General features: G+C 38.6%; 42 protein-coding genes, 3 tRNA genes, 1 rRNA gene and 1 riboswitch (1 of these 47 cut by a window edge). Of the genes, 3 read left to right on the top strand and 43 right to left on the bottom strand.

The features are described from left to right. A 16S ribosomal RNA gene (locus tag VPHSUH08_RS07095) occupies positions 1-20 on the bottom strand (it extends 1544 nt beyond the left edge of the window). A gap of 542 nt (positions 21-562) precedes the next feature. Between VPHSUH08_RS07095 and VPHSUH08_RS07100 the strand changes: the two genes are divergently transcribed. After that, the gene (locus tag VPHSUH08_RS07100; protein WP_105087077.1) at positions 563-1294 is read left to right on the top strand and encodes an SIMPL domain-containing protein; all 732 of its coding nucleotides are present in this window, start codon (positions 563-565) and stop codon (positions 1292-1294) included. On the opposite strand, the gene VPHSUH08_RS07105 is transcribed toward VPHSUH08_RS07100, so the two are convergent. Then, the gene (locus VPHSUH08_RS07105; protein WP_105087078.1) at positions 1275-2021 is read right to left on the bottom strand and encodes a ubiquinone/menaquinone biosynthesis methyltransferase; all 747 of its coding nucleotides are present in this window, start codon (positions 2019-2021) and stop codon (positions 1275-1277) included. The two genes, VPHSUH08_RS07100 and VPHSUH08_RS07105, sit on opposite strands and share 20 nt — an antisense overlap. Positions 2022-2367: 346 nt before the next feature. On the opposite strand from VPHSUH08_RS07105, the gene sstT reads away from it, so the two are divergent. Together sstT and VPHSUH08_RS07115 are read left to right on the top strand one after the other, a co-directional pair. Beyond that, on the top strand, positions 2368-3588 hold the full coding sequence (sstT, locus tag VPHSUH08_RS07110) for a serine/threonine transporter SstT (protein WP_004692960.1): 1221 nt from the start codon (positions 2368-2370) through the stop codon (positions 3586-3588). A 245-nt stretch (positions 3589-3833) separates the two neighbouring features. Beyond that, positions 3834-5351 (top strand): NAD(P)/FAD-dependent oxidoreductase, encoded by a 1518-nt coding sequence (locus tag VPHSUH08_RS07115; RefSeq protein ID WP_105087079.1) that lies wholly within the window; start codon positions 3834-3836, stop codon positions 5349-5351. Positions 5352-5540: 189 nt separating this feature from the next. Here VPHSUH08_RS07115 and VPHSUH08_RS07120 read toward each other — a convergent pair whose 3' ends face one another. From VPHSUH08_RS07120 to VPHSUH08_RS07320, 41 genes are all read right to left on the bottom strand, one after another. Next, on the bottom strand, positions 5541-6197 hold the full coding sequence (locus VPHSUH08_RS07120; protein WP_004692962.1) for a PepSY domain-containing protein: 657 nt from the start codon (positions 6195-6197) through the stop codon (positions 5541-5543). 127 nt (positions 6198-6324) lie between these two features. After that, positions 6325-7446, bottom strand: a complete 1122-nt coding sequence (locus VPHSUH08_RS07125) for an AI-2E family transporter (RefSeq protein WP_004698387.1) — start codon at positions 7444-7446, stop codon at positions 6325-6327. Between the two features lie 226 nt (positions 7447-7672). Next, complete coding sequence (locus tag VPHSUH08_RS07130) at positions 7673-8710, bottom strand: OmpA family protein (protein WP_105087080.1); 1038 nt, start codon at positions 8708-8710, stop codon at positions 7673-7675. A 552-nt stretch (positions 8711-9262) separates the two neighbouring features. Further along, entirely contained in the window at positions 9263-10672 is a 1410-nt protein-coding gene (locus VPHSUH08_RS07135) for an MATE family efflux transporter (RefSeq protein WP_101928980.1), read from the bottom strand. 255 nt (positions 10673-10927) lie between these two features. Next, positions 10928-18412: an ESPR-type extended signal peptide-containing protein gene (locus VPHSUH08_RS07140; protein WP_105087081.1), complete on the bottom strand. Its 7485-nt coding sequence runs from the start codon at positions 18410-18412 to the stop codon at positions 10928-10930. A 416-nt stretch (positions 18413-18828) separates the two neighbouring features. Beyond that, positions 18829-19800, bottom strand: a complete 972-nt coding sequence (locus VPHSUH08_RS07145) for a biotin-dependent carboxyltransferase family protein (protein WP_369907547.1) — start codon at positions 19798-19800, stop codon at positions 18829-18831. Between the two features lie 37 nt (positions 19801-19837). Further along, a complete protein-coding gene (gene pxpB, locus VPHSUH08_RS07150; protein ID WP_105087083.1) occupies positions 19838-20581 on the bottom strand; it encodes a 5-oxoprolinase subunit PxpB in 744 nt (247 codons plus the stop codon). Positions 20582-20655: 74 nt separating this feature from the next. Continuing rightward, complete coding sequence (locus tag VPHSUH08_RS07155; RefSeq protein ID WP_105087084.1) at positions 20656-21852, bottom strand: NRAMP family divalent metal transporter; 1197 nt, start codon at positions 21850-21852, stop codon at positions 20656-20658. A gap of 128 nt (positions 21853-21980) precedes the next feature. Next, positions 21981-22748: a LamB/YcsF family protein gene (locus VPHSUH08_RS07160; protein ID WP_105087085.1), complete on the bottom strand. Its 768-nt coding sequence runs from the start codon at positions 22746-22748 to the stop codon at positions 21981-21983. 181 nt (positions 22749-22929) lie between these two features. Beyond that, positions 22930-23577, bottom strand: a complete 648-nt coding sequence (thiE, locus tag VPHSUH08_RS07165) for a thiamine phosphate synthase (protein WP_105087086.1) — start codon at positions 23575-23577, stop codon at positions 22930-22932. After that, entirely contained in the window at positions 23578-24216 is a 639-nt protein-coding gene (thiF, locus tag VPHSUH08_RS07170) for a sulfur carrier protein ThiS adenylyltransferase ThiF (protein WP_105087087.1), read from the bottom strand. A gap of 12 nt (positions 24217-24228) precedes the next feature. Then, positions 24229-25329, bottom strand: a complete 1101-nt coding sequence (thiH, locus tag VPHSUH08_RS07175) for a 2-iminoacetate synthase ThiH (protein ID WP_105087088.1) — start codon at positions 25327-25329, stop codon at positions 24229-24231. 9 nt (positions 25330-25338) lie between these two features. Then, on the bottom strand, positions 25339-26109 hold the full coding sequence (locus VPHSUH08_RS07180; RefSeq protein ID WP_105087089.1) for a thiazole synthase: 771 nt from the start codon (positions 26107-26109) through the stop codon (positions 25339-25341). Position 26110: 1 nt separating this feature from the next. Next, positions 26111-26308 (bottom strand): sulfur carrier protein ThiS, encoded by a 198-nt coding sequence (gene thiS, locus VPHSUH08_RS07185; RefSeq protein WP_105087090.1) that lies wholly within the window; start codon positions 26306-26308, stop codon positions 26111-26113. Between the two features lie 23 nt (positions 26309-26331). Beyond that, positions 26332-27636 carry a phosphomethylpyrimidine synthase ThiC gene (gene thiC / locus VPHSUH08_RS07190; RefSeq protein ID WP_105087091.1) on the bottom strand — a complete coding sequence of 435 codons (1305 nt, stop codon included), beginning with the start codon at positions 27634-27636 and terminating at the stop codon, positions 26332-26334. Positions 27637-27714: 78 nt separating this feature from the next. Further along, positions 27715-27822, bottom strand: a riboswitch (TPP riboswitch). Between the two features lie 77 nt (positions 27823-27899). Next, a complete protein-coding gene (locus VPHSUH08_RS07195) occupies positions 27900-30053 on the bottom strand; it encodes an ATP-dependent Clp protease ATP-binding subunit (RefSeq protein WP_105087092.1) in 2154 nt (717 codons plus the stop codon). Positions 30054-30327: 274 nt separating this feature from the next. Then, complete coding sequence (locus VPHSUH08_RS07200; protein ID WP_105087093.1) at positions 30328-31527, bottom strand: type I restriction enzyme HsdR N-terminal domain-containing protein; 1200 nt, start codon at positions 31525-31527, stop codon at positions 30328-30330. Positions 31528-31584: 57 nt separating this feature from the next. Further along, the gene (locus VPHSUH08_RS07205) at positions 31585-32742 is read right to left on the bottom strand and encodes a type I restriction enzyme HsdR N-terminal domain-containing protein (RefSeq protein WP_105087094.1); all 1158 of its coding nucleotides are present in this window, start codon (positions 32740-32742) and stop codon (positions 31585-31587) included. A 241-nt stretch (positions 32743-32983) separates the two neighbouring features. Beyond that, a complete protein-coding gene (locus tag VPHSUH08_RS07210; RefSeq protein WP_105087095.1) occupies positions 32984-40429 on the bottom strand; it encodes a YadA-like family protein in 7446 nt (2481 codons plus the stop codon). Positions 40430-40795: 366 nt separating this feature from the next. Then, positions 40796-40872 (bottom strand) — tRNA-Arg (locus VPHSUH08_RS07215). 101 nt (positions 40873-40973) lie between these two features. After that, positions 40974-41047, bottom strand: a tRNA-Gly gene (locus tag VPHSUH08_RS07220). 10 nt (positions 41048-41057) lie between these two features. Then, positions 41058-41134, bottom strand: a tRNA-Pro gene (locus VPHSUH08_RS07225). Positions 41135-41514: 380 nt separating this feature from the next. Further along, positions 41515-42720: an NADP-dependent malic enzyme gene (locus tag VPHSUH08_RS07230; RefSeq protein WP_004693580.1), complete on the bottom strand. Its 1206-nt coding sequence runs from the start codon at positions 42718-42720 to the stop codon at positions 41515-41517. Positions 42721-42985: 265 nt separating this feature from the next. After that, positions 42986-43768: an adenosylmethionine decarboxylase gene (gene speD / locus VPHSUH08_RS07235; RefSeq protein ID WP_008715652.1), complete on the bottom strand. Its 783-nt coding sequence runs from the start codon at positions 43766-43768 to the stop codon at positions 42986-42988. A gap of 77 nt (positions 43769-43845) precedes the next feature. Then, the gene (locus VPHSUH08_RS07240; protein WP_004693585.1) at positions 43846-44343 is read right to left on the bottom strand and encodes a metallophosphoesterase; all 498 of its coding nucleotides are present in this window, start codon (positions 44341-44343) and stop codon (positions 43846-43848) included. 66 nt (positions 44344-44409) lie between these two features. Next, on the bottom strand, positions 44410-44985 hold the full coding sequence (locus VPHSUH08_RS07245) for an XTP/dITP diphosphatase (protein WP_105087096.1): 576 nt from the start codon (positions 44983-44985) through the stop codon (positions 44410-44412). Between the two features lies 1 nt (position 44986). Further along, on the bottom strand, positions 44987-45742 hold the full coding sequence (rph, locus tag VPHSUH08_RS07250) for a ribonuclease PH (protein WP_105087097.1): 756 nt from the start codon (positions 45740-45742) through the stop codon (positions 44987-44989). A 163-nt stretch (positions 45743-45905) separates the two neighbouring features. Further along, entirely contained in the window at positions 45906-47330 is a 1425-nt protein-coding gene (locus VPHSUH08_RS07255; RefSeq protein WP_105087098.1) for a histone deacetylase, read from the bottom strand. Then, positions 47320-49032 (bottom strand): hydantoinase/oxoprolinase family protein, encoded by a 1713-nt coding sequence (locus tag VPHSUH08_RS07260; protein WP_105087099.1) that lies wholly within the window; start codon positions 49030-49032, stop codon positions 47320-47322. The genes VPHSUH08_RS07255 and VPHSUH08_RS07260 overlap by 11 nt, the downstream gene beginning before the upstream one ends. Positions 49033-49227: 195 nt before the next feature. Continuing rightward, the gene (locus tag VPHSUH08_RS07265) at positions 49228-49878 is read right to left on the bottom strand and encodes a coenzyme F420-0:L-glutamate ligase (protein ID WP_004698361.1); all 651 of its coding nucleotides are present in this window, start codon (positions 49876-49878) and stop codon (positions 49228-49230) included. 12 nt (positions 49879-49890) lie between these two features. Continuing rightward, the gene (locus VPHSUH08_RS07270) at positions 49891-50430 is read right to left on the bottom strand and encodes a hypothetical protein (RefSeq protein WP_004693598.1); all 540 of its coding nucleotides are present in this window, start codon (positions 50428-50430) and stop codon (positions 49891-49893) included. Between the two features lie 12 nt (positions 50431-50442). Then, positions 50443-51246, bottom strand: coding sequence for a glutamate racemase (gene murI / locus VPHSUH08_RS07275; RefSeq protein ID WP_105087100.1), 804 nt, complete (start codon positions 51244-51246; stop codon positions 50443-50445). Next, positions 51239-51658 (bottom strand): thioesterase family protein, encoded by a 420-nt coding sequence (locus tag VPHSUH08_RS07280; protein WP_004693602.1) that lies wholly within the window; start codon positions 51656-51658, stop codon positions 51239-51241. Before VPHSUH08_RS07280 ends, murI begins: the two co-directional genes overlap by 8 nt. 116 nt (positions 51659-51774) lie before the next feature. Beyond that, the gene (locus VPHSUH08_RS07285; protein ID WP_004693603.1) at positions 51775-52119 is read right to left on the bottom strand and encodes a YkvA family protein; all 345 of its coding nucleotides are present in this window, start codon (positions 52117-52119) and stop codon (positions 51775-51777) included. Between the two features lie 22 nt (positions 52120-52141). Continuing rightward, positions 52142-52993 carry a hypothetical protein gene (locus VPHSUH08_RS07290; protein ID WP_004698348.1) on the bottom strand — a complete coding sequence of 284 codons (852 nt, stop codon included), beginning with the start codon at positions 52991-52993 and terminating at the stop codon, positions 52142-52144. Between the two features lie 126 nt (positions 52994-53119). Beyond that, a complete protein-coding gene (locus VPHSUH08_RS07295; protein WP_004693607.1) occupies positions 53120-53887 on the bottom strand; it encodes an SDR family NAD(P)-dependent oxidoreductase in 768 nt (255 codons plus the stop codon). An 11-nt stretch (positions 53888-53898) separates the two neighbouring features. Then, complete coding sequence (locus tag VPHSUH08_RS07300) at positions 53899-54693, bottom strand: TSUP family transporter (RefSeq protein ID WP_105087101.1); 795 nt, start codon at positions 54691-54693, stop codon at positions 53899-53901. 65 nt (positions 54694-54758) lie between these two features. Next, on the bottom strand, positions 54759-55055 hold the full coding sequence (locus VPHSUH08_RS07305) for a YerC/YecD family TrpR-related protein (RefSeq protein ID WP_004693609.1): 297 nt from the start codon (positions 55053-55055) through the stop codon (positions 54759-54761). Positions 55056-55064: 9 nt separating this feature from the next. Further along, on the bottom strand, positions 55065-55718 hold the full coding sequence (locus tag VPHSUH08_RS07310; RefSeq protein ID WP_008715638.1) for a methionine ABC transporter permease: 654 nt from the start codon (positions 55716-55718) through the stop codon (positions 55065-55067). Next, positions 55699-56745 carry a methionine ABC transporter ATP-binding protein gene (locus tag VPHSUH08_RS07315; RefSeq protein ID WP_105087102.1) on the bottom strand — a complete coding sequence of 349 codons (1047 nt, stop codon included), beginning with the start codon at positions 56743-56745 and terminating at the stop codon, positions 55699-55701. Before VPHSUH08_RS07315 ends, VPHSUH08_RS07310 begins: the two co-directional genes overlap by 20 nt. Before the next feature lie 55 nt (positions 56746-56800). Beyond that, positions 56801-57658: an aminotransferase class IV gene (locus VPHSUH08_RS07320; protein WP_004698337.1), complete on the bottom strand. Its 858-nt coding sequence runs from the start codon at positions 57656-57658 to the stop codon at positions 56801-56803. Positions 57659-57671 lie beyond the last annotated feature (13 nt).

The raw sequence follows: 57671 nt of genomic DNA on the forward strand, positions 1-57671 counted from the left end.
AGGATCAAACTCTCCAAGATATCTTGAAGCTATTTGAATAGCTCATTATTTGTTGTCGTTACATTGAAGTAACTTTGAATTATGGTTGGTTTTGACTTTGTCAAAACCCGCACTCTGGCATATGTTCAATCGTTTTGATTGATTACCTATCATTGTTCAGTTTTCAAAGATCTGTTATCAATTTGCACTACTTCATTGTTAAGTACTGTCGTAATTGACGACTTGATTATAATAACATTATGACCACTTTCATGTCAACACATTTTATAATCTTTTTTGAAGTTCATTTTAAACCTCTAAGTGTATTGCTACACTCATTAAGAAACAGCCGCTCAAACGACTGTATGCATATTATAGTACAATGAAAATATAATCGCAACCCCCAATTCTCAATTTTACAAAATTTTCATTTTATTTTCATTTTTAACTATAAACCTAATAATTGATTTTACACAATTAACCATGTACAATGTAGCTGTAATAAAGAACGTTCAGCGCAAATTGGTTTTCTTTTATTAGCGTTTACCAATATGAATATTACATTATTGTAAGGAGATTGAGTATGAAACTATCAAAACAATTATTATCAAAAGCTGTAGCTATAGCTGCTATATGTGCTACTATGGGAACTACCACATTAGCTGCACCACAGGGCACATTTGATACGTCAGAAATTAATATTACTGGTCAAGCGTCTCGATCCGTAGCACCTAACTATGCCATTTTAACACTTGGTATTACAAGCCAAAATACCAATATCAATGCTGCAAAATCTAATAATGATCGTATTATGAGTAATTTAATTAGTCAATTAGCTAACTTAGGTGTTGCCAAAAAAGACATCTATACATCTAGCATTTCCATCAATCCAACGAGCGACTATCAAGACGGCAAACGCATCAATACAGGTTACAATGTATCAAATCATGTAACAGTTAAGATCAATAACCTTGATAACGTAGGAAAGGTTGTCGATGCTGCTGTTAGCGCTGGTGCTAACGACATCAACAACCTTTCATTCCAAAATGATGTATCTCAACAATTATCTGATTCTTTAACTACAGAAGCGATTCAAAACGGTCGCCATAAAGCAGAAGTTATCGCAGCTGCCCTCGGTCGTACATTGGGACCAGTAAAAACTGTTTCCATTAGCACAACTGAAACTAGCACAATGGACTCTGGTTACTATCGTAACCCAGTAATGCTAAAAGCAGCTCTCGAAACTGCTACGCCTGTAGAAAAAGGCTCTTTAATAGTTTCACAAGACGCTAACATCACTTATTATCTACAATAGAATTTTCCGGTACCACACCTTCGTGTACAGCTACAATGCCGCCTGTCAATTCATGATAGGTGGCATTTTCATATCCAAGAGATTTCCAGATTTCTAAAATCTCACTTTGATGTGGGTATCTACGTAAAGATTCTGGAAGCCATGCATAGGAAGAGTTATCTTTGCTCAATTTTCCTATAATAGGCAATATATATGAAAAATAGAAGTTATATAACTGTTTAAACCCAAACATACTTGGTTTTGCAAGTTCTAACACCACAACCTTCCCCCCTGGTTTTACCACGCGTTGCATTTCAGACAATACCTGCTTAATATCTGGAACATTTCGCATTGCAAAGCCACTCATTGCAGCATCAAATGTATTATCCTCATATGGTAAGGCCATGGCATCACCTTGTACTAAATTTACTTGATCAAGTAAACCGGCAGTTTCAATACGAACACGCCCTTGGTTTAGCATTTCACTATTAAAATCTAATGCCTCTACTTTCAAAGTGGGCTCTTGACGTAATGCTTCCTTCGTAAATACACAAGTACCACATGCCACATCAAGTACATATTGGTGAGGACCGATATTCATCGCTTTTACAGAGAATTTACGCCAAAAATAATCTTGTCCAAAGCTTAACACCGTATTCATTAAATCATAGTTTTTTGCAATATTAGAAAAAACGCCTTGCACAAATTTTTCTTTATCTGCATACGTTTTAAATTCTTTAGTATTCATTATGGTCCTTTCACAAATCAAGAACTATGTTCAAGAATTATATATGGCATAGTATACCACACTATAGGAACGCTAAAAAGAATCCTAATATATATACTCTATATAGTGACTATGTAATATATACATATCTACTAAAAACACTGGTATTTAGTATTTTCCGCTACATAATATAGAACTAAACACACATATCTATTTTTTACCTATATTTATAATAAATATATACGACTATCGATTATAATATCTATTGCCACCATTTCATGTTCGTTGTATAATGACATATGTCCATGTTGAAAGGATACTTTATCATGGAATTTTATTTGTTTTTATATAAGTATTGGAGTGTACTATGAATCGATTTGTAAAATCAATCAATAGAGTCAGTCTAATCCAACAAATTATCATAGGTTTGATTATTGGTATTTTAACTGCTCTTTATGTGCCCGATGTGGCCAATGAACTTGCTTTATTAGGAGTCCTCTTCGTTGGAGCGCTAAAAGGTATCGCCCCTATCCTCGTATTTTTCTTAGTAATTGCTGCGATTAGTAAACATCGCTCTGGACAAAAAACAGGTATGGGCTCTGTTATAACCTTATATTTACTAGGTACATTCCTATCTGCGGCTTTAGCAGTAATCGTAAGCTTCTTTTTTCCTACTACATTACACCTAGCAGCAGGTGCAGCCGATGCCGCACCACCTCAAGGTATCGTAGAGGTTATGACAACATTACTAAAAAATGTAGTTGATAATCCAGTAAAAGCATTAATGACTGCTAACTACATCGGTATTTTAGGTTGGGCACTTATCATTGGTGGTGCTTTACGCCATGCACCGATGAATACGAAGGAAGTTATGGAGTCCATTGCACAAGCTATTACTACTGTAGTAGGTTGGATCATTCGATTCGCCCCTCTTGGTATTATGGGCCTTGTAGCAGAATCCATTGCTACTAACGGCATCGAAGCCTTGATTGGGTACTTTCAATTACTCGTATTATTACTTGGTTCTATGATCTTTGTAGCACTAGTAATCAATCCAATTTTATCATTTATTTACCTTCGTCGTAATCCATACCCATTGGTATTCAAATGCTTACGAGAATCTGCAATCTATGCATTCTTTACACGTAGTTCTGCTGCAAACATTCCCGTAAACCTTGATTTAGCCAAACGATTAAAACTTAATCCAGATATGTATTCCGTATCCATTCCATTAGGAGCTACAATCAATATGGGTGGTGCAGCAATTACAATCACAATCATGACATTAGCTGCGGCGCATACATTAGGTATCGTTGTAGATATTCCTACCGCAATCCTATTATCTGTTATTGCCACTATAGGTGCATGTGGGGCTTCCGGTGTTGCAGGCGGTTCCTTGTTACTCATTCCATTGGCTTGTTCCCTATTCGGTATATCCAATGATGTAGCAATGCAAGTTGTAGGCGTAGGCTTTATTATCGGCGTATTACAAGATTCCACGGAAACTGCACTTAACTCTAGCACAGATATCCTCTTCACTGCTACTGCTGATTATGCAAAACGCGGTTATCATCAAGATTGGAACTAAAATTTTTTTAGACGGTCCTTTGGGACCGTCTTTTTTTGTAAACTAATTACATATTATTTTATAAGGCTTTGTGGAAGTTACATATATCCGCGCCTCTTAATTTTCTGGAAATAATATTATGTATTTGGATAAACTAAATATAAACTTTCACCAATCACTAACAAACTATATTGATTTTTTTCAATGTAGTGGTATAATATAGTTAATGATAATAACTATTAGTAGATATATAGAAAGGAATCAACATGAAACAATACGATATTATTGTAGTTGGTACAGGAGGCGCAACCATCGTAGCTGACGCTGCGCTCAAAAAAGGCCTTAAAGTGGCAATCATAGAAAAAGGTAAATTTGGTGGCACATGCCTAACTCGCGGTTGTATCCCTACAAAAGTTATGGTTACAGTGGCTAACGCAATCCAAGAAACAGAAGAATTTAAAAAAATCGGTGTTAATGTTGGTTCTGCTACTATGGACTGGGACACTGTGTCCAAGCGTACTTGGCATAAAATTGACGAATCTGCAGGCATCTATGATTATTACAATGCCTATGACAACGTAGATGTGTATCGTGGTGCAGCAAGCTTTGTATCTGATAAAGTGATGAACATCCATCTTAACGATGGTTCTGGCATTGTAGAAATTACAGCGCCTACAATTATCCTTGGTACTGGTGGCTATAGTAATGTACCGAATGTACCTGGTCTTCAAGAGGCAGGTTTCCTTACTAGTGAAAGTCTCTTTGGTGATAAATTCCCTAAACAGCCATATAAATCCCTTGCTGTACTTGGTGCGGGTCCGATTGGTGTTGAGTTCGCTCATGTATTTGATTCCGCTGGTACAAAAGTAACAATTCTACAACATAATGTACGTTTAGTTCCTAAAGAAGATGCAGATATATCGGAACACTTGCTTAACAACTACAGAGAACGTGGTATTAACGTACTTCTAAACCAAGACACTGTTGAAATCCGCCAAAAAGATGGCCTTAAAGTGGTAGTTACTAAAGATCGTACTACTGGAGAAATTACAGAAACTAAAGTTGAAGAAATCCTTGTAGCTGCAGGTATCCGTCCAGCTGTGGAAGAGCTTCACCTTGAAAATACTGGTATCGAAACATGGCCTAAAGGCTGGATTAAAACTAATGAATTCTTAGAAACATCCGTTGATGGTATCTACGCTTTAGGTGATGTAAATGGTGAACCTGCATTCCGTCACCGTGCAAACTACGAAGCAGATATCATTGCTCACAATCTCTTCTATGCAACAAGTGAAGATGATTACCGTTGGGCAAGGTATGATACATTACCTAAGGTTACATTCTCCTATCCTGAAATTGGTAATGTAGGTCTCACAGAGGCGGAAGCTATCAAAGCAGGTTACAATGTAGGGGTTGGGAAGAACTTCTACTCCTCCACTGCAAAAGGCTATGCAATGGGTATCAACCCTGGTGATGTAAACGATGGATTTGTAAAAATTGTAGTAGATAAAGACACCAACCATATCCTTGGTATGCATGTCGTAGGTCCTCAAGCCTCTATCCTCTTCCAGCCTTATGTGAATCTTATGAATAGTGGTGTAACTCCGTTGACAGCCATCAATGAAGAAATCGCTTCTGAACGCACTAAACGTTTACGTGAAAAAGGTATTACTCGTGAAATGGACCCTAGATCCGTTATCACTGTAGGCGAAACTATGAGCCCACATCCATCCCTCGTCGAGGTTATCATGTGGACACAAGTGTACTACGAAAATCGTTGGTAATACAACTATAGTTATAAATAATAAAAGGACTAAACCTAGGCGCAGTCCTTTTGTTGCAAACATATCTATTGTAAAAAAAATATTCTAACATAAGAGCACTATTAACCGATATTTTATAGTATCGGAATCGCAAAAAAGAGCCAAAGGCATTGCCTTCGGCTCTTTTCTTATTAATCATCAATAGATAGGTTAGCGGCCCATATCTATATCAGAACCCCAAACGAGATTTGTTTTACGACCATCAAAGCCTTGATCTGGCTCAGGTGGTAATTTATAGGATTTAGATTGTTCTACATAAGCACCTGTCTCAGCATCTACTGTAACAACTACTTTTTTACCATCTTGATGCATAGTCACATAGTATAAAACTTTACCATTATGAGCTTCAATTTTCCAGCCCTTCATAACAGCATCATTTCCAAGTTGTTGTTTTGCAACACGTTCTGCTTGCGTTGATTCAATAACTTTATCTTTATTAAAAATCTCACCAATAACTTTCTTAGGTTTGCCCCCCTCTTCCATATCAGAAGCATTACCAGTGATTACGTCAATTTTCATCTTGTACTGATGATACTTACTATAACCAACTACTTTATAACCATAGTTCAAGTCATTAGAGTTGAGCTCTACAGAATGAAGCGCCGCATTTGGATAGCGATTTTGAAAAATAGTTCCAATTTGGCTCATAGTCATAACTATGGACTCGCCAGGTGCACGTTTTACAGAAATATCCGTACTTGTTTCAGGCTTTGTTTTGCGTGCATCTGCCACACTTGGTGTAGCAACGGATAACATGCCCACTGCTAATACCCCCGTTAATGCCATAGAAATCAACTTTTTATTCATTATAATCCTCCTACTAGATACTATGCTTCTATTAATCAAACTATTAGTACACTAGAATTTCTATAAGTTCATGCTATATTCAGCAACACGAAAAATATGTAAATAGTCATATCATTTAGACAATATACTATAAACCTTCATTAGATGCAAGTCGTCCATCTACATCAGTCATAATCAATTTATAGCATGTAGCCACTAAAGGTACACCGATCAACATACCAGTAACCCCCATCAAACTACCGCCTACGATAACAGCAGCAAATACCCACAAACCTGGTAATCCAACAGAGTTACCTACAATTTTAGGATAAATAAAGTTACTTTCAATTTGATGAAGTACCTCTAAAATAATTACATAGATGAGAGCATCCATAGGGCCAACAGTAAGTAGCATAACGGCTCCAATGATACCACCAACATAAATACCTAGTAGTGGAATCAAACCAGTTAAACCAATTACACAAGCAATCGTTGTAGCATATTCAATATTAAATAGCCATAAAGTAATACCTACCATCACGCCTAGAACCAAGGCATCTATAAACTGACCTACAAAAAAATTACTGAATGTTTGAACTGCTACACGAGTTACATAACTAACTCGATTTACCCACTCATCTGATGCATATGCCTTTAATATACGTTTACCTTGTAACATAAGGCGTTCCTTATCAAGCAACATATAAACAGCAAAAATTAAGCCAAGACCTATGTTCAAAGTCCAAGACAATACGGTGCCCATTGCATTTACAATATATGTGCCACCTTTTGTCCCCCATTCACGAGTATATTTAGCAATATTCTCTCCACTTAGGGCATCTATAATCGTTTGATTCGACGCCATTGGAATGGTTTCTGTAATATGTTGCATCCATGTTTGGAAATCCGTATACAATTGCGGTGATGCAGCTACAATAATCGACATAGAATGAATCAATTGAGGTAAAGCCATCCGAGCAATAAAATACACAATAACACTAATTGTTACAAAGGATAGCAAAAGACTCAAAGGGCGACGTATTTTATACTTCCATCCAGAGTCACACTTAGGCCATAGCCATCGTTCATAACGAACGACTAGAATATCCAATACGAAAGCAATACAAGCACCCACAATGAGCGGAACAAAAGCCGTAAAGATAGCGTCAAGACCACTAGCAATATCACTTATACGTAGTGCCATCATAATCATAATGCCCGCTAGTATAATAGCTCCTATGAGCTGTTTGTAATATTTGAATTCTTTCATAATAACCTACTTCACATAACACTATTAATAAGCTACACCTATATAACTATACGATTCTCACATCGCATACATTACCAAAACATAATGAACATTGTATGACCTAGGATTGTATGCAATTTTAGTATAACACAAAAGTCCACCTTATCGCATGCTCGAATTCTCGATAAACAAAAGAGCATGATTGAAGGTGGACTTATTGTAGGCCTAATCTAGATTAGTCTAGAGATTAGCGATGAATATAAACGTCTACACGACGGTTTTCAGCTTTACCTGCTGCTGTAGAGTTAGTTGCAACTGGTTTAACATCACCATTAGCAATACCGATAAGACGATCGGCAGATACACCATGGTTAACTAAATATTGAGCCACATATTGTACGCGGCGTTCAGACAAAGCAATGTTGTATTGAGGATTTGCATCAGTATCAGCGTTACCCATCAATTTAACTTGGTCTTGAGAATATTGGTTAGCAGCATTTACAGCAGCTGTTAAGTTTGGATATTGGTCTGCACGAGCAACATCTTGGTCGGAGTCAAAGTAGATAGATTGTACATAGTAATCCAATTTAGGAGTTTTATATGCAGGCGCTTCTACAGTAGGAGCTGGAGCCGGAGTGTATACAGGAGCTGGCGCTGGAGTGTATACAGGAGCTACGGATTTGTGACCACCGAAACGGTAAGATAATCCTACTACAGGACCTTGGAAGGAAATATTAGACTTATCATCACGTTTAGTATTGATATAACGATACCCTGCATTAATATCCCAGTCTTGGTTAACTTTATAACCTAAACCTGCTTCCCAAGTGGTAGTTCTCTTAGTCCCTACACCCGCTTTACCATAAACGTCTACTTTGGAGCCAAGGTTAGCTTTACCAATTACACCTAATTGAGCAATATTATTTGCTTTAGGGAATGTATCACCAGAAATGTGAGCATAACCGCCATATACTGCGAAATTTTTGTTCAAGGATTGAATCAAATTAACTTCTTGCATTCTATCACTATAGCTAGTGCCGAACATTTTATCATTCAAACCATGGTATTGGTATTGCAACGCTGTTTTATCTGTGAAAGCGTATGTTACACCACCATCAAAGTTCCATTTTGCATCAGAAGTCCAAGCTTTAGTTTTTGCTTTAGAATCAGACGCACCAAGATCAACTTGAAACTCACCTTTATTGAATTGAGTTTGAGGAGTTGCACCTGCTACGGACACACCTACAGCAGCAACTGCCAATAAAGCTAATAATTTTTTATTCATTATAATTCCCTCCAAAAACAGCCCTTATAATACTTAGGCGTTGGTAATAATATGCTTATATTTTACACAATTTTTCAATATAATTCAACATTCTTCATGAATATTTGATGAATTTTTAGTTATATCTATCTATAAATATTATAAATATAAATATTTAAACCCTCTCTATTGCCGAATCACTGCGATTCTCTGCACATATTACATTCCTGAAATTATAATACTATTTATCTTTTTTAAGATTCTCTAACAATAATAAAATTACCGGTCTTATAAGTTCATCAAAATCATTATTATATATACTAATAGATCTAACTATAATTGAACGAATAAAAGCTCCCTTATGCACTAAGGAAGCTTTTATCATTTCATATGTATATCCCTTACATATATACGTGAAATCAGAAGTTTCTGGTCAGATAACACATTCCCCAATGTGTCATTTTTTTCACATTACGTATTGTACATCAAAAATTTTTAATAGACAAGAGTTTATTCACTTCTTTTTCATGAATCCTTCTAAAACTTTCAATGTGAAAAAGAATTTACATCTCATTAAACAACCTTATGTTGCCATGTTCCTCGAATAAATCTCAAATAAGAACAACATAATCTTAGAGACTGATCGAAGCACAAAGATAACCATGCCCCAAAAAGCCCTAAACCTAGTGTAATGCACAATAAATAAGTAATAATAGGACGAATGATTGCTACGCTTACAAGAGAATATTTCATGATGTAATATGTATCTCCTGCCCCTTTCAACACACCGGAATACACTTGCTGTAATGCTTGAGGGAATGCAGCGATAGCCATAATGCCCATCAAAGTGGCTGAAAGTGTAACAACATCACTTTCACGAGTATATAACTGTACTAAAAAATCACCAGGACCAATAAAGATTAATGCACTTACAAGGCCCACGACTAAACCAATACGAGCACCAATTTTACCATAAGTACGTGCAATATCTGGTCGTTTGTGTCCCAGACTTTGCCCCGTATGTGATGCACCTGCAAATCCAAGACCCATCGCAAAATAGTAAAATATATCCATTAAATTCATACATACGTAATGTGCTGCTAAAGGTACCGCACCTAAGGAAGCAACAATCATAGTGTATGTATACATACCGAACCGCTCAAAGAACTGTTCTCCTAAAGAACTGCCACCGACATGAAACATTGTATGTAATACGGGCCTTTCAAACATCCATTTCGACGGATGGCGCAATGTTAATCCAGTAGAAGTATGTTGTGAAATCGTACGCAACAACAATAATGCAATAATAGCACTACTGATCATAGTGGATACACCTGCCCCCATAACGCCAAGTTCAGGGAAGAAACCAATACCATAAATCAAGAAGAAATTCATTATCGTATTCAAAATATTCCCTACTACATTAGATTTAAAAATAACTTTAGTGTTACCATATCCAATGAGTGCAGCCCCTACGATTTGGCTAAAGGACTGAAATATTAAGCTAATAACTATGAAACGACCATACCAAACGGCTGTTTCAATATAGCCATCTTCAGCACCCGTAAAACGTAGAATATGCTCTAAATTCAAGAAACATATCAATAATAACGGTACATAAATTAAAAAATTCAATAAAATAGATTGCTTGAGTACGGCATTCATACCATCTACATCACCTTCACCATGACGACGAGCTATAATTGCCGTCACAGCAATGGATAAGGCTCGACAAAAGATGAGCATTACCATCTCAGGTTGACCCATAATGCCTACCGAAGCAAGAGCTGACGCACCTAAGGCACCAACCATCGCCAAATCAATGGCAGTCATAAATTGTAACATCAAACCTTGTAATGTAGCTGGCCAAGCTATTTTTAAATAATTACCATATAGCTGCTTTGTAGTTCCTACAGCTCCTAATCGTTCTGCAACAGGCAACATGGTGTCTATTGAAAGCCATCGTTGTATACGGTCTAACATCCTATCTCCTATTCATGCAAGATCATACATAATAGAGGTATCACTTTACCTCTTATTTCCACTGTATTATATCACACAACATATGAGAAGTCATTCATATGTTATGCATTTTAAATAAGAATACATATCAAAATAGCAAAAGAACCTCTTATACGAAATGTATATACCCTATCAAGTACAACAATGTATAAGAGGTTCTTTAGTTTTACAGAGAAATAACTATCTTAGACTATTATCAAAATTAGTTCTCAACTCTTAACCTTTAGAAGCTAATAATTGATTTACTACGGCACGCAAGTCATCTAAGCCTTGTTTAGTTTCAGCCAATTCTTGACGTTGACGTTCATTTTCAGCTTCTAATGTATTTAGACGCGCTGCTTGATTAGCAATAACCGTTTTTTGATTACTATTTTCTTTTTTGAGACTAGATACTTCATCTTGCATTACATAAACAGAGCTAATAGGCCCCGCCTTATAGCGTTCTGGAATAGCGTCTTTTCTTTCACGACTACCACCAAATTTATGCGTTACACCTGCATTTACCATGTTATGGCTAGTACCAAGTGAAACACCTACGTTGAACATAGTATCTTCAGTTCGGTAGTGAGCAATACCGATGGCACCCGCAGTTTCACCACGGTAGTTACCAATACCAGCCATAATTTGTGTTGGTTCCAATGGATCATATTGAATTGGTTTCAACGCTGCCATAGCTGCTGCATGAGCACCAACACGTTGTGTTTCAGTACCAACACGGTTAACAGCTTCTTGTAAACCAGCATTAGATGCTTTCAATTGGCTAACATTTACTGCATCAGTATCAGCTGTACCAGGCGCTACTCCATGAATTTTGTTGCCACCATTATTTAAGCCGTCTACAGTAAGTGATACAGGGCTAGCTGCTGTATCTGCAGGAGTAATAGTCATACCACCCCCATTAATTGTAGTAGAGTTGCCAGCTGCATCTTTCACAGTTGTACCTGCAGGAGTGATTTTAGTAGATACACCGTTTTCATCACCTACAGTAACACTGTTTAGGCCTTTTAAGTCTTTAGCCAAGCCATATGTGAAAGTAGTTCTATCTTGGTTAACTACAAGATTATCACCAGCTTGGAATTTTACGGTATCCCCACCTTGTACTTTTTCAACAGTACCTCCTGCAGCTGTTACCTTCCATGCAGATATATCTTTAACTTGTTGTTTACCAGCATCTGTTAAGTTGCTCAAGTCTTGATTTGCAGCATTATCGATTTTTGCTTTAGTTTGATCATCAATCTTAACAGTTACATCTTCACCATTAGCTATAGTTGTTAAACCGTTTTCGCCTTTAATATTGAATTTTACATCGCCTGTACTCAACGATTTTTCATCAGTCAAACCAGAGTTACCACCTAAAGAAATCTTACGAGCAATAGCTGTCGTGTTTTTGTCGATATTAGCTTTATTGGTTGCGATGTTATCCTTATTAGTTGCAATATCACTAGTATTTTTAGTGATAGCCGCTTTGTTATCAGCAATATTTTGTTTATTCGCAGCAATATTGTCCTTATTAGTTGCAATATCAGCAGCATTTCTATCAATTGCAGCTTTATTATTAGCTATTTTTTGCTTGTTATCCGCAATGGCATCAGCATTTTTACCAATCTTATCTGTATTATCAGCAATGTTGGCTTTGTTTTCTGCTACTTGATCATCAACATGTTTCAATTGATCTTCTGTGGCGGCACGTCCAGAGACAGGCTGTGTTTGACCCGGAGTCCATGCAGTGTTAGTCAAACCCGTTACTTGAGGTGTTTCTACACCTTCTGTAGCTTTCACTTCTGGTGCTGTAATGGTTTGATTTGCTTTTACAGTATTGAAAGTTACGTCTTGTTTAGTAGCAATTGTGAAATCTTTACCATTTTGAGTAATGGAAATGTTATCACCATCGATAAACTTAACTGTATTGCCACCTTCAACTTTTTCAGCAGTATTACCATTAGCTACTACATTCCATGCGGATAAATCTTTAACTTGTTGTTTACCAGCATCTGTTAAGTTGCTCAAATCCATATTTGCTGCATTGTTGATTTTATTAGCCGTAGCATCATCCAATTTGACAGTTACATCTTCGCCATTAGCTTCAGTAACAATACCATTTTGCCCTTTAATATTGAATTTCACATCGCCTGTACTTAAGGATTTCTCATCTGTTGAACCAGTATTACCACCTAAGGAAATCTTACGACCAATAGCTTCTGTATTTTTATCAATATTAGCTTTATTGGCTGCGATATCGCCAGCATTTTTAGTGATGGCCGCTTTGTTATCTGCAATATTTTGTTTATTCGTCGCAATATTATCTTTATTAGTTGCTATATCGGCTTTATTAGTTGCGATATTATCTTTGTTAGTAGCAATATCTACTGCATTTTTATCAATTGCAGCTTTATTATCAGCTATTTTTTGTTTGTTATCCGCAATAGCCTCTGCATTTTTACCAATCTTATCTGTATTGTCAGCAATCTTGGCTTTATTTTCTGATACTTGATCATCAACGTATTTCAATTGGTCTTCTGTAGCTGCACGACCAGATACAGGTTGTGTTTGGCCTAGAGTCCATGCAGTGTTAGTCAAACCTGTTACTTGAGGAGTTTCAACCCCAGTTGTCGCTTTAACCTTTGGCGCTGTAATCGTTTGAGTAGCTGTTACCGTATCAAAAGTTACATCTTTCTTAGTAGAAATGGTGAAGTCCTTACCATTTTGAGTAATGGAAATGTTATCACCATCGATAAACTTAACGGTGTTACCACCTTCAACCTTTTCAGCCATCTCATTATTAGCGACTACATTCCAAGCTGCTAAGTCCTTAACTTGTTGCTTACCGTCAGGGGTCAAATTACTCAAATCTCGATCAGCTGCATTGTCAACTTTACCTTTAGTTGCATCATCGAGTTTAACTGTCACATCGTCGCCATTAGCAACAGTCGTAAGACCATTTTCACCTTTCACATTGAATTTCACATCACCTGTGCTCAAAGATTTTTCATCAGTCGAACCAGAGTTACCACCTAAAGAAATCTTACGACCGATAGCTGTCGTGTTTTTGTCGATGTTAGCTTTATTGGTTGCGATGTTATCCTTATTAGTTACAATATCACTAGCATTTTTAGTGATAGCCGCTTTGTTATCAGCAATATTTTGTCTATTGGTAGCAATATTGTCAGTATTTTTAGTGATTGCAGTTTTATTATCAGCTATTTTTTGCTTGTTATCTGCAATGGCATCAGAATTTTTGCCAATCTTATCTGTATTATCAGCGATATTGGCTTTATTTTCTGCTACTTGATCATCAACGTGTTTCAATTGGTCTTCTGTAGCTGCACGACCAGATACAGGTTGTGTTTGTCCCGGAGTCCATGCAGTGTTGGTCAAACCTGTTACTTGAGGAGTTTCAACCCCAGTTGTCGCTTTAACCTTTGGCGCTGTAATCGTTTGAGTAGCTGTTACCGTACCAAAGGTTACATCTTTCTTAGTAGAAATGGTGAAGTCCTTACCATTTTGAGTAATGGAAATGTTATCACCATCAATAAACTTAACAGTGTTACCACCTTCAACCTTTTCAGCCGTTTCATTATTAGCGACTACATTCCAAGCTGCTAAGTTCTTAATCTGTTGCTTACCGTCAGGAGTCAAATTGCTCAAGTCTTGGTCCGCTGCATTCTCGATTTTACCTTTAGTCGTATCATCGAGTTTAACTGTCACATCGTCGCCATTAGCAACAGTCGTAAGACCATTTTCACCTTTCACATTGAATTTCACATCACCTGTGCTCAACGATTTTTCATCAGTCGAACCAGAGTTACCACCTAAAGAAATCTTACGGCCAATAGCTGTCGTGTTTTTGTCAATGTTAGCTTTATTGATTGCGATGTTATCTTTGTTAGTTGAAATGTCAGCTTTGTTTGTAGCAATGTCACCAGTATTCTTATCAATTGCAGTTTTATTATCAGCTATTTTTTGCTTGTTATCTGCAATGTTATCCTTATTAGTAGCAATATCTGTTTTGTTCGCAGCAATATTGTCTTTGTTAGTGGCAATATCTACTGCATTTTTATCAATTGCAGCTTTATTGTCAGCTATTTTTTGCTTGTTATCTGCAATGGCATCAGAATTTTTGCCAATCTTATCTGTATTATCAGCGATATTGGCTTTGTTTTCTGCTACTTGATCATCAACGTATTTCAATTGGTCTTCTGTAGCTGCACGACCAGATACAGGTTGTGTTTGGCCTAGAGTCCATGCAGTGTTAGTCAAACCTGTTACTTGAGGTGTTTCAACCCCAGTTGTCGCTTTAACCTTTGGCGCTGTAATCGTTTGAGTAGCTGTTACCGTATCAAAAGTTACATCTTTCTTAGTGGAAATGGTGAAGTCCTTACCATTTTGAGTAATAGAAATGTTATCACCATCGATAAACTTAACTGTATTGCCACCTTCAACTCTTTCGGCAGTATTACCATTAGCTACTACGTTCCACGCGGATAAATCCTTAACTTGTTGCTTACCATCAGGGGTCAAATTGCTCAAGTCTTGGTCAGCTGCATTGTCAACTTTACCTTTAGTCGCGTCATCGAGTTTAACAGTCACATCGTCACCATTAGCAACCGTAGTAAGACCGTTTTCACCTTTCACATTGAATTTCACATCACCTGTGCTCAAGGATTTTTCATCGGTAGAACCAGAGTTACCACCTAAAGAAATCTTACGAGCGATAGCAGTAGTATTTTGAGCGATATTAGCTTTATTAGAAGCAATATCCCCTTTGTTTATTGCAATCTCACTAGCATTTTTAGTGATAGCATCTTTATTATCAGCTATTTTTTGCTTATTATCTGCAATATTATCTTTATTAGTAGCAATATCGCCAGTATTTTTATCAATTGCAGATTTATTGGCAGCTATCTTTTGCTTGTTATCTGCAATATTATCCTTATTAGTAGCAATATCTGTTTTATTCGCAGCAATATTGTCTTTGTTAGTAGCAATATCTACTGCATTTTTATCAATTGCCGTTTTATTGTCAGCTATTTTTTGCTTATTATCTACGATAGCATCAGTATTTTTGCCAATCTTATCTGTATTATCAGCAATCTTGGCTTTGTTTCCTGCTACTTGATCATCAACATGTTTCAATTGGTCTTCTGTGGCTGCACGACCAGATACAGGTTGTGTTTGGCCCGGAGTCCATACAGTGTTAGTCAAGCCTGTTACTTGAGGAGTTTCAACCCCAGTTGTCGCTTTAACCTTTGGTGCTGTAATCGTTTGAGTAGCTGTTACCGTATCAAAGGTTACATCTTTCTTAGCAGAAATGGTGAAGTCCTTACCATTTTGAGTAATAGAAATGTTATCACCATCAATAAACTTAACAGTGTTATTACCTTCAACCTTTTCAGCCGTCTCATTATTAGCGACTACATTCCAAGCTGCTAAGTCCTTAACTTGTTGTTTACCATCAGGAGTCAAATTGCTCAAATCTCGATCAGCTGCATTCTCAATTTTACCTTTAGTCGTATCATCGAGTTTAACTGTCACATCGTCGCCATTAGCAACAGTCGTAAGACCATTTTCACCTTTCACATTGAATTTCACATCACCTGTGCTCAACGATTTTTCATCAGTCGAACCAGAGTTACCACCTAAAGAAATCTTACGAGCGATAGCAACAGTATTTTGAGCAATATTAGCTTTATTAGAAGCAATATCCCCTTTATTTGTAGCAATTTCACCAATATTTTTATCTATTGCAGTTTTGTTAGCTTCAGCTTTATCATCAACTTTTTTCAATTGGGATACATTGACAGCATCTTTATCAGCAACACCATCTGCTACATTGGCAACTTTCAAATTTCCAGCATTGATACCTTTATCACCATCAATTTTTACAGTTTCATTACCGCCAGCATTATTGAAAGAAGCACTGTTTAATTTAGAAAGATCTTTTTTCAAAGCTATAGAGATTTTCTTATCATTTCTAGCAACCGCAACATTATCGCCACCAGAAAAATCTACTGTATTACCTTTTTCAACCGCTACTGGTGTAGCTTCACCATTAGCAGAAAGATTCCAACCATATTTGTTTTGATCAATCGCTTGATTAATCGCATTAGCTACATTAGCAGAATCCGCCATACCAGCCGAGGCTGTAGCGCTACCATTTGCTACAGTAATGTCTTGCTTTTTACCAGAAACTGTAATTTTCTTACCATTAGCTGTAGTGCTAATGTATGTATTATCACCATTTACAACCAATTTACTATTAGCAAGGTTCACATCGCCTGTACCAGTATCACCTGTAAAAGCTAGATTAACACTCTTTAATTGCGCCACGTTTACTGCGTCTGTATCAGCAGTACCTGCAGCAACATAGTTAATTTGACGTGTTTGGTTTATCGTACCAACAGCAACACCACCTAATTTAGACGTTAGGGCGGCACCACTTAAACCAGCATATATATCTGTACGACTAGCATTAACATTATATCCCGCTACGCCTGAAGCAATATCAGCTATAGATTTTGAGCCAACAGCTACACCATCTACTACTTTACCTCTGGCGCCATCACCAACAGCTACAGAACGACTCGCAGATGCGTCTGTTGCGGCATTTGGGCCAATAGCAATAGAATTAGCTGCCGTAGCACCAGTATTATCTTTATTAGCAGCATCAGAAGATTTTATAGATATATATTTATAAGCGATTTGGTCTACAATAGCGCTAAGTTGAGAGCCATTAATTGCATCTGTGGAAGTAGCACTTACTTCACCAGGAGCCACATGTTTCAACTGACGTTCATACCCTTTAGAACCAAAAGATACAACGTCACCTGGCAATGTTTTATCACCACCAGCCCAGGAAGCAACAACGTTATTTGGCAAAGTATAACTAGATTGTTTTGTACCGCCTACATCAGTGTTAGAACCACCACCGATGGCAATAGCATTATCACGATTTGCCCTAGCCCCTGTGCCAATAGCAATAGCATTTGTTACATCATTATTGGCTTGACCAGAAGCCCCACTAGAAGTTCCTGATAAACGATCCTTCGCATTTGCACCTGTACCAATGGCAATGCCCACATTGCCTGACTGACCTTTCATGCCTAATGTGATACCGGATTCACCAGCCGTTGCCGATGTATATAGTGGGTTTCTCATATCAAATCCTGTTAAGCTTTGAACTGCACTACGCAAATCCCCAGTTTTATTCTCACCATTATTCGTAGTGTAAATAACATTTACACCATCGGCTTTAACTACATCATCGCCACCAATAACAATAGAAGAGTTACCTTGAGCTATTGTATTTCCCCCAATGGCAATTGCTTGCTCCCCAATTACTCTTGCACCTTCATTAGCAGTATTACCACCACCAATAGCGATTCCTTGTGGGCTGTTAACACTGGTACTAGAATTAGAACCTATTGCAATAGAATATCCACCAGCAGCTGCTGCATTTTGACCGAAACCTACAGCTTTATCACCAGTAACAGAAGCACCAGCCCCCAAGCCTACTGCTGTTGCATGCATATTTGTAGGCAAAGTATTTGCCGCCATAGAGATGCTAGCATTAGTCATTGCTAATGCAGCCAAGATTGCTGCTACAACAATTTTCTTTTTGCCACTATTATTCTTAGCGAACTCAGATACTACTACGTAGCAGTTTTTTGATTTGCTCCAAACCACTTTAAAAATCTTATTCATACTTTCTCCTATAAACTATAGTAATATTAATGCTCCCTCGATGTTTTATCATATGGTAAGTCATACGAGAATTCCAAAATTTTCAATATTATAAGTATATCAAAACCTTTAATACACTATCAAGCTTTTTCATTTTTTATTCATAATTCTATATAGCGCACAAATGCAGCATTAATGCGTTTTATAGTGATTCATATCACAAATTTATATAAAATACGGGCTTATTTTATACCATAAAGAAGAGATAAAATGAATATAAATTCATAATCATTATTTTAAACTTGTTTTATAAGATTATATTTTCCCTCCACCTCATCAATTCATCTTACATTACATAACAAAAAGCTATCTCATAGAAATAACAATCTACAAGATAGCTTTATTGCTAGTTTATATAATTAAATAGGGAAAACCAATTAAGTTACATTAAAGGCATATACACTTTGTTCGTGTGCTAATTGTATGCGCTTATGTAAGCGTTTCATATATGTACGATATATCGCTTGTGCTTCTTCGACAGATATGATATCAAAATGAATTCCATCCCCCACTGGTAATTGGCTTAACCTAGGTAAATCTGCCGTAATCACAGTACCAATCTTTGTATAGCCACCTGTTGTTTGCCGATCTGCCATGAGTACTATAGGGTTTCCATCAGAAGGAACTTGGATAGAACCAAATACAGCGCCATCGGAGATAATATCCGCACCATCTATATGCTCTATAACAGGGCCATCCAAGCGAAAGCCCATACGATCACATTGTACAGTCAATGTATATATTTTACTACCAAAGGTCTTGATTCCTTTCTCTGTAAAATACTTTGCTTGCTCCCCTAGTACTACACGCAAAGGTTCGTGACACTCACGGCCGCCGCGGTTATATAGGGCGATATTGAATAAGTTATGACCATCATAGAAGTCGCACACATTCACTTCGTCTCTAGTAAATGCTTTAATGCCAAACTGATCACCTGCTTGTAACGATCTCCCCTCAAGACCACCTATCTTAGCTTTTGTATGAGTCGATACGCTACCATTAATAGCAGGAACATCAATACCGCCTGAGAAAGCAATATACATACGCACGCCACATTGGCTAAAGCTACCAGAAATAATATCTCCTTCATGACATATAAAAGGTATGTATCGAGGCACGACTATATTATTAATAGTGGGATGCATATCAGCCCCTGTAAAAGCAACAATACATGTACCTTGAACCGTTAGTGTAGGCGGTAGCACGGTGCATTCTAAAGCACCTAAAGGCTCCTTGTTTCCTACTAAAGCCTGCCCCAATAGATAGCTTTCACTATCCATAGGCCCCGCTACAGGCATACCATATTGTTGATAGCCGACTCGTCCTGCATCTTGAATCGTTGTATACATCCCTGGTCCATCTACGTGGATTGAAGCTTTCTTAAAACTATTTAAAGCCACGCAAATCACCTACCTCTACTTCATGTACAACAGGAACATAAGCTGAACCTAAAGATTTTATGCGATAAAATTCAGTATCATCGATGGGCACATAACGAACGTAGTCCCCTGCTCTTAATAATGCAGCTTGTTTTTTAGACATATCATACATAGTCACAGGTGTGCGCCCAATAATCTGCCATCCCCCTGGAGAATCTGATGGATATGTGCCAGTCTGTTCTCCTGCAATACCTACAGACCCGGCAGGAATCAAAGTTCTTGGCGAAGACAACCGCGGAGTTGCAATGCGAGGATTCATTCCACCTAAGTAAGTAAAACCAGGAATAAAACCTAACATATAAACCAAATAGTCAGTACCACTATGAATGGATACAACCTCAGCTTCACTTATATGATTGTGAGAGGCTACAAAGCCTAGATCTGGACCATACTCGCCACCGTATATGGTCGGGATTTCAACAATCGTAACACGTTCATTTGCGCTGTCTGTTACAGATTCTTGTAATATAGGATTAATAGTTCTACAAATGTCGGAATACGTATATACCATTGCATCATATTGAACAAGCAATGCACAGTATGTAGGAACTAGTTCAATAATTCCATCTAGCTGTAAGAGTTTAATCTGCTCTATAACTTGTCGGATTTGTCGATTAATCTTTGGATCGATTGCTTGACCAAAATCAATAGAGATAGCGCAATCCCCTACAGGTGAAATTGTAGGTTTCATATGTACCTCCTGCTATAACTAGAAAGGACCATCACATTCAAGACGAACGTAATGGTGCTTTCACAGATAATTAATTAACCTAGTAACTTAGCAATGCCCTTTAAAGATGTAACACCAATGTAAGATGTTACGAGCACTACAATCCACCCTGTATAATATAAAAGTTTATTGTGTTTATATGTTCCTACGATTTCAGACTTATGAGTTGCGACAAGCATAACTGCCAACGTAACAGGCAAGATCAAACCATTTACAGAACCGGCTAAAATCAATAGAGATGCTGGTTTACCAATAAAAATCAGGATACATGTGGAAATAAAGATAAATGCCATAATAGTCAATTTTTCATTTCGTTCTACCACCTTAAACAATGTTTTTAAGAAGGATACTGATGTGTAGGCAGCCCCTACTACAGAGGTCAATGCGGCACAGAAGAACACTATACCGAATAATTTATGCCCGATTTCACCAGCTCCTAAAAGAAAAGCAGAACCAGCTGGATCCTTAGTATCTAGTACAAATCCCATAGATACCACACCAAGAACAGCTAAGAATAATAATATACGAACTAGCGCATCAACAGACATGCCCATAATTGCTGCACGACGTACATCCTTTAAATGTTCTTGACCTGTAATACCAGCATCAATAAGGCGATGACCACCAGAGAATGTTATATAGCCACCTACGGTCCCTCCAATAAGAGTTATCGTAGCAAGCCACGGATAATTCGTAGGTACTATCGCATGAGTCACTGCTGTCCCTACCGGGGGATTCGTTGAAAATGCTACATAAGCAATGAGGACGAGCATAACCGTACCGAGTACTTTAGCCGTATTATCTAGAACACCACCCATCTTCTTAGATGTAAATAGTAAGATGCCCAAAATACCACTAATAGCCGCTGCTGTTGTTGTGTCGATACCAAATATAATATTGAGGCCCATAGAAGCACCACCAATATTACCGATATTAAAGGCTAATCCACCAAGGGAAATTAAAAATGCCACTATATACCCAAGGCCTGGTAATACCTTATTCGCAATATCTTGACCGCGCATTTGGGATACACCAATAATTGTCCACACATTAAGCTGTGCAATAATAGAGAAAATAACGGATATAACGATAGCAAATGCAAAGTCTGCTTTCAACTCATTTGTAAACGCTGCTGTTTGCAACATAAAGCCAGGCCCAATAGATGACGTGGCCATTAAGAAAGCTGCCCCTAATAGGACAGAGAAACTCGCTTTACCTGTAATTGGTTTCATAGGAACCTCCAAAATAATAATTAATCTATGTCATACTTATTGCTTAAAGCTCATACTTGCTTTTAATACTTATATTCGTATTTTCTGTTAGTATTAATTAAGCATTTATTTTAATGTTCTTAATAGTGTTATCGGTGTTGAAAATTCGCCACCGTTATACCAGCTTTTGATAGCCCTTCCCGAATATACTTTGTGAAAGCTATCGCTTCAGGATTATCTCCATGAACACATATGGAATCTGCCACAATATCAATGGTCTTCCCCGTATTAGTAACGACCTTACCCTTTGTAACCATCATCAGTACTCGGTCTAAAGCCTCTTGTGGGTCTTTGATGAAAGCACCTACTTCTGTACGAGGGACCAATGTTCCCTCCTCTGTATAGCCACGATCGGCAAACACTTCCTGTATAACAGGAATACCTCGTCGCTGTGCCTCTTGAGCAATATAGCTACCACTCAATACCATGGCCGCGATATTAGGATTTACCGATTGTAAACCATCTAAAATTGCATCAGCTATTACAGGCGTAACACAAGCTGTATTGTAAAAGGCACCGTGTAACTTCATATGCTGTAAAGTAAGGTCATGACTATCACAAAAAGCTTGTAGTGCACCTAATTGGTATATCATATAGGCTTTTGCCTCCGCAGGATTTACTGCCATCGCACGACGACCAAATCCCATCAAATCTGGATAACCAGGATGTGCCCCTACGGCTACACCCTTTTCCTTACATATTCGGACAGTCGCATCCATAATAAGAGGATCTCCAGCGTGCCAACCACAGGCAATATTAGCACTTGTTACGTGATTTAATACTTCACTATCCATACCTAATGTATAATTACCAAAACTTTCTCCTAAATCACTATTTAAATCTACATAATGAGACATATACTATTACCTCTCCATCTTCATCTATTATATAAATTCTATAGAATATTGAATTTAATGATACGATTATACTAAATAAACCTATATCTTAGCAAGGATATTTATCAAATCTACAAAATTATTTTATAAATACAAAAACCACAAGATTTTAATCTTGTGGTTTTTATGTAAACTCAATTTTTTATCTCACTCTACTATATCCAGTCATAAGCTCATAAACCGTATTTTGTATATTGTCCGACTCTGTTATTTCAGAAACGGCACAAATAAAATCGGGATGCGCTTGCCAAACGGTATCAGCATTTGTAGTTTTAATTCCCCCAATAGCAACAATGGGAGCCTTACTAAACTGCTTTGCCCAATATATATAAGAAATGCCTACAGGATTAGCATTGGGTTTTGTTTGTGTAGAAAAAATAGGCCCTACCCCAATATAATCAATAACACCTATGTATCTGTTTGCCGCTTTTAGGTCAGATATACTATGGGTTGACCAGCCAATCAACATATTAGGCCCTACAATTCGTCTTACCGTATTGGGCGGCAAATCAGCTTGCCCAATATGAACACCATCAGCATGTACAGCCAGCGCAAGATCAACATAATCATCAATAATTAATAGAGCATGATAATTAGAGGTCAATCGTCTCAAAATCATAGCCTCCTGATATCGCAGAATAGGCGTTTTTCCCTTTTCACGATATTGTATAATTCGTATCCCTGCGCTTAGCATATCTTTTACAAGCGGAACTACATCTCGAGTACCACCCGTAATTCCATATATAGGGCAAGCATTCATTACCGCTGTTAGTTTGTCTTTTCTATTCACTTATTTCACCTCATTAAACATGGTGTTCTCTAGTAAAAGTGATAACGCTAGATCCGCCTGTTTTGCAGCAGCAATAGCTACACGAGGTGCATAAGGATACGCATCTTCTACACTGGAATGCTCGTCACCAACAATATATAAATTTTGACCTAGCTTTTTAGTTCGTAACGTATCAGAATTACCTATTCCAGCCAATCCGGATACCATGATTTTAGGTACATCTAGTGAGATTGTAGTTTCTAAAAACATAGATTTAGCTTCCACCGCATCAAAGGCTTCTATCAAAATATCGGCTTTTTTATAGATTTCAGGTATATTCTCGGTTGTCAATTTATCCTTATAAATCTTAACGATAACATTTGAATTAATAGCAGTTAACACATCTTGTAAAGCCTCTACCTTATACTGCCCCACATGACGCGAAAAATAGTATTGCCGATTTAAATTACTTAGCTCTACAATGTCATAATCTGCAATAATTAGATTTCGAATACCACTACGGACAAGATTAACAGCACAATTGGATCCCAATCCGCCAGCACCTAAAACGCCTACTACTGAATTCTGCAATTTACGAAACTCCTCAGGGCTATAGAAGTGGGATATAGCCGTTTCAAATTCGTTATTCATATGAGCCATACATATATCTCCTCATAGTGCCTGCCAATCTTTATAAATGGGTTGATACCCATTATTTTCGAGCATTGCAGCCATTTCACTTACGCTGCGATTGTCACTAATTGTAAATTGACTAGAATCATCTTGTTTTGTATGTCCCCCTACAGAGGTTGTTACGCCAGCTGAAACTTTTGTAATCCCCAGTCTCACCAGATTGTCACGCATATACTTGCTTTCACGAGAGGAAAGCGTAATTCCCACACGGGGAAACAAAAGACGCAAAGCCAAAATATATTGAACCAATGCCGTATCATCTACAGGATGTTTTGGTGAATAACCTACTGCACAAGGTCGAATTCTTGGAACGGAAACAGATAATTCTACATCTGGATAATGTTGCATAAGGTAATTAAGATGTAACATCGTCTTGTATGCCTCTCGACGCCATTCATCAAGGCCCATTAAAGCACCAATATTGACCACTCTAAATCCAGCCTGGCAAGCCAACTCAGGCGTATCAATCCGCTTTGCAAAATCACTCTTAGGTCCAAATGGATGTAATTGCGCATACAACGTAGGATTATATGTCTCTTGGAACATCGTCATTCCATCCGCTCCAACTGCAACTAATCCTCTATATTCCGCCAGCGTAAGCGAATACACCTCTACACTAACGCTACTAAAAATAGAAACCAATTTTTCTACGGCAGCCTGTATATACGACGGTGGACTACAAGATTTAGATTCACCGGTTAACACTAAAACTTGCTCTAATCCCGTTTCAGCGATTGCTTTCGACTCAAGCTCGATATCAGCTAAACTTAGCTTTTCACGGGCAATTCCACCATGATGACTATATCCACAATACACACAACCATTGTCGCAATAGTTTGAAATGTACATAGGCGTGAACAGCTGTATGGTATAACCAAATTGCTGTACCGTCCGTTCATGAGCCATCTGGGCCATATCTTCTAAATACAGCAGGGCTTGAGGTGATAATAGAATAAGTGCATCATCAATAGCTAACTTAGGTTTAGAGAGTGTTGAAAGTATTTCATCATCAGTTACTGCGCCTAATATGTCAGCTATATCTTCGTCGGAAACTCTTGAAAGTACATCTAAAAATGACATATCATCACCCTACTTTCGCAAGAAACCAGTTAACGGTGAAGATGCATTACCTACAGACTTCTTAGGTGCACATTTTGCAAGATATGCCTTGCGACCAGCCTCTACAGCATGATAAAAAGCCTGTGCCATGCCTACTGGGTCCGAACTCGTAGCAATAGCCGTATTAACAAGAACAGCACTAGCCCCCATTTCCATAGCTATTGTTGCATCAGAAGGACGTCCTATCCCTGCATCAACAATAATAGGCACATCAATAGAGTTGATTAAAATCTCTATCAATCCTTTTGCTTCAAGTCCACGATTACTACCAATAGGCGAAGCGAGAGGCATAACACAATTAGCACCAGCATCTACTAGTCGCTTTGCATCCATCAAATTAGGACTCATATAAGGAAAGACTATAAACCCTTCCTTTGCCAACACCTCGGTGGCTTTAATAGTCTCTAAATTATCGGGCATCAAATACATCTGGTCTTGAATGACTTCAATCTTAATCAAATTACCACAGCCTAATGCTTTTGCCATACGTGCAATGCGTATAGCCTCGTCTGCATTTCTAGCACCCGATGTATTCGGTAATAAATGCATTCTATCGGGGATATAGTTTATTATATCCTCCTCGCTTTGTGTTGTACCTACTCGCCTAAGAGCAACTGTCACAATATCTGATTGTGATGCTACTAATGCATCATGCATCAAATTATAGGATGCATATTTCCCTGTCCCCACTAACAAGCGACTAGAAAATGTTGTATTACCTACAGTAAATGAATCCAACATATCAACCACCTCCTACAAAGCTAACGATTTCTAATCTATCAGCAGCCGTTAATTTAGTGGTTGTATACGTTTCCTTACTAAGAATCTCGCCATTAAGCTCAACTACAAAGTGTTTACCGGCATACCCTAATTCATTAAGAACCAAATGAAGTTGCTCGTTTGAAACCTGCTTTGGCTCTCCATTAACAATTAAATCCATAGTGACCTCCCATATGAAAAAGCTTATAAAATATCAATATATTCTTCTTGTAAAGCTTTATTCATACTGCGTACAGCACAAAACTTGCCACACATCGAACAGGTTTCACCATGATCTTCCTCCGGTGCTCTACTTTCACGAATAGAACGAGCCCGTTCCGAATCAAGGGCACAAGCATATTGTGACTCCCAATCGAGAACTTGACGTGCCTTAGCCATAGTGTCATCTATATCTCTTGCATTAGGAATACCACGAGCAATATCTGCAGCATGCGCCGCTATTTTGAAAGCCATAATTCCGTCTTTTACATCATCTGCATTTGGTAAGGCTAAATGTTCCGCTGGTGTAACGTAGCATAAGAAGGACGCACCATGCATACCCGCTACAGCGCCACCAATAGCAGCCGTAATATGGTCATAGCCTGGAGCAATATCTGTGACGAGCGGTCCCAATACATAGAATGGCGCTCCATCACATAAAGATTCTTGAACTTCCATATTCATTTGTATTTGATGTAAAGGTACATGCCCAGGTCCTTCAATCATAGCTTGTACACCATATTGTTTCGCTCGTTTTGCCAATTCACCAAGCCTTACAAGCTCTTCAATTTGGCACACATCAGTTGCATCCGCCAAGCAACCTGGACGACAAGCATCACCTAAAGACAACGTAACATCATATTCTTTGCAAATCTTTAAGATTTCATCAAAGTATTCGTAGAATGGATTTTCATGACCTGTCATGCTCATCCACGCAAATACCAAACTGCCTCCGCGACTAACAATATTAAGCAACCGTTTATGATTCTTGATTTGATCTATTGTTTTTCTCGTAATACCACTGTGGATAGTAATAAAATCTACACCATCTTGAGCGTGTAATCGGATAGTGTCCAAGAAGTCTTGAGCCGTTAATTCACCCAAATCTTTTTGATGATGAATAACACTATCATAGATAGGCACCGTACCAATCATTACTGGCGATGTCTCGATTAATTTACGTCTAAAAATACGAGTATCACCATGAGTTGAAAGGTCCATGATCGACTCTGCTCCAAGTCGAATGGCTCGATTAACCTTTTCAATTTCACTATCATAATCAGTAACGTCTTTCGATGTACCTAAATTAACATTAACTTTCGTTCTAAGACGCTTACCAATCCCCTCTGGCGAAATGCTAGTATGTTGCTTGTTACAAGGAATAACAACCTTTCCTGCTGCCACTAGTGAACGTAATACGTCTTCATCCATACATTCTTTTTCCGCGACAACTTTCATTTCCTTCGTAACTACACCAGCCACAGCCGATTCCAATTGTGTCATAAACATTTTTACATCCTCCTATATAAAAGACATATATAGTTAGGTATGCAAAAACGGGTATCGAACAAAATGATCGATACCCGTATTAAGTATTAGCGTGCTTCCTACGCGGGCATGATCCCGATCAGGTATAAAGGTCAGGTGCTCGCAGCCCTTTCTCAGCCTATATAATAGGCTCCCTTGCATACTCACTATATAATTATGCTATTAATATTACTACTTTATTCAGATTTGTCAAATGATTATTCCGACACTTATACGTCTATTGTTTATTTCTCAGCCTTATCTTGGTCTTTACTATCATCGAAATCTGCTTTTTCAGAGATTGCAATGTGTCCATCCTTAACATCAGCAAGCAAGTGTTTTACATCGATATTATCCAAGTAGAAATCTGTTACATTATCTCGGATTTCAGATTCCACAACACGGCGTAACGGACGAGCGCCCATAGTTTTATCATACCCTTGTTCCATCAACAATTCTTTAGCTGCATCAGTTACATCAAGAGTAATGTCTTTCTTAGCCAAAGTCTTATTAACTTGATCGAGCATTAAATCTACGATTTTTTTCAAATCTTCTTTGCTTAATTGATTGAACTCGATAACTGCGTTGAAACGGTTCAAGAACTCTGGACGGAAGAATGGCGCGATGCGTTCCATTACATCTACTTTATTTTCATCATCACTGTCATTACCATAACCGAAACCTGCATTGGATGTAGCGATGATAACAGTATTTTTAAAGTTTACTGTGTTACCTTGACCATCTGTTAAGCGACCATCGTCCAATACTTGTAAAAGTAATGTAATAACTTGAGGGTCTGCTTTTTCGATTTCATCGAATAATACGATGGAATAAGGATTACGACGTACGCGTTCAGTCAATGTATTAGAGTTATCTTCATAACCAACATAACCAGCTGTAGCGCCGATTAATTTAGATACGGCTGTGCGATCACTATATTCGGACATATCCAAGCGAATGATTGCATCTTTGTTACCAAACATATCTAAAGCTAATTGTTTAGCTAATTCTGTTTTACCTACGCCAGTAGGACCTACGAATAAGAAGCTACCGATTGGACGGTTACCTTCGTCAAAGCCTGCACGGTTACGACGAATTGCTTTAGATACAGCTTCTACTGCTTTATCTTGACCAATTACATGAGCTTCTAAACGAGATTTCATGTCTTTCAAGCGTTCGATATCGGATGCTCCCATTTGAGATACAGGGATACCTGTCATTCTTTCAACGGCTTCTGCTACATCGTTAACCTTAGCCACTACCTTTTGATTTTCTGTATGGTTATCAAGCTCTGCTTGTAACTTTTGAATACGCATTTTTTCATTAATCGCAGATTCATAGTCTTCTTTTTGAGCATATTCCTCTTGTTTTGCTTTAGCATCTGCAATATCGGCTTCCAATGTTTTAATATCTGTTACAGGATGTTGAGATGCCAAGTGAGCTGCTGTTACATCGATTAAGTCGATAGCTTTATCAGGCAAGCTACGTTGTGGAATATATTGTACGGAATAATCTACAGCTGCTTTCAACACCGCATCTGGCAATTCAATATTATGATGCGCTTCGTACAATGGACGAATGCCTTGTAAGATTTTGAAAGTATCCTCTGCAGATGGCGCATTTACCTTGACTTCATTAAAACGACGAGCGAGAGCCGCGTTTTTCATGATTGTATTACGGTATTCATCTTGTGTTGTAGCACCAATAACAGTCATTTCACCACGAGACAAAGCAGGTTTTAAGATATCTGCCAAGCCTTTGGACCCTTGACCATCACCTGTGGAACCAGCACCCAAAATTTGGTGAATTTCATCGAAGAACAAAATAATATTGCCAGCGGCTTTTACCTCTTTAATAAGGTTTTGAATATTTTCTTCGAAAGAACCACGGTATTGAGTACCAGCTTCCAATCCGGAAATATCAATGGAAATGATTTCTTTATTTTTAATAGCTGCTGGAACATCACCATTTACAATAGCTTGTGCCAAGCCTTCTACTACTGCAGTTTTACCAACACCAGCATCACCTACAAGTACAGGATTATTTTTAGTACGACGTGCTAAGATTTCTGCTGTTTCTTGGATTTCTTTATTACGACCAATTACAGGATCAAGTTTACCATCACGAGCTTGTTGAGTTAAGTTTGTCCCCAAACGAGCAAGGATACCATCTTGTTTAATTTTACCTTGTTGCGCAGCTTGAGCAGCTTGCATTTCTTCATTAGATGGTAATCGACCAGTTTGACGATAAAACGCAAATTCTTCTGGAGTTACTTCGCGACCATTAATCTTATAACTACGTCGTTCTGTGGAATAACCACCCATATTACCCATCAATTGATTAAACAAATCATTCATGCTAGAAAATTCATTACCAAAGTTGTTAAAGTTGTTGTTCATATATTTTACCCCCTCATACATCATAGAGTTTAACTATTTGACTAATACTATTTTTACTGGGTTTATTTACCCTACGACATTATAATAACCCTTAAAAGTCAAAAAGTCAATATGTCAAAGTGTATTTTTTGACTTTTATTTTGACCAATTCGATTTATGAGGAAAGAATGTAGATAAATACTGGATTTATAGGGCGCAATTAAAATTAAACTTTTGAGTGATTTATTATAAATGCAAAAAAGACCATTCGTCGAATGGTCTTTTATTAACAATATTACTTTGATTTTTTATATTCTGCTCTAAATCCATCACGAAGTACTGCATAACGTAGTAAATTCCTTATAAATGATTGTACATTAGGATCGCTCCACTCTAATAAACGAGAATTATTTAAACATCCAAGAAATATTTCATCACCATGAACAAGCTCAGGCGCCCGCTCCTTAATATATGCAATAACATCTGCTCTTTTAGCTGCGCCCCCTTTACCTCTTGTTAAAGAACCGTTATGTACTATATCTACTATATTAGTAATCGGATTATATCGACAATACCGATCTAAATTTAATTGAAGGGAATGATGCCGCGATTCTTTATTAGCTATAGATATATTAAGTTGAGTAGAGCCACTTCTATTCCCCCAGTGTGGATCATTTTCAGTATGTATAGTTCCACAAATACTAATACCAAGCACTTCATCTTTATTCATATGGTCTTTTGCAATAAATAAGCGAGACCAAACCTGATAATTGCCACCGCCACTATTACCAAAGTGTGGCATACTTACATAGCAATCCTCTGTTACACCTATATTTTTTAATACATCATTCTTTTTAATTTCCTTATGCAAAATTAAATTAATTAGGTTTAAAGCAACCCCTCTGATATATTTAGGCGTATATTCACTAATATCCCCATGCTCTGCAAATGCCTCTTGAAACTCATCAGACATAAGTTCTTCATATTTATATGCCTCAAAGGGTTCTGGCTCGACAAAAGAAATTTCTTTTATTAAAAGCTCCTCTAATAAAGGAATATCCTTAACTTCATGATATGCCCCATCATTATAATAATATATAATTGCCTCCACACCATTAACCAGCATAATATAATCAGCACTAAGTATTTCTCTATATCCTGAAGCCTGATTAAATACTTCATCACCTAGCACGTTAATATGAGGCGCCTTACATTCTATAATCATCAATACATCTGTACACTCATCATCACGGTAGACAACAATATCTGCTCTTCCACGTAATCCCTTTTTAGTATGTGCCATTGATTCTTCTACAAAAATCCGATTAATAGGTATTCCTAATTCTTGTTGCAAGAATACAATTGTTTTTTGGCGAACACACTCCTCCGGTGTCGCAGCTAACAAAAAACAACGTATTGGATCATATATACAGTCTCCATCCCGTTGAAATTTTTCAAGTTCTATCTTATCAAAAATCTCTTCTATATACTTCATAATAGATTATCTCCTCAAATCATTTACTTGTTCTCAACAACTATAAATTTATAGATATTACTTCCTTTTATATTTTGCACGCACTTCATCACGAAGTATTCCATATCGAAGTAAATTATTTATAAAGTTTTGAACATCAAAATGCTCCCATTCCAACAACCTAGAATTATCTATACTACCAAGATATACTTTATTCTCTCTAATTAAATCTGGTGCTTTATCCTTTACATAATCTATAACAACTTGGTGTTTCATAGATCCACCTCTACCAAACGATAGGGCTCCATTATGTGTAACAGTTATCATATTGGTAACTGGATTATACTCACAAAATTTATCCAGATCTAATTGTAAAGTATGATGTTTATTTTTCTTGTTCGTTATTGATACATTTAACTGTGTATTATAATAACCAATCATACTAAGACCCCAAATTAAGTCTTTATTCTTATTATCTTTAGCGATAAACAAACGGGTCAACTCTTGATAGTTATAACCAGCACTATTTCCAAACCTAGTTCTTTTTACACCAAAATCCTCTGACACACCTATCCCAATTAAATCATCATGATTAATAGCAGTTTTTAGTAAAATTAAATTTAAGAAATTAAGTGCAAATAATTTTATATCATGGTATGTAGAATCACCTAAATAATTTTCTTTTTGGAATGCACGTTGAAGGTCCTTTGACAAAATATCATGATAACTATATGATTTTATCGGCAATGCTCGAGCATACTCTACTTCATCATTTAAAAGTTCTCTATAAGAAGGAATACCTTCAATTTCTATAGCAAGTCCAGAATTATATTTATACATTATAATCTGATGCCCATTAATCAGCATATAATAATCAGCATTAAGAATTTTAAGATATCCTTCTGCCTGCTCACGTACTATATAACAAGATACATCCACCTCAGGGGCCTTACATTCGATTACTAAAAGTGCATCTTTTTTCTTATCATCCCTATAAACAACTATATCTGCTCTTCCCCGTTTTCCTCTTTTCACATGAGCCATAGACTCTTCAACGCTAATCCTCTCAAGTGGCACTCCTAAGTCACTCTGTAAAAAATGAATTGTTTTTTGCCGTACCACCTCTTCTGGTGTGCATTGGACAAATATATTTCGTATAGGATCAGCAAAGGATGTTCCTCCCGGTTTATATTTCTGTAATCTGATATTATTAAATATCTTTTCTATATTTTCCACAATATAAATCCCCTTATAACAGCTGTTCGAAGTTCATTATTCCTTCATTTTTAACATTATATCATACATAAATATTAGTAGTCTTATAAAGGGACACTACAGTTAAAACCAAAAAGGTTCCGTATTTCAGTTGAGGCTTATCGACCATCAACTTCCTACGGAACCTTTTCCCTTTACGACATCGGATAACACTACAAGAATGCTATAGCGAAATCATCATTTTAATTACTATATTTAGTTATTAACCTTTAGTTGCTAGTAAACTATTAACCATAGCTTTCAATGATTCGATTTCAGCTTGTTGTTTATCCAATACTTCCTTCTGTCTACTATTCTCTTGTTTCAAAGAGGTCATTTCATCCTGCATCACATAAATGGAGCTGATTGGACCGCCTTTGTAGCGTTCTGATACAGCTTTTTTAGCATCGCTGTTACCAAACTTGTGAGTATAGCCGGCATTGATCATATTATGACGTCCACCTACGGAAACACCCACGTTGAACATTGTATCTTCATTAGTATAATGAGCAAGACCTAATGCTGCTGCACTCTTACCACGATAGTTACCATATCCGGCCATCACTTGAGTTGGCTCTAATGGATCATATTGAATTGGTTTCAACGCTGACATAGCCGCCGCATGAGCGCCTACTCGTTGTGTTTCGGTTTCAACATTAGCAATTGCATTAGCAAGCTGAGCATTAGATTTTTTCAATTGACCAAGGTTAACTGCATCTGTATCTGCTGTACCAGCTGCAACGCCCTTGATTTGATTGTTGCCATTATTCAAGCCTTCAGTAGTCAAAGACACTGTACCAGCATTTGGATTTTGCGGATTAGCAGGTGTGATAGTCACGCCAGAGCCATTTACAACAGAGGTATTTCCTGCTGCATCTTTGCTCTTAATAGTGTCACCTTTCATAACAGTGGATCCGCCATTATCGTCCTTCACTTCTACACTGGACAAACCATTTAAATCTTTAGCTAATTGTACTTGTAACTTGCCGTCTTTTGCATTAACGCCGATATTGTTATCAGTCAATTTCGCTGCGTCAGCACCACCAACAATTTCGAGTTTTTCATTCAATGTCTTATCGATAACTGTATTTCCGTTATCACCAGCGAAATGTAAACCATCGTTCATTGTTGCTACGGTTTCTTTAACAGAATTGCCGTTAGCGTCTTTCGTTTCATAAACGATACGATCTTTACCAGCACCAGTACCTGTCAAGCCGTCAGCACCTTTAGCCGCTGTAATAGATGCATTCGCACCATCTTTACCGCGTACGCCCATAGTGCCGTCAGCACCGTTCAATACAACGCCCGGTTTATCATTTGCTACATCGCCTACGGATACACTTTCAAGGCCTGTCATGTTTTTATTCAAGGAATACGTGAAAGTTGTACCTGTTTGGTTAATAGTGAGGTTATCACCGGCACGGAATTCTACTTCCGTTTTGTCCCCCACTTTAGTGGCTGTGTTATTACCTGTTGCTTGACCTGTACCTACGGCACTGCTCTTCGCCAACCAGCCGAAGTCCGCTACCTTATCTTCTACGGCCATCACACGAGTATCTACCGCTTGAATTTGGTCTTCTGTCGCTGCTTGACCGCTCACAGGAGCCTGCCCACGAGTCCATGTCTTATTGGATAAACCATTCACAGTACCTTTGTTGTCCTTGTTAACAGTTACATCGCCCGCTTTGAGGTCTTTACCTTCTACAGTACCTTCGGATGTGATATTGCCTTTAGTCTTGATGCTACCATCAGTTCCGTCAAGAACAATATTACCATTGCCCAAGTTAACTTTATCCGCCAATTTGATATCGTAATTTGTATGACCATCAGCAGGATCTACAGTTTCTTCTAGTACCAAATTCGGAGTTTCTGTATTCTTCTTATTAACAGATACTGTCGTTTTGGATGCTGCTGCCGCTTTCTTCACATCACCGATGTTTGCCGCATTCGTATCAACATCACCACCACTCGCTACATTGGAGATAACTTTACCACCATTGTTTAAGCCTTTATCGGTAAGAGATATTTCGTTAGCACCTGGATTAATGGTCATGCCTTTAGGACCGTATTGAGTTGTATTCGTACCGTCTGTCACAGTCGTGCCTGCACCACTGATTGTGGATACTGCATTACCGTTTTTGAATTGAGCGCTAGTCAAGTCATTCAATTCTTTAGACAATTGTACATGCAACTTACCGTCTTTCGCATTAACACCGATATTGTTATCGGACAATTTCGCTGCGTCAGCGCCACCAACGATTTCGATTTTTTGATTCAATGTCTTATCGATAACTGTATTTCCGTTATCACCAGCGAAATGTAAGCCGTCGTTCATAGTCGCTACGGTTTCTTTTACAGAATTGCCGTTAGCGTCTTTCGTTTCATAAACGATACGATCTTTACCAGTACCTGTACTTGTCAAACCGTCAGCACCTTTAGCCGCTGTAATAGATGCATTTGCACCATCTTTACCGCGTACGCCCATAGTGCCGTCAGCACCATTCAATACAACGCCTGGTTTATCATTTGCCACATCACCTACAGATACACTTTCAAGGCCTGTCATGTTTTTATTCAAGGAATACGTGAAAGTAGTACCTGTTTGATCAATAGTGAGGTTATCACCGGCACGGAATTCTACTTCCGTTTTATCGCCAACCTTAGTCGCCACATTATTACCTGTCGCTTGGCCTGTACCTGTAGCACTGCTCTTCGCCATCCAGCCAAAGTCCGCTACCTTATCTTCTACGGCCATCACACGAGTATCTACCGCTTGGATTTGGTCTTCTGTCGCTGCTTGACCGCTCACAGGAGCCTGTCCACGAGTCCAAGTCTTATTCGATAAACCGTTCACAGTACCTTTGTTGTCCTTGTTAACAGTTACATCACCCGCTTTGAGGTCTTTACCTTCTACAGTGCCTTCGGATGTAATATTACCTTTAGTCTTAACAGTACCATCTGCACCATCAAGTACAACCTTATCATTTCCTAAGTTAACTTTATTTGCCAACTTGATATCGTAATTCGTATGACCATCAGTAGGATCTACGGTTGCTTCTAGTACCAAATTCGGAGTTTCTGTATCTTTCTTATTAACAGATACTGTCGTTTTGGATGCTGCAGTCGCTTTCTTCACATCACCAATGTTCGCCGCATTAGTATCAACATCACCGCCGCTCGCTACATTGGAGATGACTTTGCCACCATTGTTTAAGCCTTTATCGGTAAGAGATATTTCATTCGCACCTGGATTAATGGTCATACCTTTAGGACCATATTGTGTTGTGTTCGTACCGTCTGTCACAGTTGTGCCTGCACCACTGATTGTGGACACTGCATTACCATTTTTGAATTGAGCGCTAGTCAAGTCATTTAATTCTTTAGACAATTGCACGTGCAACTTACCGTTTTTCGCATTAACACCGATATTGTTATCGGACAATTTCGTTGCATCAGCACCACCAACAACTTCTAGCTTTTGATTCAATGTCTTATTAATAACTTCAGGATTATTATCGCCACCGAATTGCAAACCGTCTTTTAATGTTGCTACCTGTTCTTCAGTACCAGCTGCATTAGTATAAACAATGCGATCCGCTTGGTCTGTTTCACCTACATGAGCATCACCTTTTCCAGTCCTAATAGTTGCCTTTGCACCATCCGGATTTGTAAGACCTAAACTAGTCATATCAGAGATCTCTTTATTTAAGGAGAATGTAATATCTCTACCAGTTTGGTTTACATTTAGGTTATTACCTGCTTTAAAAGTCACTGTATCAGACCCTGTTACAGTACTTGTGGAGTCACCAGAATGAGTTCCGCCATCAGCAGCAGTAGCGACATTCCATGTTGCCAAGGTCTTAACCTTCTGTTCGCCTTCCGGTGTAAGATTATCTAGCTTATTCGTTGCGGCGTTATTGATTTTAGCCTTTGTATCATCATTGATATCAACAGTTACAACCCCATCTGCAGCAGTTGTAGCAGTCGTCATAGTACCGTTTTTAAAGTTCAAACCTTTCTTTAATGTAACGGTCTTATCTGCACCATCATTATCCTTATAAGTCAGGATAGTAGATTCTGCTACCTTAGTTGGATCGATACCAATTTTGTAAGTTGCTGTATCTTTGTCCGCACTAAGCTCCGGTGTCACAGTAATCGGGCCATTAGGATCCGCTGCTGCCATTGTAACTGCTTTAACAGCCTCTTGTTTAACTGCTTTTTCTGTCACGGTTACTGTTACATCATCACCAGCTGCAGAAGTCGTTACAAGGCCTGCACCTTTTACATTAAACTTAACATCACCTGTACTTAAGGATTTTTCTGTTGTATTACCTGTATCGCCACCTAAGGAAATCTTACGAGCCAAGGCTGCCGTATTAGTTGCAATGTTCTGCGTATTGATTGCAATATTACCTTTATTTGTGGCAATTTCTGTAGCATTTTTCGTGATATTGTCCGCATTCTTTGCAATATTATCCTTGTTCTTATCGATATTAGCCTTATTCGTAGCAATATCATCTTTATTTGTTGCTACTTGTGTATCAACAGCTTTCAATTGATCTTCTGTTGCCGCACGGCCACTAACAGGAGTTGTAGTACCAGGTGTCCAGGACGTATTAGTAAGCCCTTCAACTGCAGGCGCTGTCACTTTTGAACCAGCTGTTACACTGTTAAACGTCACATCATCTTTTGTTGCAACGGTGAAAGTTTTGCCATTTTGCGTAATAGCGATATTAGAACCATCATTAAATGTAACGGTATCGCCACCTGTTACTGTTTCAGCATTGCTGTTATTAGCCTTTACCTTCCATGCGGACAAGCTCTTAACCTTTTGTTCACCATCTGGTGTAAGGTTATCTAGCTTGTTCGTTGCGGCGTTATTGATTTTAGCCTTTGTATCATCATTGATATCAACAGTTACGACTCCATCTGCAGCAGTAGTAGCAGTCGTCATAGTACCGTTCTTAAAGTTCAAGCCCTTCTTTAATGTAACGGTCTTATCTGCCCCATCATTATCCTTATAGGTCAAGTTAGTAGTCTCTGCTACTTTAGTTGGATCGATACCAACTTTGTAAGTTGCTGTATCTTTGTCCGCACTAAGCTCAGGTGTCACAGTAATTGGACCATTAGGATCCGCTATTGCCATTGTAACCGCTTTAACAGCTTCTTGTTTAACTGCTTTTTCTGTCACGGTTACTGTTACATCATCACCGGCTGCAGAAGTCGTTACAAGGCCTGCACCTTTCACATTAAACTTCACATCTCCTGTACTTAAGGATTTTTCTGTTGTGCTACCAGTATTACCACCTAAAGAGATTTTACGAGCCAAAGCTGCCGTGTTGGTTGCAATATTACCTTTATTTGTAGCAATTTCTGCAGCATTTTTCGTGATATTGTCCGCATTCTTTGCAATATTGTCCTTATTCTTATCGATATTAGCCTTATTCGTAGCAATATCATCTTTATTTGTTGCTACTTGTGTATCAACGGCTTTCAATTGATCTTCTGTTGCCGCACGGCCACTAACAGGAGTTGTAGTACCAGGTGTCCAGGACGTATTAGTAAGCCCTTCTACCGCAAGTGTTGTCACCTTTGTCGTAGCTGTTACAGTATTAAAGTTTACATCATTTTTAGTCGCTACAGTAAATGTCTTGCCATTTTGAGTAATAGCAATATTGGATCCATCATTAAATGTAACGGTATCTCCACCTGTTACTGTTTCAGCATTACTGTTATTAGCCTTTACCTTCCATGCAGATAAGCTCTTAACCTTTTGTTCACCATCTGATGTAAGATTATCTAGCTTATTCGTTGCAGCGTTATTAATTTTAGCCTTTGTATCATCATTGATATCAACAGTTACGACCCCATCTGCAGCAGTAGTAGCAGTCGTCATAGTACCGTTCTTAAAGTTCAAGCCTTTCTTTAATGTAACGGTCTTATCTGCACCATCATTATCCTTATAGGTCAAGTTAGTAGTTTCTGCTACCTTAGTTGGATCGATACCAATTTTGTAAGTTGCCGTATCTTTATCTGCGCTAAGCTGAGGTGTCACAGTAATCGCACCATTAGGATCCGCTGCTGCCATTGTAACCGCTTTAACAGCTTCTTGTTTAACTGCTTTTTCAGACACAGTTACGGTTACATCTTTACCAGATGCAGTAGTTTTAGCAAGACCAGCACCTTTAATATTTAAAGTACTATTAGCAAGATTAACATCACCTGTGCCGGTATCTCCAGCTACTTTCAAATTCACACTCTTTAACTGTGCCACATTTACAGCATCTGTATCAGCTGTACCAGCAGCTACCCCTGTGATTTGCCGTGTATTCGTCTCATTACCTACAGCAAAGGCACCTAAAGTAGATGTCAATGCTTTACCGGATAAAGAGCCATATTTATCGGTTCTAGAGTCATTTACATCATAGCCTGCTACACCGCTAGCTGTGCTTGCTTTAGACTGTGAACCTATAGCTACACCATTCGCTACAGTAACAGTTGCACCACTACCTAAAGCAGTCCCTTTAATAGCAGCAGTTGTTGTAGAAGCATCAGGACCTATAGCCATAGAATCAGTTGCCGCTGCACCTTTATTAGATTTATTCCCAGCCAAATCAGAATTAATAGAAATATATTTAGATAAAGTCTTCTCAGCTATTGCATATAATTGAGAGCCATTCACCGCATCGGTAGAAGTTGCACTAACAATACCAGGTGCTACATTTTTGAGCTGACGTTCATAACCAGGAGCACCGAAGGATACAACGTCACCAGGCAACACATTTTCACCACCGGCCCAGTTAACCGTATCTCCATTACTCATAGTATAGCTTGTTTGTGCCACACCCGCTGCATCAGTATTAGCACCACCACCGATTGCAATGGAGTTATCCCGATTAGCTTTGGCACCGGCACCGATAGCGATAGCATTAACTACATTACCAGCCTTACCATCTAGGCGAGTAGCAGAATCCGCCCCCATGCCGAGAGAAAGACCCAAGTCACCGGCTTTAGTTTTCATACCAATGGCAGTCCCTGCATGACTAGCTGTAGCAGTTATGTATTGAGGTAGTTGGATATTCGCCAAATCTATAGATGCCTGTCTCAATGTACCCGTTTTTGCTTGTCCAGTGTTAATATCTGTATAAGTTACAGTTCTAGCGAATGCGACCTCTACGTCATCACCTCCGACTACAATAGAAGAATCCCCACTAGCTACAGTATTACCACCGATAGCAATAGATTGAGAACCCGTCGCTTTAGCACCACTATCATCAGAAGCTCCACCGATAGCAATTGCCTGATCTTCTGTTGCTCGAGAATGTCCACCGATAGAAACACTATTATTACCACTAGCAATAATCCCAGAGCCAATACCAATTGCCCTATACCCATCAACTGAAGAAGTTCTAAATTGACTGCTTGTCCCTATAACTATACTAGACATATTACTTGTAGTTGCATACTGACCGATTTTAATAGAGCCTTTGTCTGTTAGCTCCGACGGTAAAGTCGCCCCCATAACATGAGCTGCACCACCAGTTACCGCCAACACAGCAAAAACACTAGTCAATACAGCCTTTTTAGCACTATAATTATTTGCTATCTCAGACACAACTACATAACACTCTTTGCTTTTACTCCAAATCACCTTGAAAATCTTATTCATGAAACACTCCTATTACAACTATAACCTAGATATCCATTTATAAAACCTCATACATGCATATGAAAGCTTATAATTAATCATAATATTAATAATTATATAAGATTTTCAATATAACAATCAAGATAATTTCATTTTTTATTCATGCTTTATCATCATATAAGAATCCAGTATTTACAGTATTATTTTAATTCTATTTTAGACTTTTGCCATCTTATAAGTACATTATTTTACTCATTCATATATTAGTTTATGAAATTTTATTCATTTTTAATGCAGATTTATCTTTTTACAGTTTTTTTATATGTAACTATGCTAAAAACGCAAACAAAAACGGATAGCTCATTACGAACTATCCGCTTATTTCTTTGGTGATCCAGGAGGGATTCGAACCCCCGACCCACGGCTTAGAAGGCCGTTGCTCTATCCAACTGAGCTACTGAACCATGTGGATTCCCTATATAATTATCTATTATAGTATAAATTATGTACTATGTATCGTCAACTACACCCTATCTTAGTATACCCTAAAAAAGGCAAAAAAAAATGGAGCGGGTGAAGGGAATCGAACCCTCGCGACCAGCTTGGAAGGCTGGGGCTCTACCATTGAGCTACACCCGCAAATAAAAAATGGTCGGAGCAGCAGGATTCGAACCTGCGACCCCCTGGTCCCAAGCCAGGTGCGCTACCAAACTGCGCTATGCCCCGTCATTAATTACTTTGCTATTATAGCAAACCCGGTAGTTGATGTCAACCACTACTCTTGCTGAGTTCTTACTCTTTCAAGTATCGCTCTGCAACGAAAATTATTATATCATTGATAGAAACTAGTGACAAGTACTTTTTTACAACTTCATTAATTTTTTTACTGATACATTAATACATTCTTTAATATATATCTATCCTTACTTCTATTATCCTATACGCCTACGCCTCTATATCATTTTAATCTATAGATTATTCGCCCTAATAGTATAAAGCCAATCATATACTTAATCGATCATATAAAAACATGCACCCCTTTCGAGGTGCATGTTGTATTGTTCTATGGTTATATAAGATTATAAAATGCTAGTAAAGCAAATAAATTAACCTTCGTAGCTACCATCTTCTATTGCTTGAGGATTTTTAGCAATACCTTGTTTTACAGCAACTTCAGCAACTGCTTTAGCAACAGCTGGAGCTACGCGAGGATCGAATACGGATGGCATTACGTTTTCTTCGTTCAATTCACTATCAGGAATCAAGTGAGCCAAAGCGTCAGCAGCAGCTAATTTCATTTCGTCAGTGATTTGAGACGCACGAACGTCGATAGCACCGCGGAATACACCTGGGAATACTGCTACGTTGTTGATTTGGTTAGGAGCATCGGAACGACCTGTACCAGCAACACGGATACCAGCAGCTTTCATATCAGCATATGTTGCTTCTGGATTAGGGTTAGCCATTGCAAATACAATTGCATCGTCAGCTAAGCTTTCCAAAATTTCTTTTGTGAAAGCACCTGCTGCAGATACACCAAGAAGAATATCAGCACCTTTAGCATTTTCAGCCAAATCGCCGTGTTTTTCTTCAAGTTTTAGTAAATCGATTAATTCAGCTTGTAAAGAGTCAAGACGTTTGTAGTCTTTATGCAATACGCCAGAGGATACCAATAATGTAATATCACGAGCACCTGCAAGGTATAATAAGCGAGCAATATTAGCACCTGCCGCACCAGCACCGTTTACAACGATTTTAGCAGTAGCTAAATCCTTTTTAACCAAACGAAGAGCGCCTTTTACACCTGCTAAGCATGCGATAGCAGTACCGTGTTGGTCATCGTGGAATACAGGGATTTCTAACTCTGCTTTCAAACGATTTTCAACTTCATAGCATTTAGGAGAGGAAATATCTTCCAAATTTATACCAGCAAAGTTTTTTTGCAACAATTTTACTGTATTGATCAATGTATCAGCATCTTTTGTATCTACAACCAATGGAATGCAGTCTACATCACCGAATTTTTTGAACAATAAGGATTTACCTTCCATTACTGGCAATGCTGCTGCAGCGCCAATATCACCAAGACCAAGTACACGAGTACCGTCAGATACAACGGCAACCATGTTGGAACGGCAAGTTAATTCGAAGGATTCTGCTTCATTATCTTTAATACGCAAACATGGTTCTGCTACACCTGGTGTGTAAGCTACAGATAAATCATGAGCGTCTTTTAATTCATATTTAGTTCCTACAGTAAGGAAACCTTTTAATTCACGTTTTTTTTGTACAGCTAATTCACGTACGTCCATAACAATTCTCCTTTGTGGATACACTCGGACTCTTTAGAGTCGGTAATTTATACCTTTAACTAATTGTATTATACAAAATGCTAAATCATAATTCAAGTTTTTTCGATATAGTTTCTCGAAAATTTTAAAAATAACTATCATTAAGCTCCAGTATTAATAAAGTAAATTATAAAAAAGTAGATAAACCATATAAGGCTTATCTACTTCAAGTCTATCTTCGTATTATACGATAAAAGCTGTCACAACAATGTTATAAAAGCTGTCTTTAAGCTTTTACAGATGGCAAATTGCGTCCATAGAAGATTTCCATCATTTCTTGTTTTAATTGATGTTTAATTTGCTTGATTTCGCGATCGCTCAACTCTGACTCAGTAATGCCAAAAAGATAATTATCTAAATCAAATTCTTTTAACATCATCTTAGTATGGAAAATATTTTCTTGATATACATTTACATCAATCATATTGTACATGTTGCGGGTTTTTGCACTGATGTAATTTTGAATAGAATTGATACGATGATCAATATAAATTTTCTTACCAGACACGTCCCGAGTAAAGCCACGTACATGATAATCCAAGGTAAGAATATCAGAGTCAAAACTTTGAATTAAGTAATTAAGTGCATTTAACGGAGAGATTTGTCCACATGTAGACACTTCAATGTCGGCACGGAATGTACTAATCCCTTTGTGCGGATGGCTTTCAGGATACGTATGTACAGTAAGATGCGATTTATCTAAATGCATAACTACATCTTCTTTTTCAATTTCCTCTTCAGAAATTAAAATCGTAACAGAAGCACCTTGTGGATCATAATCTTGTTTCGCTACATTAAGGATATTAGCGCCGATGATATGGCTAACTTCCGTCAAAATAGCCGTTAAACGATCCGCATTGTATACTTCATCAATGTACTGAATGTATTGTTTTTTCTCTTCTTCCGTACGAGTATAACAAATATCATAAATATTAAAACTCAATGTTTTCGTGAGATTGTTAAAACCATATAACTTCATTTTAGGCTTTGCTTTAACTGGTGTATCCATGATATGTCATAACCCTTTCCATGCATAGACTTACTATTCCTTTTGAAAGTTTCAAAACCGAAGCTTTCACCATATAACTAAACAATATCTTGTTTATATACAAACTCTACATCAAACTGTCCATTATCGTAGGTAACGATGGCAAAGGTACCACCGGAGCGATCACGAGCCAAAGAAATACTACCAGGATTTACAAATACCGCATCACGGGCACGAACCTCCCCATGATGATGGCTATGACCGGACACGATGAGTCGTGCACCCATGTCAGTTCCTAACTCAATCAGTTTTTGTATTCGATTATAATATGATACCTCATGTCCATGTGTCATGTAAATATAGGTATCTTCAAGAGGAATTAATTGCTCTCGTGGTTCAAGCGGTTGCACACGGTCGTTATTCCCACGCACAGCATATACAGGAATATCCGTATGTTCCTGCATATAGCGTGCGTCATCTCCAAAATCACCAGCGTGAAGCCACATATCGATGTCTTGATCAGCGGTAGCAGCCAAGACGAGGTCGATATCCTCTAGATACCCATGAGTGTCACTTAAAATGCCAATTCGTTTCATTGTATTTAATCTCTAATGCCACTATATTATATATTTATATGAACTATATCATATAGTTCGAAAATATCAAAGCTTGTTAATTAATTCACGTAGTGCACGGCCACGATGACTAATCGTTTCCTTCTCTTCTATACTTAGCTCTGCCATCGTCTTTTTAAACTCAGGCACATAGAAGTACGGATCATAGCCAAAGCCATTCTCCCCTTTTGGCTCATCTTGAACGAGTCCATCACAATAGCCTTCCGCAGTAACTTCTCGGCCATCAGGATAAACAAGCGCTAAAGCGCATACATAATGACCTGTACGGTTACTTTTCCCTTGTAGTTCACGAATTAACTTCTCGTTGTTTGCATTGTCATCACCATGACGACCTGCATAACGCGCAGAATATACACCTGGTGCACCATTGAGGGCATCGACAGTAATGCCAGAATCATCAGCAAGGCATGGGCGATTCGTAGCCTTCGCATAGTAGCGAGCCTTCAACAGAGCATTTTCCATAAAGGTTGTACCAGTTTCCTCAGGCTCCTCAATGGAAATCACAGCTTTTACAGGTACACAATCAATAGATAAATGGGAGAAGGCCTCGGAAAACTCACGAATTTTTCCTTTATTACCTGTAGCAAGCACAATTTGTTCCATTTTATACCTCCGGAGCTGTAGGATACTCTTTACCTACTTTATCTGCTGTCGCACCAAGTACTTCACGTTGTTTAGCCATGAGCTCATCTGTAGCAGCCTCTGCTAAATCAAGTAAAGCGTTGAGCTCATCACGATTAAATGTACCGTGTTCACCTGTGCCTTGTACTTCAACCATATTACCAGAACCGGTACGGACTACATTCATATCTACAATGGCGGCACTATCCTCTTCGTAACAAAGGTCCGTAATAGGACCATCTGGACCAATACCTACGGAGATGGCTGCACAGAAGTCAGTAATTGGAAATTTGCCAGCTCCGCCAAAGGTGAAGTCCACCGCATCAACGAGGGCTACAAAGGCACCGGTAATCGAGGCTGTTCGTGTACCACCATCCGCTTGAATCACATCGCAGTCGATAGTGATAGAACGCTCTCCTAATGCTTCAAGGTCCACAACAGCACGCAATGCACGACCGATAAGGCGTTGAATTTCTACAGTCCGTCCTGTTTGTTTTCCCTTTGCAGCCTCACGGCTCACGCGAGTTTGCGTAGAACGTGGCAATAATGAGTATTCCGCAGTTACCCATCCTTGCCCAGAACCTTTTAGCCAGCGTGGCACAGAATCTTCAACAGTAGCTGTACAGATAACCTTGGTCTTACCACACTCAATAAGTACAGAACCTTCTGCATACTCTGTAAAATTCCGTGTTATTTTAATAGGTCGCAATTGACCCGCTGTTCTATTATCACTGCGCATAGGAACCTCACCATTCTAAAACTAAATATTAGAACGCCCCTTACACAAAGGGGCGTTATTTCTTATATTATATCATAATTTTTCTATTTTTCAGCATTACGAATCATATTATAATTTACGATTCTAACATGATAACTCACCTTATCATTTACAAAGATTAACATTATAGTTCATATTGTCCGTCACCAAGTGGATCTACCACAACGTAACGGCTAGCTCCCCCTTCTGCTTTGGCTCGTTTTGCTTCTGCGATAGCATCTTGACGCGTTCCTTCATCTGCTTGCCAAGGGATAAACATAGCATATACACTTTGCGGCCCATACGGGCCGTATTGTCCTCGTGAAAACACGCTATGCCAGCCTACCTTGTCTTCGTACATGCGCACCCTTTCAAGGCGCTCCTCTTGTACCCCCGTTTCATCGTAATACACATTGTAACGATTTGACCAAATATCACCTACACCAGCACGTTCTTCTTCTGCTATACGATATCGATTAGCCCATTGTACCTTCCACTTAGCGATAAGCTCATCTATATAATTTGTTACACTTTGACTTTGTTTATATTTAACAGGGTCAAAGGCAGGTTCTACGACCTTGCTGTAATCAAGGCCTGCCATGGATAAAATGATACCTGTATTCACATATGGCAATGCATCCTGTACGGAATATCCCCCTTCTAAGACTGCTATATCTGCTTGTAATAAATCGACTAACTCTGCATAGCCTTTTGCAGTTACCTGCATATTGGCTAATGGATCGCTAAAGTGATTATCTTGCCCAGCCGAGTTAATGACGATATCTGGATTAAACTCTTCAAGGATAGGCAATACAAGCTCACGCATGACCTTCATCAAGCCTTCGTCACCGGTACCAGGCGGTAGTGGAATATCGATGTTACCACCGATGGCCTGAGGTCCACCAAATTCATCCATAAAGCCTGTGCCAGGATATAAAGTACGTCCATCTTGATGGAAGCTAATATACAACGTATCAGGATCATGGTAAAACACATCTTGAGAACCATCACCGTGATGTACATCAGTATCTACTACGGCAACGCGTTTAATTCCATAAGTTTGACGTATGTGTTGAATCATAACGGCTTCAATATTAATCGTACAGAAGCCACGAATACCATGAACCATAGCCATCGCATGGTGACCTGGTGGTCTTACCAATGCAAAGGCGCGATCTACTTCACCGCGCATGACCGCATCAGCTGCCGCAATAGCACCTCCAGCAGATACTCGATGAGCTTCAGTCACCCAAGACTCTAAATTTGGAGCACCAACATGAACTCGCTCTATTGTATCCCAATCAGCTACTATTGGATTATATTCTCTAATATTCGGTATATCTAACAAACCTTCCTCTACAATTTGATCACGCGTATAGAGTAAACGCTCTTGTCGTTCAGGATGTGTTTCAGAAATTTTCCAGTCAAACGCAGGGAAAAAGACAAGACCTAAACTGTGATGATATTTAGCTTTATCAATAGTAGGATTCACGTCGTCATTCAGTTTCGTGTTTATATCCTTTTCTATAAGACCATGACGCTCACGATAGGATAAACCTTTATTCCACATAGTGTTTCACCCCCGCCGCTAGTTGTACTTTCACCGTAATTAAACGCTCCATAGATTGCCAGCCCTCTACCACAGGGAAATCCTCAATGCTAATGATCTCGATTTCTTGCGCCGTATCTAAACCTAAACGTAAAGCCTCTTCACTAAGAGCCTCCTTAACTCGTTCTACAACTTGCTCCGCTCGTTTTAAAGTACAATTTTGCTGTTTAATACCTAATTCCGGAATGACAAGTAAACGACGTTTTGTATCTACATGGACAGTGAGTTCGATGGTAGATAGGGCTAGCGCAGCACCAATAGCATTCGCTACGGCTGCATTTTCTGGAATCGTAATAGGTAAATCCATATATTCTCCAATGCTCGCTCCGAGACTTGGCGCCGTGCCTCCTACTACAACAATATGTTCAGGCACAAATATATCAGGATTTACAATATCTGCCACCACATAAATAGGGCATTTGTTCTCAACCGTTATGACCTCATCTACGCCACGTTGAATCGTTTCCAACGCATTTTGTAGGATTAGTTTTGCTACATCAGAGGCGGTCTTAATAAGAGTTAGTTGATTATTTGAGGTATTTATATTATTAGATTGCAACGCAGCCTGTATAGCATCCGCTAAATCTTGTAAAGCTCGTGATGCTAGATTAAAGTCGCCATAGTTCGCGTGACCGAGCACGATAAGTGCATCCCCCAAGGTAGGTTCTACACCACCTAGAGCTACCGATGGTCCCACTCGTTCAGGACCTACGGTAAGATTACCATTTTTAAGGCGAACTACAGATTCCCCACCAATGCCGACCGAGGTAACGGCAAAGGATCGCACTGCACTTGGATACTCACGGATAGATACACCATTTTTTGTCATCAATGGTCTACCATGCTTCCAAAGGGATATATCCGTTGTAGTGCCTCCAATATCTAGAGCCACTGTATGCTGATTACCTATAACACCGAGAGCAGATAGTCCAAGAACTGTTGCGGCGGGGCCTGTAAAGGCGGTCTCTACTGGGCGACTCACCATGTGTTCTACTGGTAGAGAGCCTCCATCTGCTTTTAAAATGTGAAGTGGGGCCACTATATTCCGTGCACTGAGAGCATCTTCAACATTTTTCTTAAACACCGTAAATACTGGTGTTACAGCGCTATTAAAATAAGCGCTAATAGTACGCCGAGGAAAATTTAAAGAACCACTTAATAAACTACCATTAGAAATTGCATGATATATGTTTTTCAATTCTTCTGTTATAGATAGTTCCTCTTGAGGATTCCGCACCCCAAATTTAGCGGACACAGCAGCCAAATCAGTACCACTACGTGTTTGAACCATGTTGGCTATACCACGTACAGCATCAGCAGGGGTACGCTCTACAACGATACCTCTATGATCTGTATAACCTTGAAGGTATATAGGTTTCACGGGGAATATATCATCTACATTACGGCCTGGACCTGTAACCACATAGAGATCTACTACTTGCTCCTTCTCTTCTACGATGGTATTCGTCACCACGGTAGTAGATAAGGTTACTTGTTCAATATTTGATGTATCATAACCCTCCAAAACCGCATCTAAGGCCTCACCTATACCATTCATTAGATTATCCTTTGTAGTCCGCCTCTTGGCAGTTGCCACTACACGATGGCCATCAATGATAACAGCATCGGTAAAAGTACCACCTACGTCTAACCCTAGTAACATATAACCTCCTTATTAGTATTAATAAAGAATCTATACAAACTCAAAACAAAGTAAAGAAAACTCAATTTAAGCTAGCATATAATCTCTATTTGAACTAATATACAAGCCTTCTTCAAACCTGCGTATAGTCCGTATTCAGTCTCATTATATATAAAAAAGCTGTACCCATCTCTATGTGATGAGTACAGCCTTCTGTTATTTACCAGATACAGATGCGTAATTTTTGATGATAACAATCGGAGTCATTTGGCTATCATTACCAAATGGATTATCAATCAACAATTGTGCAATTTTCTTAGCGTCAATGCCACGACTTGTACCTAAAATAGCAGACCGTTTCAAGTCATTAACGTCAGCTACAACGGCACCATAACAACCTGTGCGAGATACAATTTTCTCAGCCACTTTATCAGGATCCTTTGGACCAAATACAATATGCTTATCAAATGGAGGCATAGTCCCCGTTACATCATCGGTTAAGGATGCAGCACGAGCAATTGCATAGAACACGCCAGGTTTACGGAAAATTTTAGCAATAGCACCTAAAATAAAAGCACCTAACACCTTCCATTTACCGTCCAAATTCATAGCCGATTGCATACCATAAATAGATGCCATGGAGCCATCTGGATGAATAAAACGATTAATTAAACGAGCTTGCCAGCATACATCTAGCTCTTCAGGACGTGTAAAACGGCCTTGCGTAATAGCTACTACAGATTCAGCAACGCATACGATATCTTCAGGTCCAATATTATGACCGCCAAATTCAACGATAGCATCAACGATGTCATCATTATCTGTAAGAATACGTGTTGGCACACATACTAACTCTAATTCTGCCATTGTTATGCCTCCTTATTGAACCATTGCTGCTTGAACTTCTTCAGCAGTCAAACGAATACGCTGTTTATCGATATGATAGTCTGTCCGACCTACGATTTGGTAGTAAATATCGATGTCCATATAAGGGAATCCCTTAATATCTTCTCGAATATTGCCAGTTTTACCTGTTAATGTAACATATACACGAATTGTGCCACCTTTGCGTGGTTTGATAATTATAGCTTCAAAGTATCCATCTTGACGCGGACGATTAATATCCATAGCCCAGGCATTTACCTTAACTGCATCAAAATGTTCTTCAGGTAATAATGGACGTGGAAATAAGTCCATTATTGTGCCCAATTGGCGCCCTTTATTTACAAATGGAATATCACAGAACAACGTAATGGATTCAAAACTACGATCAGATACTTGAAAGTTCGTTGCTCGTTTCGCTAATAAGACAATATTTTCATTACCTTGTTTCAATACAAACAAACGGAATAATAAGTACAGAGCTGCAACAGCCACAATAATAGCTATTACTGCACTGAGGATGTTATAAAACCACATAGGGTATCTCCTTTATAATGTAATATGTTCAATGGTACGACGGCTTGTATCAAGGAAGGATGCACTCAATGTATCACCAAGTTCGACATCCTTTGTAAAATACAATGTCACGGTGCCTACAGTATCTTGAGGATTGAAAAGATTTTTACTCTCAAGTCTGTGACGAACCAATTCACTTGTTTCAAAAGCAGGATCAATGAACTGAATGCGACATGACGTTAGTTCCTCTAGTAAAGGTTGTACAAATGGGAAATGAGTACAGCCCAAAACGACTACCTCAATTTCTCGAGATAATAAAGGTTCTAAATACTCCTTGCATACTTCACGAACAAAGTAATCATCTAAATGACCTTGTTCAATAAGTCCCGCCAACTCTGGACAAGGTTGTTCCCAAACCAAAACCTCATGATCAACTTCTAAAGCCACATGCTTATGAATATGACTATTTACAGTGGCTACGGTTGCCATAATACCGATAGTCTTGCTTTTACTTTTATTAATGGCTGTTTTCACACCTTGTGATACACCAATAACTGGCACAGATACAAGTTCACGTACCGCATCAAGAGCCACAACGGTGAAGGTATTACAGGCAATCACCATCAACTTAACAGGCTGCTTTTCTAGCGTCTCCGCAATACGACACGCCAAATAAGTAATTTCATCATCACTGCGATTACCTACAGGATTATTCGCATTATCACCGATATAGATGAAATCTTCGTTAGGAAATTGTTCTTGTAACACCTTTAACACAGATAATCCGCCTACACCAGAGTCAAATACACCGATAGGCAATTGTTGTACATTACTCATGCGGCATCTCCTCAACAGCTGCTAACATAGGCAGATAAAAAGTATCGTCTAATCGCACAATTTTTCCTGTTAACTTTGACATAAAGGCGTTCTTAGTTTCTCCCGTAGCAAGTAACGCACCATCACTAGCACGGCGCATGCGATAGCGAAACACCATTTGAGCCCTCGTCATCTTAACCAAATACGTTTCGATGTGAAGTTCATCATCGAAATTCGCAGGTTCTTTATAATTGCAAGATACATTCATGATAGGAAATACAATATCCTCATTCATCATATCCCACAAAGTGACACCGATTTTACGAAGGAATTCAATGCGCGCCATTTCAAACCATCTAAAATGGTTACTATGGTGAGCAATCCCCATCATATCAGTTTCATAAAATCGTACATTTACTGAAGCAATATGCATAAATTCTGTCCTTTTTAAATAGTATACAATTTTTATTCTATATCTATTACTTTAGTGTGTCAAATAAATAAAGGCAGTTCAATCACTGTGGATCAAACTGCCTAAAATGGTAAAAGTTAGCGACTGCTACCAAATGGAAAGAATTTTTTTGCCTCTTCTTGATGACTCGTTTTGATATAACGATTCGCAATCTTAAAGGCTAATCCGAGTACTGCCACATCATCTACCCAACCTAATACAGCAATCGCATCCGGCACAATATCAATAGGTAATACCAAATACCCTAAGGCACCTGCAATGACCGCTTTTACATATTTGGGAGTATCCTTGTCACGAAAACAAAGGAACAAGGTTACTGCTTGTTGTACAAAGGCAAGTTTCTTACCATATCGACCAAGAAACCCTAAAAATCTTGATTCGCTAAAATACTTACCATATTTAATAATATTAAATGGATTCATAGTAATAATAATCCTTCAGCGTTTATTTACGCAAACCGCCAATTTTTTCTTTCGCTGTATTAACAGTGTTTGTAGCAACATCTTTTGCTGTCTCTACGGCATCAGAAGCTTTAGTTTTTGCAGTTTCTACTGCTACTTGTGCAGAAGCTTTTGCCACTTCTACACCACCTTTTGCGAATTCTTTGGCTACTTCAATACCTTCTTTAGCAGAATCAATTTTTTCTTTCGCTGCATCAGAAACCTTTGCTACAACCTCTGCTGCGTTATCATGGATTTGGTATTTTGTTTCATTATTCCATTTATTGATGGCAGGTGTTACTTTTTCATCGTAAACTTGCTTTAAAGATTCTTTAGCAAGACCTGTTTCGTTAGCAATCCCAGCCCATACGTCACGTTGACCTTGAGTGAAAGGAATGCTAGCACTTGCATCACGAACGATTTCAGAAGCAATAGCTTTGCCATTTTCAAGGAATTCAGCAACCATCGGTTTGTAACGTTCGATATCAGAAGGCATGCCATCTTGAATCCAAATATGTGCAATTTTACCAATAGCATAAGTTAAACCGATAGCTACAGGAACGCGAACAGCTTTAATTGGAATTAGAAGGGATACTGCAGCTGTACCTACAGCTGTGCTAAGACCACCTACTAAACCAACTACAGCACCTGCTTGCAATTCTACATCATAAAGATGAGCAATGCGAGTTACCATGTACGTAGCATTGGCGCACAAAGCGACACTGCTGAATTTAGAGGATAATGCCAATGCTGCCGCACGACCTGCCCCCCAGAAGATAAATTGTTCAACTTGATAGTCACGATCTTGAGATCCATCCGTAAGGGGCTCAAGTGTTACGCCATTATATTCTGCCATAAGTATTCTCCTTTGTTGTGAACCAACTATAGGTCTTATTATTAGTATTATTATACCATTCTATTGATAGAAGTGAAATGAATTTTTCTAATTATCCATATATAATAGCTTCTAATATTTTCTATATTACCAACTTGTGAGTCCTCCATCGATTGTCCAGGCTGCACCTGTCACAAAAGACGCCTTATTACTCAACAAAAATACAATTACTTCTCCAATTTCATGAGGCTTAGCAATACGACCTAATGGGTAATGTTGGCCCATTTCAGCCTTAGCAGCCGCCGCATCTTGGTGAGCATTAGCAATCTGTTTATCTACTAATGATGTATCTACATCACCAGGACACACACAGTTTACACGAACACTGTGAGGTGCCATTTCAAGGGATAGAGACTTTGTAAAGCTCACTACAGCCCCCTTTGACGCACCATATACAGAACACGCTACATTACCTTGTAAACCTGCATCACTAGCGATTGTTACAATACTGCCCTTTGAGGCTCGTAAATAGGGAAGCGCCGCTTGACATAAGAATACAGTACCTTTTACATTGGTCCCAAACATTTCATCAAAAGCTGCTTCTGTAACATCAGCTAGTAACTCTTCTTCATAATAGCCTGCAGCTGTTACAAGAGCAGACACCCCACCAAATAAATCTACTGTTTCTTTTACAATTCGCTGACAGTCCTCAATTTTAGATACATCACCTTGAATATATTGTACCTTAGAGGAATAACGACGTAGCTTAGTTTTAGCCTTTTGACCAACTTTTTCATTTCGACCATTGATGACTACACACCAACCTTCTTTGAGTAAAAGCTTTGCCGTAGCAAATCCAATACCCGATGTACCGCCACTAATCAAGGCCACTTGAACATCACTTTTATGAGGCATACCTTGCCCTCCTATAATGTTGAAACATAGTCATAAACTAATTTCAACAACATAACTGTCGTTACCGACAAGAATACAACTCGCACCAAAGATGATCCCTTTGCAATTGCCAAATGCGAGCCTAGATAAGCTCCTATAATTTGACCCGCCCCAGTGGCAAGGCCGTACTTAACATTGACATGTCCTAAATATAAAAATACCAATAAAGACGCCAAATTACTAGTAAAATTCAATATTTTTGCATTAGCAGAAGCATGCAAGAAATCAAAACCTGTAAAGATAAAGCCCATAATCAAAAATGTACCTGTACCAGGGCCTATAAAGCCATCATATATACCGATACCAAGAGCAAAAGCCATACAAATATATAGCGCTTTTCCTGCTACCTGAGATGTACGATTGATTTCACCCCAGTCTTTTTTGAACACCACAAAGAGTGTTACGCAAACAAGTAATATGATGATAATAGGCTTTACATATAGCGGTGGTAAAGAAACAACCGCCAAGGTACCAAGCATAGAACCCACAAAGGTAAAAGGCAATAATTTGCGAACTAGGGAAAAATCAACCATGTGATTTCTTAAAAATGTAATCGATGCACTGCCAGCACCAAAAATACTGGATAATTTATTGCTGCCCAGAGCCATACTAGGTGGAAGATTTGTTAATAACATGGCAGGTACAGAAATGAGGCCTCCGCCGCCCACAATGGAGTCTACAAAGCCAGCAAATGCACCAGCTACGGCAAGTAAAATGAGTATAAGGATATCAAATGGTAAACCTGTTACCGCAATGAGCCACTCCATAATAAACCTCCTGCAGATAGCACATCAACGGTCGCCAAAGGCCACCGTTGTCATGCTAGTTTATTTTATTTTGCGCCTAAACGATCAAGAGCCAATGTATACCCATCCGCACCATATACTAAACAGCGCTTTACACGACTAATCGTAGCCGTGCTCGCACCTGTTTCTTCTACGATTTTCTCATAGCTATCCCCTGCGCGAAGCATTTTTGCTACTTGTAAGCGTTGAGATAATGCTTTTAATTCGTTAATCGTACAGATATCTTCAAAAAATGCATAGCATTCCTCTGTATTTTCAAGCGTTAAAATGGCGGTGAACAATTCGTCATTTTGTTGACTTCTCAATTTTTCATTGATACTCATAGGATCCTCCTACTTCTTATTCATCGCTTTAGACCAAGCATCACCAATCATTTGTACAACTTGTACCAATACAATCAAGATGATGATTGTAGCGATCATAATATCGGCTTGGAAACGTTGGTAACCATATCGGATAGCAATATCCCCAAGGCCACCACCACCAATAGCACCAGCCATCGCAGAGTAACCGATGAGGTTAACGATAAGCACCGTTACATTGTCAATAATTGTTGGCAATGCTTCTGGTAATAACACTTTCCAAATGATTTGTAATGGGCTTGCCCCCATGGATTGAGCCGCCTCGATAACGCCAAAATTGATGTCCTTAATAGACGTTTCTACAAGGCGTGCCAAAAATGGAATTGCCGCAATGGTCAATGGCACACATGCTGCAGTTGTACCGATGGATGTACCTACCACCATACGAGTAAACGGAATGATAGCAACCATCAAGATGATGAAAGGTACAGAACGGGTTGCATTGACAATGGCACCCAATACTTTATTGAGTGTTACATTTTCCAAGATATGACCTTTAGAAGTAACAACCAGAACAACACCAAGAGGAATACCTAATAACATTGCCATTACGGTAGAAATTATCGTCATTTGCAATGTATCAAGGGTGCCAGTTATGAGTAGATTAATGATTTGCTCTGACATAACCGATCACCTCGCTTTCAATTGGTAACGTTTTGATGTAGTCCAAACCTTCTTGCGCATTTTCTGGGTCACCATTCAAGATAACGATAAGGCGACCAACGCTCGTATTTTGGATGTAATCAATGCCGCCAAAAAGGATGCTTACATCTAAATTAAAGCGTCTTACAAGGCCTGCTACTACAGGCTCATCTGTTGCTTGTCCTGTAAATTTGAGGCGCACTAAAGGCGCGGTCCCTGCAATCCATTGATCATGTAACTCTAGATGTTCTAATGCTTCTGGGGGTAAGTTATCACTCACTACAGAGCTAATAAACTCTTTTGTCGTATTTTCGCGAGGATGTGTGAATACTTCAACCGTGCTACCTTCTTCGAGTATTATGCCGCCTTCAATAACTGCCACGCGATCACAGATTTCACGGATAACGTGCATCTCATGTGTAATGAGCACAATAGTGAGCCCCATCTTCTCATTAATATTTTTCAACAATTTCAAAATAGAATCTGTTGTTTGAGGATCAAGGGCAGATGTAGCTTCGTCACAAAGGAGGACCTTTGGATTAGAGGCCAATGCACGAGCGATACCAACACGTTGCTTTTGACCACCAGATAATTGAGATGGATAGTTATTCATACGCTCAGTAAGGCCTACAATATCAAGGATTGGCTCAATGCGTTCCTTAATTTCGGCCTTGCTCATACCTTGCAGTTCCAACGGGAACGCTACATTGTCATACACTGTACGAGAGGACAAGAGATTAAAATGTTGGAAAATCATACCAATATCTTTGCGCGCTTTACGCAAAGCTGATTTGCTAAGTGTTGTTAAATCTGTACCATTTACGATAACAGAGCCTGATGTAGGTGCTTCGAGCATGTTGATGCACCGAATCAATGTGGATTTACCGGCACCGGATTGACCGATAATGCCAAAGATTTCGCCTTCTTTCACATTTAGGCTAATATCTTTCAACGCTTCCACACGAGTAGCGCCTTCATAGACTTTACTAATGTGTTCTAATTGTATCAAAATAATTTCCTTTCTTAAGGTAAATATGTATTATTTGATGAAAGCAGCTTATCTATCAAGGTAATCCTTCTTCCATCAATTTTTCTAGAGCTTCGCGTAGACGAAGTGTAATAGCACCTGGTTTACCACCAGATACTGGATTTCTGTCTAGCTTAGTAATTGGAATGACACCACCAATTGTATCGGTAAAGAATAGTTCGTCCGCTTCATCTACAAAGGTGCGGTCAAATTCTTTCTCAATAATGGTAATACCTAAAGATGGTGCTACACGGGTTAAGATCATTTGGCGCGTAATACCTTTTAAGATATGATTATCCGCTGGATGCGTGTACAAGATACCATCTTTAACAGCAAACACATTAGATGTGGCACCTTCTGTACAAATACCATCACGGAACAAGATGGCTGTATAGGCAAATTTCTTTTCTGCTTTTGTTTGCGCCAAGATATTCGGGATCAAGTTTGTAGTCTTAATATCTACATGATCCCAACGTTCATCAGGTAAAGCTATCGCTTTTACACCTTCACCCAATTTATTGACTTCATCTAAATCCAAGGTACGGATAGACATAAGCATTTGTGGTTCTAATTTAGAGCGATCATAAGCATGATGACGTGGTGCTACACCACGAGAGATTTGTAAATAAATATAGCCCTCTTTGATTTCACTTTGCTCGATCAAAATTTCGTGCAATTCTGTCAAATCATCAGGGGTCATTTTTACAGGGATATCCATTTCACGCATAGAGCGATACAAGCGATCTTGGTGGTAAGACAAAGCGAAGCAACGGCCTTTTACGACACGAACAACTTCATATACAGAGTCACCAAATAAATAGCCACGGTCATCAATGCTAATAACTTTAGCACCTGGTTCGACGAATTCACCGTTAAAATATGTTAATTCTTGCATAGGAGCACCTCTT

Source organism: Veillonella sp. S13054-11 (assembly GCF_002959795.1).
Lineage (GTDB): Bacteria > Bacillota > Negativicutes > Veillonellales > Veillonellaceae > Veillonella > Veillonella parvula_E.

Bases quoted from the DNA above. Each gene is read 5' to 3' on its own strand.
- VPHSUH08_RS07130 (WP_105087080.1), bottom strand. From the start codon at position 8,710: ATGAATAAAAAATTATTAGCTTTATTGGCAGTTGCTGCTGTAGGTGTG.
- VPHSUH08_RS07135 (WP_101928980.1), bottom strand. From the start codon at position 10,672: ATGTTAGACCGTATACAACGATGGCTTTCAATAGACACCATGTTGCCT.
- VPHSUH08_RS07285 (WP_004693603.1), bottom strand. From the start codon at position 52,119: ATGAATCCATTTAATATTATTAAATATGGTAAGTATTTTAGCGAATCA.
- VPHSUH08_RS07120 (WP_004692962.1), bottom strand. From the start codon at position 6,197: ATGAATAAAAAGTTGATTTCTATGGCATTAACGGGGGTATTAGCAGTG.
- murI (WP_105087100.1), bottom strand. From the start codon at position 51,246: ATGAGTAATGTACAACAATTGCCTATCGGTGTATTTGACTCTGGTGTA.
- VPHSUH08_RS07105 (WP_105087078.1), bottom strand. From the start codon at position 2,021: ATGAATACTAAAGAATTTAAAACGTATGCAGATAAAGAAAAATTTGTG.
- VPHSUH08_RS07295 (WP_004693607.1), bottom strand. From the start codon at position 53,887: ATGCCTCATAAAAGTGATGTTCAAGTGGCCTTGATTAGTGGCGGTACA.
- VPHSUH08_RS07180 (WP_105087089.1), bottom strand. From the start codon at position 26,109: ATGTTGGATTCATTTACTGTAGGTAATACAACATTTTCTAGTCGCTTG.
- thiF (WP_105087087.1), bottom strand. From the start codon at position 24,216: ATGGCTCATATGAATAACGAATTTGAAACGGCTATATCCCACTTCTAT.
- VPHSUH08_RS07145 (WP_369907547.1), bottom strand. From the start codon at position 19,800: ATGTATACAACGATTCAAGATGCAGGACGAGTCGGCTATCAACAATAT.
- pxpB (WP_105087083.1), bottom strand. From the start codon at position 20,581: ATGAAACCTACAATTTCACCTGTAGGGGATTGCGCTATCTCTATTGAT.
- VPHSUH08_RS07305 (WP_004693609.1), bottom strand. From the start codon at position 55,055: ATGAGTATCAATGAAAAATTGAGAAGTCAACAAAATGACGAATTGTTC.
- VPHSUH08_RS07245 (WP_105087096.1), bottom strand. From the start codon at position 44,985: ATGGAACAAATTGTGCTTGCTACAGGTAATAAAGGAAAAATTCGTGAG.
- VPHSUH08_RS07115 (WP_105087079.1), top strand. From the start codon at position 3,834: ATGAAACAATACGATATTATTGTAGTTGGTACAGGAGGCGCAACCATC.
- VPHSUH08_RS07265 (WP_004698361.1), bottom strand. From the start codon at position 49,878: ATGGCAGAATTAGAGTTAGTATGTGTGCCAACACGTATTCTTACAGAT.
- VPHSUH08_RS07140 (WP_105087081.1), bottom strand. From the start codon at position 18,412: ATGAATAAGATTTTTAAAGTGGTTTGGAGCAAATCAAAAAACTGCTAC.
- speD (WP_008715652.1), bottom strand. From the start codon at position 43,768: ATGGATACACCAGTTAAAGCAAAGCCTAAAATGAAGTTATATGGTTTT.
- VPHSUH08_RS07210 (WP_105087095.1), bottom strand. From the start codon at position 40,429: ATGAATAAGATTTTCAAGGTGATTTGGAGTAAAAGCAAAGAGTGTTAT.
- thiS (WP_105087090.1), bottom strand. From the start codon at position 26,308: ATGGATTTAATTGTTAATGGAGAGCCAAAGCAGGTTTCAAACGAGCAA.
- VPHSUH08_RS07280 (WP_004693602.1), bottom strand. From the start codon at position 51,658: ATGCATATTGCTTCAGTAAATGTACGATTTTATGAAACTGATATGATG.
- VPHSUH08_RS07290 (WP_004698348.1), bottom strand. From the start codon at position 52,993: ATGGCAGAATATAATGGCGTAACACTTGAGCCCCTTACGGATGGATCT.
- VPHSUH08_RS07195 (WP_105087092.1), bottom strand. From the start codon at position 30,053: ATGAACAACAACTTTAACAACTTTGGTAATGAATTTTCTAGCATGAAT.
- VPHSUH08_RS07155 (WP_105087084.1), bottom strand. From the start codon at position 21,852: ATGAAACCAATTACAGGTAAAGCGAGTTTCTCTGTCCTATTAGGGGCA.
- VPHSUH08_RS07230 (WP_004693580.1), bottom strand. From the start codon at position 42,720: ATGGACGTACGTGAATTAGCTGTACAAAAAAAACGTGAATTAAAAGGT.
- VPHSUH08_RS07160 (WP_105087085.1), bottom strand. From the start codon at position 22,748: ATGTCTCATTATGTAGATTTAAATAGTGATTTAGGAGAAAGTTTTGGT.
- VPHSUH08_RS07320 (WP_004698337.1), bottom strand. From the start codon at position 57,658: ATGCAAGAATTAACATATTTTAACGGTGAATTCGTCGAACCAGGTGCT.
- sstT (WP_004692960.1), top strand. From the start codon at position 2,368: ATGAATCGATTTGTAAAATCAATCAATAGAGTCAGTCTAATCCAACAA.
- VPHSUH08_RS07260 (WP_105087099.1), bottom strand. From the start codon at position 49,032: ATGTTACTAGGGTTAGACGTAGGTGGTACTTTTACCGATGCTGTTATC.
- VPHSUH08_RS07125 (WP_004698387.1), bottom strand. From the start codon at position 7,446: ATGAAAGAATTCAAATATTACAAACAGCTCATAGGAGCTATTATACTA.
- VPHSUH08_RS07270 (WP_004693598.1), bottom strand. From the start codon at position 50,430: ATGTGGTTTTATAACATCCTCAGTGCAGTAATAGCTATTATTGTGGCT.
- thiC (WP_105087091.1), bottom strand. From the start codon at position 27,636: ATGTTTATGACACAATTGGAATCGGCTGTGGCTGGTGTAGTTACGAAG.
- VPHSUH08_RS07310 (WP_008715638.1), bottom strand. From the start codon at position 55,718: ATGTCAGAGCAAATCATTAATCTACTCATAACTGGCACCCTTGATACA.
- VPHSUH08_RS07200 (WP_105087093.1), bottom strand. From the start codon at position 31,527: ATGAAGTATATAGAAGAGATTTTTGATAAGATAGAACTTGAAAAATTT.
- VPHSUH08_RS07100 (WP_105087077.1), top strand. From the start codon at position 563: ATGAAACTATCAAAACAATTATTATCAAAAGCTGTAGCTATAGCTGCT.
- VPHSUH08_RS07240 (WP_004693585.1), bottom strand. From the start codon at position 44,343: ATGAAACGAATTGGCATTTTAAGTGACACTCATGGGTATCTAGAGGAT.
- VPHSUH08_RS07300 (WP_105087101.1), bottom strand. From the start codon at position 54,693: ATGGAGTGGCTCATTGCGGTAACAGGTTTACCATTTGATATCCTTATA.
- rph (WP_105087097.1), bottom strand. From the start codon at position 45,742: ATGCGCAGTGATAATAGAACAGCGGGTCAATTGCGACCTATTAAAATA.
- thiH (WP_105087088.1), bottom strand. From the start codon at position 25,329: ATGTCATTTTTAGATGTACTTTCAAGAGTTTCCGACGAAGATATAGCT.
- VPHSUH08_RS07255 (WP_105087098.1), bottom strand. From the start codon at position 47,330: ATGTGGAATAAAGGTTTATCCTATCGTGAGCGTCATGGTCTTATAGAA.